Source organism: uncultured Desulfovibrio sp. (assembly GCF_944324505.1).
In the GTDB taxonomy this organism is placed as follows: domain Bacteria; phylum Desulfobacterota; class Desulfovibrionia; order Desulfovibrionales; family Desulfovibrionaceae; genus Desulfovibrio.
In genome coordinates, this window is the sequence record NZ_CALUWO010000003.1 from 1 (window position 1) to 55489 (window position 55489).

Consider the following 55489-nt stretch of genomic DNA (forward strand, 5'->3'; position numbering starts at 1 on the left):
CTTCCAGCCTGTCCTCGCTCACTGTCGCACCTCCGGAACTTCCAGCCTGTCACACGTTCGCCCCAGCAGATCCGCCATGCGCTCCCCGGCGGATCCGCCACGGCGCACGGCCTGACTGATGGCAGCAGCACGCTCCTGCACCTGACGCGCCGGCGCACAGCTTTCTTCCGGCAGGGCAGGGTATGCGTCCACGGCCCTGTCTGCATGGCGGCACCGTGGCACAAGGCTCAGAATATCGGCCGGCACGGGAAAGCGACGACTTTCCCGCACGTGCAGTACCAGCGCACGCTCCACGTCGCCTCTGTCTTCACCGGCCAGAGCCTGCGCCCAGAGTTCCGACAGGAGCAAAAGCTCTTCAGGCGATTTCAGCTGCCCGTAGAGCAGCGAAAGTTCTCCCAGGCGTCGTGCTATCCAGCTGCGTTCCATGTGCGTCTCCTGCGTTATGCCAATGCGGCTCGTTGTCGTCGTTGTCATGGGGTTCCCTTTTTCTGGCTGCCAGCAGGTACGAGGCCATGCCCCTGCTTTCCTGCTGGCGCTTCTGAAACTCCGTGGGTGCCCGCGTGTCCTGTGTCCCTCTCCCGGCAAATCCTGTCAGGGCCGGCGCGCCCCCAGGCTCCACAAATGGCTTGTCATCCCAGCCCTTGCCGTTGAGCCAGCGGGCGAATTTCGGCACTTTTCCGCGTTTCCACCGGCTGTCCTCTGCGCACATGCTCAGGATGGCCTCCCGGATGACAAAGGCCGGCGCCAGTGTGCCGTTTCGATGCAGACGCATCCATTCGCGCCAGGCCGCCTCCTGCCCCTGCTGCACGGGGTAGACCTCAAAGCAGGACAAAAAGGCAGGCCACTGGGGATTCCCCTTGCTGGGCGCGTCGGTCTTTGCCGGGCCGTCAGGGCAGCGTTCACGGGGCAGGTTCTCCGGCTGCCGCACAGGTGCAGGCGGGGTATCCTCCCCCGGCAACACACACACCTCCCCCTGTGAGGGGGTAAGGGGGTGTGTATTTATATTATCTTCTCTTCTCTGTTCTTCTCTGTTCTTATCTGGTGGCGTTACGCTGGCGTTACATGGCGTTATGGCGTTACGCGTTACGCCAGTAGCGTTACGTGGCGTTACGCCACCTTCGCCATCCGTTACGGTTTCGACGTCATTTTCCTGCCGCTTCCGCTCACGGTAGCGCCGCTGGCGTTCAGCGTTGGTCGATTCCTCGCGCTCTCGCACAGGCTGCCGCTTGCGCCATGCGCAGATACAGCCGCCACAGATAAGCCTCTTTTCCATCATGGCATTCAAGACGGCGTCGCAGGTGCCATCCTCGTAGCCATAGAGCGCGTCGTATGTCTCGCCATCAAAGCCTTCAACACTGCCGCGTTCATCATCCTGAGAGGCGTATTCCAGCAATGCAGCCCAGACAGAAACCACCACGCCCACACTGACCTTTGCCTTGCGGGCAATGATGGGCCACTTGGCGTCAGAGCATGCACCGTGGTACCAGCGAAACCATTCCATCTCGAACCCCTGCTATGACTTTCCCCAGCGCCAGCTTGCATAGGCCGGCATGCCATCAAACAGTCTGCCCACACTGGGCGGGCACTCAGACTCCAGCACCCACATTTCCGAAAATTCGTCTTCGCTCAGTTCCAGCACCTCGCCCGTTGCAGGCAGGATGAGCTGCCACCTGTGCCGGGGCAGAGGCGCCGCATAGGCCCGCTGATAGGGCATGGTCACGGTAATGGCCCTCCTGGCCGCATGGGGAAGCGATGTCGGCATGCTCTCTCCTCCTAGCGTTGAAAAATCTTCTTCCACCACGGGGAAGTGGTGGGCTTCTCCTGCCGAAGGCAGAACAGCGGATCCGCCTCCGCAATGTCACGGGCACAGGCCAGCTCCAGCAGCATGTCCTGAAGATGCTGGCAGTCCAGCACCACATCCCGAAGCTGGCTGCGCAGCTCCCTGGCACGAAAGGGGGTAATGCCCCCATCGGCAGTATCGGCCAGCGTTCGCTGCACATCGCCAAGGCTGGCAGCTGCGCGGGCCGCTGCCGTCAGCACCTCCGCCCGGCTCGTGGCCGAAGGCACCGTATCCCTGCTGCCGATCTGGGCCTGCAGCCACTGGATCAGCACATCATTGCGCATGGCACGGCACAAGGCAGGTATCTTGTCTAGGCCGGGGAAGTAATCCTCCGAATCCTGGGCCAGATACCGGCGCACCGCAGCAGGGCGGATGCCTGCCGCCACGGCAATCTCCTCTGTGGTCATGCCGGAAACGTCCTTGGCGTGACGTATGGCCTCCGTGGCCGTCATGGTAGGGTAGTCAGGCATGGCAGTTCTTCTTTTTGACGTTTGTGCAGCCGTCCGAGAGCATTGCTTCCGGCGGCTGCTCTCCCGTAGGATCGGGATCACCACATCCAGTATCCAATCAGGAGGAAAACCTATGGAAATGCTGTCTCAGGCTTTGCCTGCGCTGTATGCGCTTGCGGGCGCACTTGTTGGCGCGCTGGCGTCGTTTGCCGGCATTCTCGTTACGCAACACCATGAAACGAAGCGCGCGCTCCGACATGAACTTTTTGCCTCTGCCACGGCCTACTGGAATAAAAAAATAGAACTCGCCCAGCGGACCGGCGGATACGCTGCCCCGCTTGAGGATCATATTGTGGACTTCATGGCGCTTTCCCCTCTGCTTTTGAAGGGTGAGGCTCTTTCGGACGAGGAGGTCATACGGCTCCTGCAACGGCGTGAAGCCCGCTGGCAGCGGATCATTGAGTTCCGTATTGCTTGTGAGGGGCAGGCCCAGCATCCTGCGGATCATGAGCGCATATCGTCCCCAAAGTGATGCCGCCTGTTTTCGGCAGGGGGGTAATCGGTCAGAAACGTACACGGTTACCCCCTGGGTGAGATTGGGCATTCTGGCAGCATGGCGTCGCACCGCTGCCGCTCTTCCCTGGGGGCTGGAGCAGGGCAGGGGACTTCCTCAGGCGGCCAGAGGTCGGGGCGAAGGTCGGACAAGGGGATGCCAAGGTTGCGGGAATAGACAACAGCCGATTCCGCCGCGATCTTGTCACCCTTGCAGTGGCGATAGACGGCGTTCAAACTTCGGCCCCCACAGACCTTGGTCAGCTCGCGATATGTCAGCCCGCGTGCTGACCTGAATGCTTCCAGTGCGTTTTTCATAACCAAAATGTTATTTATTAATAACGTAAAAAGCAACAAAAAAGCCGAGCTGTTTTTTGCATAAAACGAACAGCCCCGCTATGGGAAAACCATGGATACCAACATCTATGAAGAATCGGCGCAAAGGGCGTGGGATGCCATCCTTGGCAAGGTAAAAGAGCTTGAAGCCTCTGGGATGAAGCGAGCGGAAATCTCGCGGCTCCTTGGGCATACAGGCCGCTCTGCTGTCACGAACTGGCTCAAGGAATCCTCGACGTCCCGAAACGCCTCATTCCCTGACATGCTGCGATACATTGATGTGCTGGGGCTGGATATTCACGACTACCTTCCCAGACCTGCCACCATTCGGCGCCCGACGCCCAATGCTCCCATAGAAAGGGCCGACGCTGACGACAGCGTGGCCATCCATGTCTACGCTCTGGCGGGAGCTGGCCCGGCCTTTGATCTGGAAGAAAACGATCCCCTGGCTACCATCCGCATTCCACCGGATTATGCCATGCGCTGTGACTGCGCACTCATGGTCAAGGGAGACAGCATGGCCGGTACCGTTCGCAACGGCGGGGTAGTCGGCGTCATCCGTCAAAATTTCGACTTTGCCTCCGGCGAAATTTACGCCGTGCGCCTGCCCTATGAGGGGGTCTCCATCAAACGCGTCATCGTGGATGACGCCACAGGCGAATACATCATCCGCTCCGACAACCCGGATCGGGACAAATACCCAGACCGGCGTCTGCCCATTGCCGAATATGCCGATATCATCCTTGGCCGCGTTGTCTGGGTCTGGCAGGCGGTATAGACCTATAGTTATCTTCTAAAATTACAAGGATTACTTTATGGTAGACAAAGAGATAGATCACCGCCTCGAAATGGCAAAACAATCAAATGAGGCAGCTATAAAATATTCTGAAAAAGCTGTATTATATTTATTCTATCTTAACGGTGGAGCTGCAACAGCATTGTTTGCTAGAGCTGAAGAAAGTTTCTACCCTGCAGCAGTATCTTTCGCTTGGGGAGCGTTCTTAGCTGTAATGTGTATAGGCATCTCGTACCTCTATCAAATGATCATCACTGCATCCTGGTATGCACCTCCGCGCTCTAAATCATTTCAAATAAGTCCAGTCGCTCAATTTAAGATTTCATTTAAAACAATAGAGATTATACGCTTGTTTCCAATATTATGTTGGATATGCTCTGCCATATTTTTTGTGTTTGGCATTACAAAATTATAAAAAAAAGTATATAAACACTCCCTATGGCAGTACCTAAAAAGAGTAAAAATATTATAATCAACTCTTCAGATATTCTCTTCATGCCTTGATGTGTTGTCTCCTCTTTAACCTCTTCTAAGACCTTCCCACTGCCATGGCATAGGGGACAGCATATCGGCCCGGGCATACCGAGCAATAAAACTTCACCAAGGCCGCTGCAATAGCCGCATGCTACCATTATTTTCTCCTTCCCGCCCCTCACCGGGCGGGATTTTTTTGCCCTCTATGTTATTTTAAAAAAACACTTCTTGACAATGTTATTTTTACATAACAAAATAACCTCACGAACACCGGGAAAGGCCGGGAACACGGGCCACGGCCCAGAGTACCACACACCTTCCCCGGCGGACGTTCCCCACAAGTACCGAGCACGGCAAGCCGCAAGCCTCTGGGAGCGGGAAAGCACGCGACGGCAGGGAAGGGGATGCAGCAGCAAGAGGCCCGAAGGAAGGGGCGCCCGCACAAATGGCCCTGCGCAACAGGGTAGGCCGGAAGGCGGCGGGCGGTGGCGACGAGAGCGCCGCACGGGTAGACGCCAGTTACGAGCAGCCCGTGAAACCAAAAACTTCAGACTTCATACCGCCGCGCGGCAACGGGCGGCGGGAATGGAGGCAGAAAACTTTTTCCTCTGACCGGCAGCGACACAGCCTTACCTCACCGTCGTTGCCGGAACTGGGGCTTCTGCTCACGTCGGCGAGGGTTCCGGGTTAGGATAATCAGCAGAAGCCGGGGCCGCGTCCACAGGGGGCGCGGCCCTCATTTTTTCGGAGCGTAGCGCAGCGTGGCAGCGCACCGGCTTTGGGAGCCGGGGGCCGCGGGTTCGATCCCCGCCGCTCCGACCAATACGGATGAGTGGCAGAATGGTCATGGCAGCGATCTTGAAAATCGCCGTGGGCGTCATGTCCACCGTGGGTTCGAATCCCACCTCATCCGCCAAAGCATTTGCTCCCGCCTCCGTGGAGAGTCCTGCAAACGCCGCTGATAGCAGGGCAAGCGTGTAACGGGGCGGCGCTGACATTTCGCCGAAAAACCTCCCGCCAAGCATGCAGCGGCAGGCCCTGCTCTGTTGTGGCTTTTACAGAGCAGGGCTTTTCATGACTCATTCCCCGGCAGTGTACCGCGCTGCCGGGCATTTTTTTCCCAAGGAGGACCTCATGCGCAACATTCACCGCCCGTTCTGGCAGGAACTCCGGGACGAACTCTCCCCACGCCGCAATGCCGCGGGCTGGGCGTGCGTTCTGCTTTTGCTCGCCCTGTTCGCCCTTGTCGGCGAACTCCCGGCAGAAACGTCCGCGTGCTCGCCGCTCATCGTCTCCAGATAGGAGGGCAGGTCATGTGCTACAATCCCTGCCCGTTTTTCGAACCGTGGTCCGAGCAATGCCGCCTGCCGCGCGGGCAACGCTGCTGGGAAGAAACACTGGATGAAGAAGAGCGCCTGGACGCGCTCGTTGAAGAAGATTTTGCGGAGGAAGACGATGGAAACCATAACCATCCGGGCGTCCAGCCTGCCTGAACTGTTCGACTGCCCGGCCAGGTGGGAGGCCAAGCATATTCGTGGCCTGCGTCTGCCCAAGTCCGGCGCGGCCCAGCTGGGCACGGCAGTTCATGCCGGCACGGCCCTTTACGACCAGTCCCGTCTTGATGGCAGCAGTCTCACGGCAGACGAGGCTGCCGGCGCCGTGGCCGACGCCATCCACCGTCCGGAAGAGGACGTGGACTGGGGCGAAGACTCCCAGTCCGAAGCTGAGCGCATCGGCATTGCCCTGCATACCCTCTACTGCCGGGACATCGCCCCGAAACAGCAGTACGTGGCCGTGGAGGCCACCTGCGAGGCCCTGCACATTACCGACATCGGCCTGACGCTCACCGGAACCACCGACCGCATCACGGTGGATGCCGTCGGCGACCTCGGCATCGCGGACATCAAGACCGGCAAAAGCGCCGTGTCGGCTGACGGCACGGTATCCACCGGGCGTCATGCCGCCCAGATCGCCGTCTACGAACTGCTGGCCGGCGCCGCCATCGGTCGGCCCATCACCGCCCCTGCCGAAATCATCGGCTTACAGGTAGCCAAGACGGACAAGGGCCGCCGGGCAGGCATCGGCGTCATCACCGACGCCTGCGAAATGCTTGTCGGGGACGAAGAAAATCCCGGCCTGCTCCAGATGGCAGCAGACCTGCTTCACGCCGGCCGCTTCTATGGCAATCCGTCGTCCCAGCTCTGCAACCCCAAATTCTGCCCGGCATATCCCGCATGCCGCTGGAGGAAATAATCATGAATCACATTCCCGCCCCTCACGCCACAGACATTGCCGCCCTGCGGCAGAACGCCGCGCCGCAGGGAGCCGTCGTCTGCGGCTTTGATACCGTGGCCGGCTTCGAGGCCATACAGCGCATGGCCAATCTGCTTTCCGCATCCGGTCTCGTACCGGACACATACCGCAGCAAGGGGCCAAACGACTACACCAGCAAGGGGAATTGCGTCATCGCGCTGGACATGGCCCTGCGAATGGGCGCCAATCCGCTCATGGTTATGCAAAATCTCTACGTCGTCCACGGCCGCCCGGCCTGGTCGGCGCAGTTTCTCATTGCCACGCTGAACAAGTCCGGCAAGTTCAGCGCCCTGCGCTACGCCTTTCAGGGCACGGAAGGTGCCGACGACTGGGGTTGCCGCGCCTGCGTCACAGAGCTTTCCACCGGCGAAAAGCTGCAAGGTCCGCTCGTCACCATTGGCCTGGCCAAGAAGGAAGGCTGGTACGGCAAGAACGGCAGCAAGTGGCAGTCCATGCCGGAACTCATGCTCCAGTACCGTGCCGCTGCCTGGTTCGTGCGCACCTATGCCCCGGAAATCGCCATGGGCCTCCGCACGGCCGAGGAAGAGCTGGATACCATCGACCTCACCCCGCAGGCTGACGGCAGATTTGCCCAACAGGAAGAGCAGGCCGCCGCACCGTCCCTGACCATGGCGGACATCACGGCACAGGCAAACGCTGCCGCAGCCGGCCAGCCCCAGGCACAGACAGATCAGCCCGCAGCAGCCACGCAGGAAACGGCCCGAAAGCCTCGAATGACGCAGGAAGAACTGGATGCCCTGCGGCAGGACGCGGTGGATGCCTACGCAGCCAGAGGGTACGGCCTCGACAGGGCAGAATGGGACGCCGGCAGGCCCATGGATTCCTGGACCAAGACTGACTGCAAGCGCCTGCTGCGTCTGGCCGAACAGATGCCGGCCCATACGCCGCCGCAGCCTGACGACGCCCCTGCGCCCGATGCCTTCACCTGCCCCGCCAGCGGTACCCGTATCACGGCAGAGCGCTGCCCCTCCTGCCAGCAGCGCAATGGCTGCCCGGCCTGGGATACGTCAGACGCCACGGCCTAGACATTTTCTCTGCGCATAACCTCCTCAAGCCCGCGCCCGCCCGGCAAAAGGCGGGCTTTTTTTATCCTCAAGGAGTTGTCCCATGGGAAACATGGCCGGAAATACCACGAGTTTCACGCGCTTCCGGGTGCTGGATCAGGTAAGCGACCAGCAGTGGCAGAGCATACCGGACAAACTCAGGCAGTACGCCTTTCAGGACATAGACGAGCTTCCAGAAATGCAAACTTATGGCTGGGTCTGCTTCGAGGACATGCTTGACAGAGCGTGGCGAACGGCCCCGCCCCAGAAGGGAGCCTACCTGGTGTTTTCGCTGCGGCTGGACACCCGCCGTATCCCTGCCGGTGTCATCAAGAAGCATGTGGCTCTGGCTCTGCGTGACGAAAAGGAACGCATGGAGGCCCAGGGCAAGAAATTCATCTCCCGTGAACGCCGGAAAGAGCTGAAGGAACAGGTGCTGCTCCGTCTGCGCCAGCGCTTCCTGCCGGTGCCGGCCGAATTCAACGTAATCTGGAACACCACCGCCAACGAGGTCTGGTTCGCCTCAACGCAAAAGAAAATGATCGACCTGTTCATGGAGTTTTTCCTCCAGAGCTTCGATCTGCACCTGGAGCAGCTCACCCCCTACAGTCTGGCAGAGCGGCTACTGGGGGACACTGTCATGCCTCAGATCAACAGCATCACCGCTACCCGATTTACGGGCGAACAGGGGGAAGAACGTCTGACGGGATTGGAAAGCATCCTGGGAGGAGAGTTTCTCACGTGGCTCTGGTACCAGAGCGACGTGGCGCCCGGCGCCTTCACCGATGCCCAGGGCGCCCCCTTCGCCGTAAGCATGGAGCAGCGCATCGTGGTGCAGGGCGGCGAAGGCGATGCCAAAGAAACTGCTTCCGTTACCGGTACGCTTTCCCCCCTGCGAGAAGCCCGCTTCGGCCTGGGCACGGGCAAGAAGGTCTCGCGCGCTCTGGTGCGCATGGAAAAGGACGATATGGCCTTCCAGGTCAGCTTGCGGGCCGAGGACTTCAGCCTGGGCAGCCTCAAGACGCCCAAGCTGGAAAAAAGCGGGGATGATGACGATCCCGATGCCCTGCTGCTGGAAAAATTTTACCTGATAGAGGTTTTCCTTGGCCTGCTGGAGAGCCTGTACGCCAGCTTCCTGCGGCTGCGGCTTTCCTCTGACTGGAGCAAGACTGTCCAGAAGATATCTGCCTGGATCAGGAGGGAAGAATAAGGGAAGAGGCTGTGGCTATGGGATTCATGGCCTGTTTGGCAGGCTGAAGACGGGCTTTGTGTATCAAAAAGCCCGTTTTTTGCGCAGCAAACGTGTTTGTCGCTCATGTATGTGACACAAGCGAAACGCCCCGCCCTGGGGCGTCGTCGTGGCGTGGCGGCCACGGCCTGATGAGCAGCCGGGATGTGAAACAATGAAGAATTTCAACACAAACACGGATAATCATGATGAGTGGTTGACACCGCCGGAGATTATCCGAGCTTTAGACCCATTTGACCTTGATCCTTGTGCCCCAGTGAATCGTCCCTGGGATATGGCGGACAACCACTACACGGTTATCGACAACGGGCTTCAAAAGCCGTGGTTCGGCCGTGTCTGGTGCAATCCTCCCTATGGCCGTGAGACGTTCAAGTGGATGGAAAAGCTGGCTTCTCATGGCAGAGGAGTTGCCTTGATTTTCGCGAGGACTGAGACGCGAGGCTTCCATTCTCAGATATGGAAAAAGGCGCACAGCGTCTTTTTCTTCAAAGGAAGACTGTCCTTCTATCGCGTGGATGGAACAAAGGGGAATACGGCAAACGCTCCATCCTGCCTTGTCACTTATTGTGATGAGGACACTGCAATCATACGGAAAAGCCACCTCGAAGGCAGGCTAGTTTTGCTCAAGTAGCATCCGGGAGGAAGATATGACTGAAAACGAAGAAGCCTATGCCCTCGGCTTTTCCGAAGGATTATCCTACGGGATTGATCTGATGATGGAAGAACTCAAAAAAATTTCCGATGACACTAAAGTCCCCACATCAGCCCGCGTTTTCCTGCGCGGATTTGTGGATAACTACAAAAAAGACGCCGCCAACATCGCTGCGAAAACCTTTGAAGCCATCAATGCGCATAAGGTGGAGAAAACCACATGTCACTAACCCAAGCTGAAAAGACATGGCTGGAACGGAGGAAGAATCTGTGCAGCCGCTGCGCAAGATATGGCTCCTGCAAAATAGGGAATAAACATGGATTCAACACCGAGACGTGCCGGTTTTGGGAAGCCGTGAATCCGAAAGGTGAAATTTTAGTCAGAAATTATTTTTACGAATGCGCAAAATTCGAGGCTCGCGTGTCCGAGAAACTGGCAAAGCCAAGGAATGAACTCCGCCCCAAAGGCTGCTCATGGTACGAGACAACCGAGGACGGGCACCTGGTCAGGAAAACCGCCTGCCCGCTTCGTCACGACATCGACAACTGCCCTGGCTCCGCCATGTGTTTACTCTATCATGCCCGCCTCTCCGCCGAGGAGGAGATGGACGGATCGAAATGAGCAACCGAGAATCAAGGCCTGATCTTGGCCAGGTGCGTAAAAATCTGGACGCCATTATCAGCAAAGGTCACCACGACTATTCCGTTTTTGAGGACTGGATCGGGCTGATGTTCTTCGCTTTCCAGAGGGATGACCCAAAGTACCTTGAGATCATGGGGAAATATCGCAACACCGAGCCAATTGGAGAACGGCCTGCTGACTTCTTCGCCGGCGCCACCGCAAGCCTCATGAAATACATGAGGGCTACGAACGAGGAGGCCCTGGGGACTCTTTATCAAGAATACGCGGCAAACCACTACGCAGGGCAGTTTTTCACCCCGCCTTCTGTAGCGCAGCTGATGGCAAAAATCGTCCACCCCAAACCTCCCAAAACTGGACGTTTCATGATCAACGATCCTGCATGTGGAGCTGGTATTTGCCTAGTCTCTGCTGCTAAGGAGCAGACGTTCGAGGAAAACGGAAGGGCAATATTCGTTGGCCAAGACGTTGACCTCAATTGCGCACGCATGACGAGCCTGAACTTGATGTTCTTCAATCTGGATGGCGTGATAATCTGGGGGAACACCCTGTCGCTTGAAGTCAGAGGGGCATGGGTAACAGAGCGGAGCCTCCTTTGGGGAGGTAGCATCAAACCATTGGACGAGGACAAGGCCAAGAAATGGATATGCGGACACTTCATCCATCAACCGGAAAGCCCTGCTCCAAAAGCTGGTGAAAAAATCGCAGGTACAAGAAGCATGAAGCTGCAACAGCTTTCTTTGCTCTAACCAGGGCCGCCCAGAGCGGCCTTTTTTGTTTTCAGAAAAGGAGGACCCATGCAAATCAAATTCGTGAAGACCCATCCCGAGGCCGTAATCCCTACCCGTGGCAGCGCCGGTGCCGCCGGTTTCGACCTGACCGCCGTTTCCCTCAAGCGCGCCGCAGACATCTACATCTACGACATCGGCATCGCGCTTGAGATACCGGCAGGCTACTATGCCGCCATCTTCCCGCGATCCAGCATCTTCTTCACCGGCCTGGAGCTGACCAACTGCGTTGGCGTCATCGACAGCGACTTCCGCGCCCCCATTTCCGCGATCTTCCGTGAGGTCCCCGGCGACCAGGGCGCCCGCCGCGTGGCCCTACACCGACTTTTCCCTGGCAAGACCAACATGATGCACCCCTACAAGCCCGGCGACCGCATCGCCCAGCTCATCATCCAGCCGTGCGTGGTGCCTGTCCAGGGGCGCGTCACCCTCTCCCAAATGGGCAGCATCCCGCCCTACTGCGATCTTGAGGACGTCCAATTCGTCGAAGCTGACGAGCTGTCCAAAACCACCCGCGGCATGGGCGGGTATGGCAGCACAGGCAGGTAGCCATGATTATTAAGCTCCAAAACGTCATCGGATGCGTCCCCTTCTCTATCCACAAAGTACCTCCTCCTGGGTGGAAGTACCTTGGCAGGATGCCTATGGGGGAAGCCTATAGGCACAAGGCGACATCCCTGACCGTCATTTCCAGCATCGACACCGTTGAAAACGGTGATGGTTCCTCGAAGGTATTGCACGTCTCAGTTTCAAGAAAATCACGCCTTCCCTCATGGGATGATCTGAAAAGGGCGAAGAACACTTTCATGGGGCTTGACGTTGATGCCTACCATGTCATTCCCAAAATCGATGACCATGTGAACCTGCACAACTACTGCATGCACCTATGGGCAGAATGGGAGTAGCTATGAAAAAAACCGTCATCATTTGCGACGACTGCAAGAAAGAATTTTCTTGCATCGGACTTGGCTATTCCCTGACCTGGGAAAGGGCAAAAAAACAGGGCTGGCGAAATCCCAACGGCTACCACGGAGAACACCTCTGCGAAGCCTGCTGCCAGCAGGCCATGAAGAGAGGGGAAACCCTGCGATGAAAAGGCGAAAAGTCAAACTGACAACCGTCAGCGGGCCGAAGTGCCCCTACTGTGGCACGGTCTACAGACACGAAAACATGGCCCGCAACTGCCTGCGCGGGCCGCTTTGCAAGGTCTACAACCTCGTCACCGGAGACCGCCGGACTATTGCTGACATCCAGTTCAAGGCCTCCGCCTGCGTACAGTTCATGGCGGCCCCGCTCCTGTCCAGCACATACAAAGACATCTCCCAGCATGCCCAACGCTGCCTGGACCTCATTGACAGGTTGTACACGGAGACCAAGGCCCTGAAATGCGGCATTGCCGCTTTCGACGCGGCAGTCCATCCCGCGGCCCATCTTCTCGAATCGATCTGGCCGCCTGTCAGGACCGACGTGACGCACCTCATCGCCGTGATCTCCACGGTTCTTGCCGACGTCCGTTTTGCACTGCGTGAGCTGTGGGATCGCTATCCGAAATGGAATACCGAAGCCGTGTGGGCAGAAATCGAAAAAGAGACCGATGCCCTCTTCGAGCAGTTCAATCCGGACGGCGGAGAAAACTACCCACACCTGGACAAGGTAGAGCCGGCCTACGACAGGCTGTACCAGTTCATCTTCCCGGAAGCCAGCAGGCCGGAGCTTCGCCTCTATCTGGCCGGCGAAAGGCTGTGGATCGCAGCGCACAGCAAAGCCGAGGCGCGGGAAGTACTGAGGAAGGGGACGGGGCTAGTTGGCCTGACAATGAAAGGCATCGCCCTGGGCGAAAAACTGGAAGACGGCCGCACGGCGGCTGATCTGCTGGCCACGGCGCAAGGCGTGGCTGGCATCGTGGCGCGGGCAGCATAATAATGGATATAAAAATAACTGTCACGCTGACGAAAGCCCAACGTAAATGGCTTACGTTGATAGCCTCTGAAAAGCAGCCAAAGAATGGGATAGACAATATTCCGTGCCATCATTTGTACCTTAAGGGAATAGCAAAACGCGGCTATGACCTTGAATACAAACTGACAGAAATCGGCTGGCTTGTTCTGCGTGAGATCAACGAGACACATCGTATCGTTAGCAAAAAAAAGAAGGTAAACAATGCCGAATGACAGAAGCGAAGCCGCCATGCGCGAGCGTCTGGAACTGGCAAGGAAGGCGACGCCGGAAGGTGAAAGGACTCTGTGGACGGTTGACCGTGCTGTCCCTCGTGACCTCTGCATCCGCGATGCTTTCAATGAACGGATTTTGACGATGGAAGACTGCACGGAGACGGCGACGGCACGCCACATCGCCGCCAGCTCTCCCGACGTGGTTCGGACTGACATAGAAGAAATCCTGCGGCTTCGGCAGGAGAATAAGCAGATATGGTGTGAAAACCACAGGTTGACCGCCACATGCAGGGGCCGGAAATCTACGGAAGGGAGAAGGCCGCCGAAGCGTGGAACGACCTCCCCAGAAGCCACGAAAAGCTAATGGAGGTTCCTGCATGAGTAAGCAAACCACCATCACCTGCGACGGCTGCGGCGCGTCGCATACCGGCATCGGCTACGCCACCCTGTGGCCCAAGCTCAAAAACATGGGCTGGACAGCCGACAAGGCGCGGCGCGTCCACTACTGCAAGAAGTGCGCGGCGTTCAGACTGGCCCGAACGGAGCAGCAGCATAATCCCGCATACAGGAGGCGCAACCATGCCTGAACGCTTTCTGCGCGAATGTGACATTGCGGCCATGCTGGGTACATCCCCCGGTGTGGCCGCTTCCATTCTGGCCGGCAAGGGGATTCACCCCATAGACTTCGGAGTAGGGCGCGGACGCGGCAGGCGCTGGCTGGAGTCTGCTGTGCAGCAGGCCATGCTTGAAATGCACGCCGCAGCACAGCCCAAAAAGCGTACCTCGGCTGCGCGCCCAGCGGCAGCGCCTCGCCGTGTGGCGACGCTTGCCACCATGTCCGCTAGTGATCTGTACCGATTGACCCAAGCCGGGTGTGTCCAGTAGCCTGTCTTCGGGCACATTTGGCTCATGCTGAAAGGAGGTATCAGCATGGCCATCCGAGAACGGAAGGGCCGCGCGTCGCCGTGGCAATGCTACTGGAATAACCCGCTGACCGGAAAACGCGAGTGCGCAAACTTTGCCACTCAGCAGGAGGCGGAAAAGCACGACTCCCTCATCAAGCATCGCATAAAGTTTGACAGGGAGTCGTTCAGGCAAGGAGAGGGGGAAGAGGAGGAAGAGCAACAGGCGCAGGATTTGACGCTTGAAGCCTGCTATCTTGCTTACCTCAAGGAAAAAAATTTTACCAAAGGAAGCCTTGCATGGCAAATTGGAGCCATGCGCTATCCGCTGCAAAAAATCGGCCTGCTGTCGGTGGCGAAGATCACTCGCAAGCACCTTGAGCAGCTCAAGGCTGAAATGCTGGCGATGCCGGTCAAGTCTGCCACGATTCGCGGCAGGCTTTCCGTGCTTCGTACAGTGCTTCGCTGGTGTGTCGAAAGGGGGTTTTGCGATCCTGTCCGGTTCCCCAAGCTGCCCCCAGCGCAGTATGAGAAGTTTGTGCCGCCAACGCCTGCGGAGCTTGCGGCCATAATGGAATGCGCCGCTCCACATATCGTGCGGACGGTCATCCTGGGGGCGCAGTGTGGCGTCCGTGTCGGGCCGTCAGAGCTGTTCGTTTTGACGTGGGATGATGTAGACCTTGCGCGAAAAGTCGTGCACGTCCACGGGGCAAAAAAGAATCACAGCGCGCCGTGGCGGGAGGTGCCCATACGGGAGGGCCTGCTGCCACTGTTCAGGCAGTGGTGGCAGGAGGATGCTGCGGATGGAGTGCCATATCTCATCCACCACAACGGAAAGCCAGTGGGAAGCATCAAGACCGCATGGGCGCAGGCTCTGCGTCGGGCGGGGATCACGCGGCGGATACGTCCGTATGACCTGCGCCACTTTTTTGCGACCGAGCTTATAGCCGGAGGAGTGGATATAGGCACCGTGGCAAAGCTCATGGGGCACAGCTCCCCGGCCATGATCCTGATGCACTATCAATACGTAATGGACGGTCAAAAACGGGCGGCCGTGGAAGCCCTGCCGGAGCTGGCTCATGTGCCCAAGTCCATGTGCCCAAAAGAAAAGGCTCTTACCGAGCGTCAGTAAGAGCCTGAAATATTTGGCGCGCCCGGGAGGATTCGAACCCCCGGCCAAGAGCTTAGAAGGCTCCTGCTCTATCCACCTGAGCTACGAGCGCACTGTTTGGTTTATACGGGGCAAGGCAGGGGCCGTCAAGAGCGGGAAAGGGGGGGGCATGCTTTTTGCTTGAGCCTGACGCAGGCGCGGGATACCATAAGGCCGCAGTTTCGGTCGGATTGTGGTGCCCGGCATTCCCGGGCCAAACTGGAGGTACGTATGTTTGAGTCTGCCGCGCTGGGGCGCACGTGTGATGACAAGGAATACGCAGAGACCATGCAGTCCCTGCGCATGCGCCTTTTTGAGGCGCAGCGTCAGTGCCTGGCACGCAAGATACCTGTGCTGGTGACCATTGCTGGTCTGAGCGGGGCAGGTCGTGGGGCTGTGGTCAATCTGCTGTCGGAATGGATGGACAGCAAGCACATCCACAATGATGCCTTCTGGATGGAAACGGATGAAGAGCGTCTGCGTCCCCCCCTGTGGCGCTACTGGCGCAAGCTGCCCGCAGCGGGCGAGATAGGGGTCTTTCTGGGGGGCTGGTATGGACCGGCTGTCCGGCTGCATTGCTGCGGCGAGCTGACGGACAGCGACTTTTTGTCCCGTTTGCACCGCGTGCGGGGGCTGGAAGCCAGTCTGGCGGATTCGGGCATGGCCATTGTCAAGCTCTGGCTGCATCTGGACAAGGCCACCTACGATCTGCGCCATCAGCATCGCCTGGCCCATAAGGAAGATTATCACTTCACGCCATACGACAAAAAGACAGCCGGCAATTATGACGGGCTTGTGGCCTCCATCACCACGGCCATCACCCAGACCGACCGCCCTCAGGCCCCCTGGACCATCGTGGATGCGGCGGATGCCAATTACCGCAATCTGTCCGTGGCACAGGCCATCATTGCGGGCATGGAACGCGCCATGGCGGCACAGGATGCCAAGGCGGCCCGCGTGAAGCAGGAAAAGGACGGTGCGGCGTCCACCGTGCAGGAGGGCCTCATTTCCACGCTGGATGCCATAGACCTGGGCATTTCGCAGGAGCCGCAGCACTATCGCAAGACGCTGGCCGCGCTGCAGGAAGAGCTGTACGGCCTTACCTACCATGCCTATCAAAAGGGCATTTCCAGTACGCTTATTTTCGAGGGCTGGGATGCCGCGGGGAAGGGCGGCGTCATCCGCCGGCTTACGGCAGGTGTGGATGCCCGCATTACCCGGGTCATTCCCATCAGTGCGCCTTCCGATGAAGAGCTGGCTCATCATTACCTGTGGCGCTTCTGGCGGCACATTCCGCGGGCCGGCTTCCTTACCATTTATGACCGGTCCTGGTACGGGCGCGTCCTGGTGGAGCGGGTGGAAGAGCTGACCCCGCGGGAAGACTGGAGCCGGGCCTACGCGGAAATCAATCATTTTGAGGAGCAGCTTACGGAAAACGGCAATATCCTGCTCAAGTTCTGGCTGCACATTTCACCGGAAGAGCAGCTGCGCCGGTTCCGGGAACGGGAAGAAACCCCGTGGAAGCAGTACAAGATTACCAGCGAGGACTGGCGCAACCGGGAAAAGCGGGATGCCTATGTGCCGGCGGCGGATGAAATGTTCCTGCGCACCAGCACGTCCTATGCGCCATGGCACGTCATTGCCGCCGAAAACAAGAAGTATGCCCGCCTGGCCGTGTTGCGCTGTTACAGGGATGCCCTGCGGGCAGCTCTGGACAGGAGCGCGGAAAAGAAGCCGGCCGGCAGCAAGAAAAAACAGCGCAAGGGCAAGTAGGGCCGCACCGGGCAGCCTTACGGTGCGCAGCGCCGGGTAAGGAACGGATTGTCATTGCCCTGCAGGCGGGTAATGCGCCGGTTGCGCTCGCATTCCCAGCGGTCAGGGGGAAACAGCCTGTCCCAGGTCTGGAAGAGCTGCTCCTGCTGCCGGCTGAGGCGAAAGTGCGCATAGCTTGCCTGCATGTACAAGGCGGCACGGGCCACAATGCCCTTGGCCCTGTCCGGCGGTTCGGCATGGCGTCTGGCAATCTTCATGGCACAGAACGCAAAGGCCGGCGGCACACCCGGCAGCAGACGAAAGTCGAAGTTGGCGCGTGCGGCATTGATCAGCCCCAGTGCCGGAAAAAGATTGTGCATGTCCGCCTGCATGCGCCGGTATTCCCGGCTGACCTTCTGGGCGCAGGCCCTGCCCCGGAAGGGGCGGCCCTGCCTGTCCCGGCAGCGGGGGTGACCATGGCGCCATGCCGCGAAGTTGCGGCCAAAATGCTCCGCCGGAACGGCATGCTCCCACTCCACACGGGCGGCGCGGGGCAATGCCGCCGGCGGCCGGTACTGCACGGGAAGCGCTGCGATGCCGTTGTCCTGAAAGGGAATGCCGCAATAAAGGGTGCGGCGGTGATCCGCATAGACCGTATGGTGCAGCAGGCGTTTGGCCGTGGCCAGACTTTCGATGCGCTCATTGCCCGCTGCCGGACAGGTGGCGGGCAGGCACAGCGCCCACAGCAGCATGACCAACGGACAGAATACGCGACAGAAAATATATAAATACATATGAAATATTCTATTTATAAGCGCGTGTCCTGTCCAGTCGTCCGCCAGACAGGGCAGACAGGGCAGACAGCACGGCCGGGCGGGTACCACCAGCACGCCGTCATGCGGCAGGCGGTGGTGGCCGGCCCGGAAAGGAAGGAACGGCGTGTCCTGCCTGTCGCGTGAAATGCTGGAGGCGCTTTCCCTGCGCTGGGAGGCCTGGGAGGGCGAGGCCACCACACCGGGCCGGCGGGTGACGCGCGCCAGGCTCCATCTGGCCTTTCTGCTGGTGCGCTATGGCGGCCTGCGCCTGGGGGAGGTGCTGGGGCTGGATGCCCGCCGGGCGGTGGATACCGTGACCGGCATGCTGCATGTTCCCGGTCCCAATGCGCGCGACGTGCTGCTGCCCATGAGCTGCATGCGTCATGTGCGGCGCCTGCTGAGCCTGCCGGAGGCGGCGCAGCCGGATTTTCTGGTCATGGACGAGGGCTTTTTGCGCAAGAAATTCTATGCCGTGGCCGCCTCGCTGGGGATTGCGCCTGCCCTGGCCGGGCCGCGCGCCCTGCGTCATGCCCGGGGGCTGGAGCTTTTGTCGCTGCATGTGCCCCTGGGACTGGTGCAGAAGTTTCTGGGCCAGCAGAAACCGTCGCAGGTGGTGGCCTTTCTGGATTTTGCGGACGGGGCGGCCCGTCGCATGCTGCGGGAACAGGCCCGCCGGCGTCTGCCGCATCTTTCCGGTGAGGAGGACAATCTTTTTGTGGGCATGGTCACCGGCCTTGCCGTGGGCATGCGCGTGGCCGAGGTGGAGGTGACCACCTTTGCCGACATGCGCCTGGTGGCACGCTGCGATCTTGCCCTGTTGCAGCGCTTGGAGCTGCACGAAAATCAGGTTATAAGCGTACACGTCGCGTCGGAGGAAATCGTTCTGACGACAGAGCCGGTAAGCACCTCGCTGGGCAATATGGTCCGGGGCACGGTCTCCAGTCTGCATGCCGACAGGGTGGAGTGCTTTGTGGGGGTGGATCTGCCCGACGGTACTGTCCTGCGGGCCACGCTGGAAAGTGCCGCTGTGGAAGGTCTGCATCTCTATGAGGGCCGCCGGGTCTATGCCCTGTTTTCGTCACGTGCCGTCCGGCTGTGCGACGAGTAGATATTGGTCCGCCATGCAGACGGATCGCAGACAAAGGAGTCGCGTTTATGATACTGCTTCGCAACCTGGCCCTTGGCCTTGTGGTTGCCGGCGCTCTGGTCGTTCCGGCCCGGGCGGCGGAAACCCTCATGATGGCTACCACCACCAGTACGCAGGATTCCGGACTGCTGGAATACCTCAACCCCGCCTTTGAGAAAGAGACGGGCATCGATCTGAAGTGGGTGGCGGTGGGAACCGGCAAGGCCCTGGAAATTGCCAAGAACTGTGATGCCGATGTGCTGCTGGTGCATGCCCCGGCGGCGGAAAAGAAATTTGTGGCCGAAGGGCACGGCATTGATCGCCGTCAGATCATGTACAATGATTTCGTGCTGGTCGGTCCTGTGGCTGATCCCGCTGCCGTGGGGGGCAAGACCACGGCCCAGGCCCTTGCGGCCATTGCCGCCGCCAAGGCGCCCTTTGTCAGCCGCGGTGACGAATCCGGTACGCACAAGGCCGAAAAGGCGCTGTGGAAGGCCAGCAATCTTTCGCCGGACAAGGAATCCTTCTACATTTCCGCCGGTCAGGGCATGATGGCCACCCTGAATATGGCTGCCGAAAAGAAGGGCTATGCGCTGACGGACCGCGGAACGTGGATCAAGTTCGCCAACAAGCAGGGCAGCAAGAATCCTCTGCGCATTGTGGTGGAGGGCGACAAGGCCCTGTTCAATCAGTACAGCGTCATCACCGTCAATCCGGAGCGCTGCCCCCGTGTAAAGAAGAGTGCGGCCAAGACCTTTGAGGATTGGTGGGTCAAGCCCGAAACCCAGAAGCGCATTGCCGACTACAAGCTGGAAGGCAAGCAGCTCTTCTTCCCCAACGCGGGCAAGTAAGACGGACCGTCAGAAGGTCAGGGGGCGCCGCCGGCGCCCCCTTTTTGCAACCTGCCATGGAATATCTTGCCGACGGTTTTCTGACAGCGTTCACGCTTTTGCTGCACATGGATGATGCCACCAGAGCGGCCATAGGCGCCACGCTGCTGTCCACCACCTATGCCATGACCGCCGCGCTTCTGCTGGGTCTGCCGCTGGGCTTCTGCCTGGGCTACTGCCAGTTTCCGGGCCGGCGTTTCCTGCGCCTGGTGTCCGATACGCTGCTGGCCTTTCCCACGGTGCTCATCGGTCTGCTGGTCTATGCCTTCATCACCTATCGCGGTCCGCTGGGGCAGTGGGGGCTGCTGTTCACGCTGCCGGGCATGGCCATCGGGCAGGCCGTGCTGGCGCTGCCCATTGTGGTGTCGTGGGTGGCCCAGGCGGTGGAAGGGCTGGACCCGCGCTGCCGTGAAACCCTGCTGACGCTGGGCGCCCGTCCGTCTCAGCTGGCCCGTCTGACCCTCTGGGAATGCCGCTATGCCATCGGCATGGTCTGTGTGACGGCCTTTGGACGGGTCATTACCGAAGTGGGCATCGCCATGATGCTGGGCGGCAATATTCGCTATGCCACCCGCACCATGACCACAGCCATTGCGCTGGAAACCAGCAAGGGGGAATTCGGGCAGGGCATTGCCCTGGGGCTTGTGCTGCTGTTTCTGGCGTTTCTGGTCAATGTGACCCTGGCCTTTTTCCGGCGGAGGGGAAGCACGTGAGTCTCCTGTACGAGGGGCACGATCTGGTGCAGCGCTATGACGGGCGCGAGGCCCTGCGCCTTTCCTGTCTGGAAGTGGAGGAGGGCGAAAGCCTGGCCCTCACCGGCCCCAATGGCTGCGGCAAGTCCACGCTGCTGCGTCTGCTGGCCTTTCTGGAACAGCCGGCGGCCGGCGTGCTGCGCTATGCGGGCAGCGCCACTCCCCGCATGGAAGTGACCCTGCTGTTGCAGGAAGCCTACCTGCTGCGGGCCTCCGTATACGACAATGTGACGCTGGGGTTGCGCCTGCGCGGCTGGCGCGGAGACCGGCGGGCAGCCTATGAAACGGCCATGCGGGCCGTGGGCTTTGAACAGCCCCGGGATATGGCCGGACGAGGCCCGCGGGCGCTGTCCGGCGGGGAGCGGCAGCGGGTGGCGCTGGCCGCCCGTCTGTTGCTGCGGCCGCGGGTGCTGCTGCTGGATGAACCCACGTCCAGTGTGGATGCCCGCAGCGGGCGGGCCATTGTGGAGGCGGTGCAGCACTGCCTGCGCCAGGGCACCACGGTGATCTGTGCCACGCATGACCGCGCGCTGGTGGAGGCCCTGGCCGCACGGGAGCTGTCGCTGGGGCGTGACTGGCATGAAGGGCTTGAAATGAGCGGACAGGATCAGGGCACGCAGCCCCCCGCCGCGTGAGACAGGGAATCTCCCTTCCGTCAGGGCGGGAGGAGCCGTGGTTCCGGGCGCGTTTGTGCCCCGGTGCATTCTGATGGAGCGTTGCGGCATGGGCAGCCGCCTGTCCTGACACTGGTGCGTGCCGGGCATGTACGGGTACCATGGTGCCATGGCCGGGGCCTCATGTTCCGCAGGCCGGTATGCGCAGCCCGGGCGGTCCGGTATGGCGCTGGCAGGAAGGCAGGGCCATTGCCCTGCGGGTTGTGGGGCCGCGGGCGTCCGCAGGGGGTCAGCTCAGGTCCACGTCGTGGCTGCCCAGGTTGTGGTCCACGCCATAGAGTTTGCGGAATTTTTCCTCGCCTTCGGAATCGCCGATGAGATAAAGGGCATCACCCAGGGCAAAGGTGTGGCCGGGAGCCGGGTTGACGTACATGGCGCCGGTGGTGGAGCGAATGGCCACCACGCTGCACTGGGTCCGGTTGCGGATGCCGCAGTCCCGCAGGGTTTTGCCGCTGAGGGAACCGCGTATGGTGTAGCGGAAGATGGACAGGCGTTCATTGATCATGAGCAGCTTGTCCGGGGACAGCAGGCTGAAGATGCTGCTGCTCACCAGCGAGGCAAGGGAAAGCACCTGATCGGCGCCGGCGCTGTGCAGGCCGTTGACGTTGCGGTCCAGTGAGGCCCGGCACAGAATCTGGGCATCGGGGCGCAGGCGGCGGCAGAAGATGCTCAGGTAGATATTGGCGTCATCGTCATGGGTGGTGATGATGATGGAGGCGGTCTTGCGGATGCCCGCCCGTTCCAGCACCGCCATGTCCGAAGCATCGCCGCGGATATGCGGGGTGGACTTGCTGTTGATGTGTTCCTTGCGGTCCACGATGACCGCCGGAATGCGGCGCCGGGCCAGATGCGTGGCCACCGAAAGGCCTACCCGGCCTCCCCCCAGAATGACCGCCGGAGGCTGTGCCTCCCGTGAGGCGCGGGGCTTGCTGATGAGGCGGTCCAGCGCGCGGACCTGATGCTCCGTGCCGGCAATGACCAGCACGCAGCTGTGGGTAAAGACCGTGTCCGGCCTGGGCAGATGAAAGACGCCACGGTCCCATACGCCCACCACGTTGACGCCCGTGCTTTCGCGCAGGCCGCAGTCCAGCAGTTTCTTGCCCGCCAGGGCACTGTGCATGACGGGCACCTCCGCCACCACCAGATTGCCGAAGCGACCCATGATGCCCGCCCGCTGCGCGGGGTTGAGCACGCGCCGGGCCAGGGCTTCCCCCAGAACATTGTGAAATTCAAAAACCCGTGTGCAGCCCGCCAGGCGCAGGATGTCGCTGGAATCGGCATTGTCCACCCCGGCGGCTATGGTCAGGCGCGGCGCTGCCTCACGGGCGGTAAAGGCAATATTGGTGCAGCGAATATCCGTATCCAGCACAACCAGCATGGCCGCGGCAGCGGCCCGCAGCTTTTCGTAGGTCTTGACGTCGTCATGGTCGCCGGCGGCCACGGAATAGCCCTGTTCCAGCAGTTCCAGGCCAGTCTGCGGGTCCTGGCAGAGCAGCACATTGTGCACGCCGTAATGGCGCAGATCATCGGCAAGGTTGAGGGGAATGGGACCATTGCCCACAATGATGACGTGATCGCGGGTGGAGGGCGGCAGCTGGCGGGGCACCATGTCCTTTTTCTGATTTTCCAGCCACGGCAGATAGAAGTGCTGGATGAAGGTGAAGGGCAGCATGATCAGAAAGAAGATGACGCCCGAAATGAGCACCAGAATGGAAAAGAGGCGGCCCATGTCCGAGGTGAAGGTGATGTCGCCGAATCCCAGGGTGGACATGACCGTAAGCGTCCAGTACACGCCGGTAATCCAGGAATGGTGCTGGCCCTCGTATTCCATGATCCAGTGGAAGACGACGCTGTAGGCAGCGACCATGAGGCACAGGGTAATGCAGAAACGCCGCAGAATGGCCGTATTATGATTGGCGCCCCGTTCCCGCAGGAAGGACATGAGCTGGGAGGGCAGATATTTCATGGGCATCCGGTAGGGTAGAAGATGGACGGATACGCGTATCGGCGCAGTGTACGTCCATCAGCACGGCAAGGCAAGGGCGGCAGGCCCACGGGCAACGAAAATGCCCCGCCGTTGCAGCGGGGCATGCTCGTCATTTGCCCATGGCGTTGAGGAAGTCCCTGTTGGACTTGGTGCCGCGCATCTTGTCCAGCAGGAATTCCATGCTGTCGATGGGTGACATGGGCGCAAGGATTTTGCGCAGTATCCAGACCCGGTTGAGGATATCGTCCGCCAGGAGCAGGTCTTCCTTGCGCGTCCCGGTACGGTTGATGTCGATGGCCGGGAAAATACGTTTTTCCGCCAGGTGACGATCCAGAAAGATTTCCATGTTGCCGGTGCCCTTGAATTCCTCGAAAATGACTTCATCCATGCGGGAGCCGGTATCGATGAGGGCCGTGGCAATGATGGTCAGGCTGCCGCCTTCCTCGATATTGCGTGCCGCTCCGAAGAAACGCTTGGGACGTTGCAGGGCATTGGCATCCAGACCGCCGGAAAGCACGCGGCCGGAAGAGGGGGTTACGGTATTGAAGGCCCGGCCCAGACGGGTGATGGAGTCCAGCAGAATGACCACATCACGCTTGCGCTCCACAAGGCGCTTGGCCTTTTCCAGAACCATTTCGCACACCTGCACATGGCGCTGCGGCGGCTCGTCAAAGGTGGAGCTGATCACCTCGGCCTGTTTTACCGTGCGCTCCATGTCGGTGACTTCTTCGGGGCGCTCGTCGATGAGCAGGACAATGAGGTAGACATCGGGATTGTTGGCGTTGATGGCATTGGCCAGGGATTGCAGGAGAACGGTCTTGCCGGTGCGCGGGGGGGCCACGATGAGGCCGCGCTGGCCACAGCCGATGGGGGCCATGAGGTCAATGACCCGGTTGGAAAGATTCTTGTCGCCGTTTTCCATGACCAGCTGGCGGTCGGGATATATGGGCGTGAGATTGTCGAACAGAACGAGATTCTTGGCGTTTTCCGGTGGCTCAAAGCCGATTTCCGTGACTTTGAGCAGGGCAAAGTAGCGCTCACCCTCCTTGGGGGGGCGGATCTGCCCGGAAACCACGTCCCCTTTGCGCAGGGAAAAGCGGCGGATCTGTGAGGGAGAAACATAGATGTCGTCCGGTCCAGGCATGTAGCTGCACAGCGGCGAGCGCAGAAAGCCGAAGCCGTCGGGCAGAATTTCCAGCACGCCGTCGCCAAAGATGGCGCCGTTTTGTGAGGCACAGCTCTGCAGCAGGGCAAAGATGAGTTCCTGCTTGCGCATGGAGCTGGCATTTTCGATCTCGTACTGCTCGGCAAGCTCCATGAGGTCCTGCATGCTGCGGGTTTTGAGATCCGTGAGACTGAGGGTGCTGTCAGAAAGCAGCTCGGGTTCGGTCTTTCTTTTGCGAACAGGTTTGCGGGGCTTTTTTTCCATGGCTGAAGGGCAGGGCGCGGCACGAAATGCGCCGGCAGAAAGTGAAAGGAACAGGTGAGGAGGGAAAACGAAAAGATGTGTGCCTTGCGATTAGCCCAAGTTGTTTCCCATTGCAAGAAAAAAATGAGTATTTGTCCAGACCTGGGCACAGAGGGAGTGTGGCGGGGAGGAAGAGCCGTCTTCCCTGACAGGGAAGCGGAAGGCGGGAAACGGGCAAGATGAACAGCGGGCCTGCCTAGCAGGCCTCGGCCTCCGGCGCCGGCGGCGGGGCATAGCATGCCAGCAGCTCATCGCGCAGCGCCTGTTCGTCCACATGCAGCACTTCGGCAAGCTCGCCGGTCACAAGGCTCATGGCCTGTTCCAGAAGACGACGCTCACCAAAGGAGAGTTCCTTGTTGCGGCTGATGAGCAGAAGCTCGCGCAGCACTTCGGCCACCACGGAGAGATCGGGATTCTTGAGACGTTCCGAATATTCGCGGAAGCGGCGGTTCCAGTTCTGTCCGGTATGGATGGTGCGCTCCGTCTCTGTAAGCAGGGAATTGCGGATACGTGCGGCCGTTGCTGCCGGCACAAGAGGACGCAGGCCCACATGATCCGCATTGGAAACAGGGACCATGAGGATGATATTGTTGGAACGAATGCGCACGATATAGAGTTCGCACGCAGCACCACCGATCTGCTGGCTGTCGATACGTTCGATCTGCCCGACACCCTGCGCAGGATATACGACGAGATTGCCGGCTGCAAACATGGCACTATCCATTTTCCGGTTTTGACGAGGGAGCACAAGGAAAAAAGAAAGGGGGGATTGAACTTCCCCACTGTTAAAAAAATATATGTGCTTTTGGAACGAGAGTCCAGTAAAAAAATTTTTTCCCGCAGAGCGCGCCATACAAAAGGGCGGCCCGCAGGGGACCGCCCGTAACGTGGCAGCAGCAGAGGCGCGCTATTTTACCGGCGCGGCGTACAGGCTGCGGGTATGCCGCAGACGCAGTTCCTCCACGATGAGCTGTTCGTATTCCGGCGCCAGGGGAACGTTTGTGCGCAGCTGCTGATGGAGCATGAGGGCCAGCTGCTGCGTTTCTTCCCACACTTCCAGTAGTTCGTCGTCTTCCAGCATCTTGACCTTGCTGGCAAAGGGCATGTCGTCATCAAAGGGAATGCAGGAAGCCATACTAGTCCTTTGCTCCCAGGAAGGCACGCACCTGCGGCAGGGCAAAAAGGCGTTCGGCCATGAAGGCGCAGCCTTCGGGGGCGGCGTGGGTGCCGTCACGCAGGCTGTTCATGTACACGTCCGAGGTGCGCAGCTCTGTATAGATATCTGCCCAGGCCAGGCCCTTTTGAGCGCACATGGCACCATAGGCGGCATTGAGGGCCTCGATGCGGGTACGGACTTCGGCATTGGCCACCGGGGGCACGCTGATGAGCAGCACCGGCGCCAGGGCCGCGGCCTCGTCCAGCATGTCCGCCATGGCGGCGCACACTTCGGAAACGGCTTTGCCGTCAGCGGGCACCATGTCCACCACGCCGGCGCAGAAGGCCACGTGCGGGACGATGCCGGGCAGCTGCCGGGCATCCCATTCCTGTTTCCAGCGCGCCTTCACGTCAAACACCGTATGCCGGCGCACGCCCAGATTGTAGAACGTGGCCGGCGGCAGGGCATAGAAGCCCGCCCGGCTGCCCATGAGGGCCAGGCGGCCCACCCAGCCGCCCTGCATGCTGTCGTCATTGACGGCCAGCGTCAGCGAGTCACCGTAAAAGAACCATGTTTCCGTCATGGTGCGCGACATGGCATTCCTCCCGGGAATGTGCATGGCCCTGACAGGCAGGGCCGTTGACGGGGCCGGCCCGGTCAGGGCCTGTCCCCAGGAAAGTGCCCGCAGCGCAGGAGGCCGCGGGCGGGGGTCTTCATGAGCAGACGCAGCTGCGGTCCGTCATGGCAACGTCGTGCCCGGCAGACCGGGACGCCCGTGCAGGGCGGCCGCAGCCCAGGACATGGCCCCTTCACCGCACGTGTACGGCCGCCTGCGGCACAGGATCAGGGTCTGGCCGGGACCGCACCGGGCGCGAGAAAATGCTGTTCCGTCTTGAGCAGATGCAGGGCTGGGCGCAAAACATCCGCCTGCCCCAGGGGCGCAAGCAGCTCCAGACAGAACAGGAGGGGCGAGAGATACATGCTAGACCAGTCCAGCAGGAAAGTCACGGTCTGGTCTGCCCGGGTCCATTCCCGCAGCAGGGGACGGATATCGGCCGTGCGCGGGCCTTTCTTGGTGTCACGGGTAAAGACATGCGTCGTTTCCGCCGCAAAGGCGGCAAAGGCCCGTTCCAGAGCAGCGCCGTCCTGTCCGTCCACCCGCAGCTGAAAGCGCTCGGCCACGGACTGTTCCGTGCGGTGCTGCTTGTCCACGGGTTCCAGATACAGGATATCCATGCCGCTGGGCATGACAGGGGCAAGGCGCCTGGTCACTTCGGCGGCATCCAGTGCTTCGCGCAGGCTCAGGGCAAACCATTCGGCCCGGCTTTCCACGCCCACGGGCAGGGCACGGCCAAAACTCATGAGCGGCAGGGGGTGAAAGCCCTGGGAAAAGCTCATGGGCAGCCGGGCGCGGCGCAGGGCGCGTTCCAGCATGGCCTGCATTTCCAGCTGGCTGAGATAGGCGCTGCCGCCCAGCTTGCTGTGCCAGATGCGGTACTGCACGGCCTTGACGGCCAGTTCCGGCGCAATCTGCGGCGGTTTTTTGTGCAGCTCCTGACAGACAATGCGTCCTTCCGCATCCCGGTGCGGCTCGTGGGCGCTCTGGTCCCGCTGCGGAAACACAAGGCGGTTGCGGTGCAGGGGGCCGTCATCCGTCGGGGCGCTGCAATGGGGCAGGCGCGAGGCAAAGGCCTTGGTATCGCAGGCGCCGCAGGCCCGGCAGGCGCCGTAGCGGCAGTCTTCCGTCACCTTGGCGGCCTGGGCACGCTGCCATTCCCGCAGCAGAAACTCGCGGGAAATGCCCGCTTCCAGATGATCCCAGGGCAGGGGCGCATCAATTTCCCGTGCGGCAATGCAGGCATTGGCATCGATGCCGCATTCCTCCAGGGCTTCCAGCCACGGCTCAAGCCGGAATTCCTCCACCCAGCTGGTAAAGAGGGCATCCTTGCGGTAGGCCCGTTCCACCACATCGGCCATTTCGCGTCCGGCGCGGGACAGCACGCCCTCCAGATGGCTCATGGCCGGCTCATGCCAGCGCAGCTTGAGGAATTTCTGCCCCTTGAAGGCATTGCGCACCAGGCGCACGCGGCGTTCGATTTCGTCCATGCTGATCTGCTCCACCCACTGAAAGGGGGTGAAGGGCTTGGGCACAAAGGGAGACAGGGCGGCCGTGACCTGCAAGCGGGGATTGCCGCGCCCGGCCGCGTCCCGCACCTTGCGGCAGAGGTCGGCAATGGCCAGCAGGTCTGCATCGTCTTCCGTGGGCAGACCGATCATGAAATAGAGCTTGACCTGGCGCCAGCCGTATTCCAGCAGCTTCTGCACATGCAGCAGTATCTGTTCCTCGGTGATTCCCTTGTTGATGACATCGCGCAGGCGCTGGCTGCCGGCTTCCGGGGCCAGGGTACAGCCCGTGCGACGGATGTCCGCCATGCGGCGCATGATGTCGTCATCAATGGAACCGACGCGCAGCGAGGGCAGGGAAAGACTGACCTGCTCGTGCACGCAGCGGTCCAGGACCCTGTTGGACAGGGTCTTCAGAGCGGAAAAGTCGCCGGTGGACAGGGAAAGAAAGGAAATTTCGTCAAAGCCCGTCTGGTCCAGACAGTCTTGCAGCAGGCGGGTGATGGTGTCCAGGGAGCGTTCCCGCACAGGGCGGTAGACCATGCCCGCATGACAGAAACGGCAGCCCCGGGTACATCCGCGCGCAATTTCCAGCGACAGCCGGTTGTGCACGGCCCCCACGGGCACCACCTGCGCGGTGGGATAGGGCGCCGTATTGAGATCCGCCACGATGCGCCGGGCAGGGCGCGTATAGTCGGCAAAACGCGGGGCCAGGCTGCCGTCCGCCTGCGGGATGAAGAAGGACGGCACGTAAATGCCCGGAATGTGGCGGGCTTCTTCAAGATAGCGGCTGCGGCCCCAGCCGTGCTCCTTGGCCTTTTCCAGCAGCTCCAGGACATCCACCAGGGTTTCTTCGCCGTCGCCCAGCACAAAGAAATCCAGGAAGGGGGCAAGGGGTTCTGCGCTGAGCAGGGCGCCACCTCCCGCAAAGACCAGGGGGCAGGCCGCAAGGTCATCCGGCCTGTCTGCTGTGCGCAGGGGAATGTCCGCCAGATCAAGCATGTAAAGAATATTGGTGTAGCACAGCTCGTTGGTGACGGAAAAGGAAACGCAGTCAGCCTGCTTCAGGGGCAGCCCGGATTCCAGGGTGCAGAGGGGCGCCCCATGGCGGCGCAGCAGCATGCCGGACTCCCTGTCCGGCGCCATGACGCGCTCGGCCCACCACTGCGGGCGGGCATTGACAATGCCGTAGAGAATCTTCTGGCCGAGGTAGGACATGCCCACATCGTAGGTATCAGGAAAGGCCAGCGCCACGCGCAGGCGGACATCCCGGGGAGACTTGCGGCAGGCGCCCTCCTCGATGCCCACATAGCGGCTGGGGCGCGGCAGCAGGGGAAGCAGATTTTGCATGCGATATCCGTGGGGAGAAAAAAAGGGCGGCCGCCAAGCCGCCCGGAAAAACAGCGCTCGTCCAGAGACGGGCAGAAAGCGGACGCCCCCCGGCGGGGCATCCGCGCCGGCAACAGGGCCGGCGGCGGAAGACTACGGGGTCACCAGACCACCGGAGGTGGGCATGCCGTCGGGGCCGCCGAAGCGCAGCTTGCCCAGACCGCCGGCCACGGTGAGATTGGTGGTGGCCTCGATGTACTTGTCCTGCATTTCCTTGGGCGTATCCTTGTAGCGATACAGGAAGTGCTTGCCTTCGATGACGCCTTCGAAATTGGATTCAAAGGGGTAGCCGTAGGGCAGAATCATCATCTGCATGCCCTGCTGGGTGGGCAGGGTCTGGATGATGGCCGCATCGGTAAGGCAGTCCTTTTCAGCATCATATTTGCCAATGACCAGTTCGCCGGTCACCAGTTTCATCAGTCGGATTTCGTAGGCCATAAGCTCTCCTCGGAATACAGCGGCATGGGCAGCAGGCTTCCGCCGCTTTTTTATGTTACGCTGATAGGCACAGAAGCGCCATGTGTCAAGCCGTTTCTTCTGTGGTGGCAGGCCGCTTGCCAGCCGTCGGTCCTTGGCGTACCGTGCATGCATGAAACAGAGCACCCCCGATTTGCCGGACAGTGCGGCGCTGCGGCGCCTGGAAGACGCCCTGGGCTACCATTTTCGCAATGTGCAGCTGCTGCATCTGGCCCTGACGCACAGCTCCTGGGCCAATGAGCGCGGCGCCGGCCAGCGGCATAACGAACGCCTGGAATTTCTGGGCGATGCCGTGCTGGAACTGGCCGTTTCCAAGGAACTTTTCGAACGTTTCCACGATCTGCGCGAGGGGGAACTGACGCGCCTGCGCTCCCAGCTGGTGAGTACCACCAGCCTGGCGGAGCGCGCCCGCGAGCTGGGCATCCGCGAGCTGCTTCTGCTCGGACGGGGCGAGGAGCAGCAGGGAGGCCGCCAGCGGGATACCGTGCTCAGTGACGCCTTTGAGGCCGTGCTGGCCGCCGTCTACGAGGATGGCGGCTTTGCGGCGGCCCAGCAGTGCGTGGGGCGCATCTTTGCCGGCCTCTGGCCCTGCGGGCAGCATGCCCCTGCCCACAAGGACTACAAGACCCGCCTGCAGGAAGTGACCCAGCAGCGCTACCGCCAGCGGCCCGTCTATCGTCTGGTGAACAGCCGGGGACCCGAGCATGCCAAGGTTTTTGACGTGGCCGTGATGCTTCCTGACGGTCGGGAAATTGCGGCCAGCGGCACCAGCTGCAAGAAAGCCGAGCAGGAGGCGGCCCGTCTGGCCCTGCTGGCCTGCGAGGTGCCGGACGAAACCGCGTCGCAGTAATGCCTGACGGCCGGGCTGGTTCCGGGCGCGGCTGCCCGTGATGCCGGCGGTGCGGTGCGTCAGGCCGGTGCCGAAGGTTCAGCGCTGCTGGCTGAAAAGCTCGTCGGAGTCCAGCAGGATGGTCACCGGCCCCCAGTTGCAGAGTGAAACGCGCATGTCGGCGCCGAACTGTCCGCAGCCCAGCCTGCCGGGAAAAATGCGGCGCACTTCTGCGACAAAGCTGTCAAACAGGGATGCCGCATGGGCTGGTGCGGCGGCTCCCGTGAAATCGGGGCGGCGTCCCCGCCGGCAGCCGGCATAGAGGGTAAACTGCGGGACCAGCAGAATGCTGCCGCCGGCGTCCTGCACGGAGCAGTGCATCTTGTCGGCATAGTCGCCCTCGCCGGGAAAGATGCGCAGTTCCACCAGCTTGCGGGCCATGCCGGCAAAGGCCGGCGACTGCTGAAAGCGGGGGCCGTCTCCCTGGCCAAAACCCACCAGCACCAGCAGACCGGTGCCCACATGGGCAATGTTGTGGCCGTCCACGCTGACAGAGGCCTCGAGCACGCGCTGGAGCAGCAGGCGCATGTCAGGCCCTGTTCCCTTCGGCATGGTGGCCGGCTTTGCCCTTGCGCTCATGGCGGGCCGCCATTCCGGCTTCTTCCCCGTCGCGCAGCTCGCGGCGCAAAATCTTGCCAATGGCGGATTTGGGCAGTTCCTCGCGGAATTCCACAAGACGCGGCACCTTGTAGTTGGCCAGCTTGCTGCGGCACCAGCTGATGATGTCGCCCTTGTCCGGAGAGGTGCCGGGCTGGGGCACCACGAAGCATTTGAGCACTTCGCCGCGCAGCGGATCCTTGAGGCCCACGCAGACCGTTTCATGCACCTGGGGATGCTCGAGGATGATTTCCTCCACCTCACGCGGATACACATTGTAGCCGCCCACCAGCACCAGGTCCTTCTTGCGATCCACAATGTAGAAAAAGCCGTCTTCATCCATGGTGGCCATGTCGCCCGTATGCAGCCAGCCGTCTTTGAGGGCGGCCGCCGTATCTTCCGGGCGGTTCCAGTAGCCGTGCATAACCTGCGGGCCGCGGATGAGCAGTTCGCCCACTTCATGGGGGGGGAGCGGTTCCATGCTGTCATCGGCCACGATCATGGCATCCGTGCCGGGCATGGGCATGCCGATGGAGCCGTCCTTCTGGCGCTCATAGTCCAGCGGATTGAGGTGGGTGATGGGGGAGGCTTCCGTCAGGCCGTAGCCCTCCAGCAGGGAGGCGCCGGTCAGCTCGTGGAACTGGCGGCGCAGCTCGTGCGGCAGGGGGGCGGACCCCGAAATGCAGAGCAGGATGCTCTTGAGATCGAATTGCGCAAGGTTCTTCTGCTGGAGCAGCGAGGCATAGACCGAGGGCGCTCCGGGGAAGATGGTGGGTTTGTATTTGTCGATGAGGTGCAGCACATCCTGCGGCACATAGCGCGGCAGGGGCAGGGTGGTGGCGGCCAGCATGGCGGGCAGGGTCAGGCCCAGGCAGAGGCCGTAGACGTGAAAGAAAGGCAGCAGCCCCACAATGCTGTGCTTCATGTGCCGGAGGTCGCGGATGACTTCCCGTACCTGCAGGGCATTGGCGCCAAGATTGCCGTGGGTCAGGGGAACGCCCTTGGGCAGGCCCGTGGTGCCGCCGGTATACTGGAGCAGGGCGGTGGTATCCTGGGGATTGTCAAGGGTGCAGGAATAGGGCTGCCCGCCGCGGCGGAAATGGCGCCAGCTGATGACATGGTCATCATAGGGAATGCGGGGGGCATGGCGGTTGCGCAGCTCCTTGAGGCGGTAGAGCACATTAAGCGGAAAGGAAAGGGCATCGGCAATGCCGGTAACAATGAAATTCTGCACTGGCAGGCGGTCGCGCAGGGCACTGATGCGCGTCCAGAGCAGGTCCAGAAGCACCATGTGCCGCGGGCCGGCATCGTTGAGAATGGTCACCACTTCCGATTCCATATAGAGCGGATTGAGCATGACCGCCACGCCGCCGGCCTTGAGAATGGCCCAGAAGATAAGCATGGTCTGCGGCAGATTGGGCAGCATGACGGCCACCCGGTCGCCCGGCTGTACGCCCATCTGGCGCAGGCGGCCGGCCATTTTTTCCGCCTGGGTCTTGAGCTGGCGGTAGGTCAGAAGGGTGTTCTGAAAGCGCAGGGCAGGTCTGTCGGGAAAGCGCCGTGCCGCATCATCCAGAAAGGAAAACAGGGGACGCCCGTAGGGTTCCATGCGGGTTGCCACAGACGCATCATAGTGGGCCAGCCACGGCCGGGGAGCTTCGAGCATGCGCGCCTCACTACACATCGGAATTTCGGGGAAACGTGGCCAGTGCGCTGACCACGGCATAGGCCTTGATACCTTCTTCGCGCCCGGTGAAGCCCAGGCGCTCTTCGGTGGTGGCCTTCACATTGACCGCCGACGGGGACAGGCCCAGCAGGCGGGCAACATGGGTGCGTATTTCTTCCTTGTACGGGGCAAGGCGCGGCCGCTGCGCCACAATGGTCATGTCGGCATGGCAGAGCCGCAGACCGGCGGCGCGGCAGCGCTCCAGCACCCTGTCCAGCAAAAGGGCAGAGGAAACATTATCCAGCGCCGGATCGGCATCGGGGAAATGCTGGCCGATATCCCCCAGGCAGGCGCAGCCCAGCAGGGCATCCATGAGCGCATGCAGCAGCACGTCCCCGTCGGAGTGGGCCAGCACATGGGGCGCGTGGGGAATGGGCACGCCTCCCAGCTTCATGGGACGCGCGCCGGGGGCATCTGCGTCACTGGCGTAGCGGTGCACATCATAGCCCATGCCGGTGCGCGGTTCGGGCATATCCTGGGGCTGACGCAGCAGGGCCAGGTCTTCCGGTGTGGTAATCTTCATATTGGTCTTTTCTCCGGGCACGATGCGCACGGCATGCCCCAGCTGCTCCATGAGCATGGCATCGTCGGTGACAGGCAGGGCCTCCGGGCTGTCTGGGCGGCACAGGCGCCGGGCATGGGCTGCCTCCAGCGCCGGGCGAAGGAAGCCCTGCGGCGTCTGCACGGCCACAAGGCGGTGGCGGGGCAGGGTTTCGCATACCACATCCTTGTCCACCAGCTTGATGGTATCCGTGACCGGCAGGCCGGGCACAACGGCCGTGGCGCCTTCCTTCAGGGCCTGACAGACGGCATGCACCAGACGGGCGCTCAGAAAGGGGCGGGCCGCATCATGCACCAGAACGTGCTGCACCTGGGGCGGCACGGCCCGCAGACCGTTGAGGACGGAGTCGTGCCGTTCCGCGCCGCCGGCAACGGCCAGCCAGGGCAGGCCCAGTTCGCTGTGGGCATCCAGCCGGCGCAGTTCGTGCTGGCGTGCTTCCAGTTCCCCCGCCGGAAAGACAAAAACCAGTCCCTCCACAGCGGCGCTGCGGCTGAAGGTGAGCGCGCTGTGCCAGTACAGGGGCGCACCCTGCCAGAGCAGGAACTGTTTGGCCGTGCCGCCGGTGGCCTGCCCCATGCGGCGGCTGCTGCCGGCGGCCAGCACAAGCGCCCAGGGACGCCGGGCATCCGCCGGCGTGCGGAAGGCGGGGGCAGCCTGCTCCGGCTGCGCTGCCGGGGAGGACATGGCGGAGGAGGACGGTGCGCCGGCGTCGGAGGGACTGTCGCCGGACACAGAGAGCGGATTGCAGATCATGACGTGCCAGGGTTGCAATAAAAATACGCGGGAGCCGGCCTATAAGCCGGGTTCTGTCATGCGGCATGCCGCATGAGGCCACCATTCCTCTAGGAGTGCGGTTGCCCGCACCCTCAAGCAACCTACCCGGAAGGATGGGCCGGGCCAGCCTCCTTCCCTATTTGGTCTTGCTCCAGACGGGGTATGCCGAGCATGCCGTGTCACCACGGCATCTGGTAGGCTCTTACCCTACCGTTTCACCCTTACCACCAGCGTGGCGGTTTGCTTTCTGTGGCGCTGTCCGAAGGTCACCCTTCCTGGACGTTATCCAGCGTCCTGCCCTGTGGAGCCCGGACTTTCCTCCCCGGACATGTGTCCGCGGCGGTGGCCCGTCCGGCTCCCGCGTAGGAACCGGCGCCGAAAACGGCAGCCGGTTCGCAATGTTCGGAAAAGCCTGCGGCATGCGGCAGGGCGGCTCCTGCCGGCTTCCTGCCGCCGCTGCCCGGAGGCAAACTAGTCCACCAGGGTAGCGGGCTTTTGGGGGGCGGGCTGTTCCTCGGGAAAATCGAAATGCTCGTTCCAGAAGATGAGCCGCTGGCAGTTGGGGCAGCTCAGAATCTGCTGGCCGCGCTGCAATTCGATGAAGGCCTGCGGCGGAATGGCAATGTGGCAGCCGGAGCAGATGCCGTCCTTCACCGCCACGATGACCGGATGTTCCAGACGCTTGCGGATGAATTCATAGCGCACGAACACCGGATGCGGAATGGCATTGCTGGCCTCTTCGCGCTTGTGTTCCAGCTCTTCAAGGCGGGAGCGGGAAAGGGCCAGCTTTTCTTCCAGGCTGTCGCGGCGCACCTGCAACTCGGCCTCCAGGGCCGTGTGGGTGGTGTCGATTTCGGCCAGGCGTTCATTCTGCAGCTGCATTTCTTCCATGAGGGCCATCTTTTCCTCTTCGCGGGAACGATTGACCTTTTCCATATTGTCCATTTCGCGGACCATGGCATGGTATTCGCGGCTTTCGCTGACCTGCATGAACTTGTTCTTGCTTTTCTTGATGCGGGCGGCGTCATTGTCGATTTCAAAATCCAGACGCTTCTGCTGTTCCTGCAGATGGGTCAGCTTTTCCACCACGCGGTTGCGCTGGGCGCAGCTGGCATCATAGCGCTGCTGCAGGTCTTCCAGCTCACGCGGGGCGCGCTCCAGCTCCTGCCGCACGGCAAAGATGGCGTCATCCACTTTCTGCAGCTCCACAAGCTGACGGATCTGGTCAAGATAGACAGCCGTATTCATTGGTATCCTCCCAGGGGGAAAGGCGATCTTAAAAAGGGTTGGCGGCGCCGCCCAGGGGCCGCAGGGGCGAGACGGACGGCACAAAGAAGACGGTGAGGCCGGGCAGGCGCTGCTGCAGAAGCTGGCTCATGCGGCGCATCATTTCCTCTTCGAGGCTGTGATGCCCCACATCGGCCATGCAGATTGTCGCATCCAGTGCCGTATGGTACTTGACATCGCCGGTGATGTAGAATTCCACGCCGAGGGCGCGGGCCTCTTCCAGCAGGGACGAGCCTGATCCCGTGCAGTAGCCGATGCGGCGCACCGCATCCGGCTGCGGGCCGCACAGGGTCGCGGTGGAAAGATCGATCCAGCGGCTCAGCTGTTGCAGCACGCGGGCCGGCGGCATGGGCGCGGGCAGGTCTCCGGCCAGACCGTAGCCCAGCGGCAGACCGTCCTGGCCGGAGGGCGCCGGCTGGGCGGCAGCAGGCTCAATGACCGCCCGGCGGGTCAGGCCCAGCTCTTCGGCCACCCAGGCGGCCGGACCGGCGGTATTGACATCCAGCGAGGTGTGGCAGGCGTACAGGGGCACATCCTCGCGCAGCAGCAGGCGCAGCACCTCGTGATAGGCGTCCAGACGCCGCGGCAGACGGGGCGTGAGCAGCAGGGGATGGTGGCTCACGATACACTGTGCCCCGCGTTGCAGCGCGGCGGAAACGGAAGCAGGCGTGGGATCAAGGCAGACGACCAGGGTGGACACCGTGTCGCGGTGTGCGGCCACCTGAAGGCCGGAACAGTCCCAGGACGCTTGCGCCGCAGGCGGTGCGATTTTTTCTATGACATCAATAATTTCAGTAAGTTGCATGCGAAATCCACCAAATGAAAAGGCACTTTTTCCTGGCAGGGAAAAGTGCCTCATGCCGTGCTGAATGGTCATGCCCTGCCACGCAGATCATGTTCCCAGACGTGCTTGCACACAAGCAGCAGGTGCTCTTCATCTTTTCATACTAAAAAGAAGAGCCGTACCTGTCAAGGCAAAAGCCCCTGTCCGCTGTCGTCCTGTGCGCCCGGCGCATGGCGGACGGGCGGAAAGACGCCATGGCGGCTACTGGCCGCGCAGATAGCGCACGGCATTGACAAAAAGCATGGTGCCGGGCGTATCCAGCTCGCCCCGGGTCCAGGCGGGGTGATTGGTGACATGGTGGAAGGCTTCGGGGTGGGGCATGAGGCCGAGCACCCGTCCGGAGGGATCGGTCAGCCCCGCAATGCCCAGGGGCGAGCCATTGGGATTGAGCGGATATTCCATGGTGGGCTGCCCCGTGGCCGGATCAGCGTACTGCAGGGCGATGAGGTTTTCCTCCTGCAGGCGGCGCAGGGTGGGTTCGTCACGGGCAACCAGCTTGCCTTCGCCATGGCGCACGGGCATGCGCAGCAGGGAAAGATTGCGTGTGAAGACGCAGGGGCTGTGCGGATTGGGCAGCAGGCTGACCCAGCGGTCCTCGTAGCGGGCGGAATCATTGTGGCTCAGGGAAACCTGGCGTTCAAAGCGGGCATTGTCCAGCGCGGGCAGCACCCCCAGCTTGACCAGCAGCTGAAAGCCGTTGCAGATGCCCAGAATGAGCTTGCCGTCATTGATGAAGCGCGTCAGGCTTTCCAGCAGGGGCGTTCCGTCGGCATCCTTGAGGTAACGCCAGCGCATGCTGGCTGTCTGGGCCGCGCCCAGGTCATCGCCATCAAGAAAGCCGCCGGGAAAGACCAGAAAATGGTAGTCGTCCAGGCGCACCTTGGCCGCCACAATGTCCGAAAAGTGCACCACGTCGGCACGGTCGGCGCCGGCCAGACGTGCGGCGTGGGCCGTTTCAAGATGGGAATTGGTTCCATAGCCCGTGATGACAAGGGTGTTGACAGCGCCCATGCGCACAGCCTCCTTCATAGGCGAGTTGTCGCCAGCGGTGTAAAGGGAATTCACATTACGTTTTGTGCGCTGCGTAGTCAATGCTGGTCATGAAACCCCAAATAGGCTATACATGGCAGGATGAAGTGGTGCGGGGGGCGCGCACCGAGGCCGTAACGACAAGCCACTGCCCCGGGGAGAACAGTATGAAGACCAAGTATATTTTTGTGACAGGCGGTGTGCTTTCCTCGCTGGGCAAGGGCCTTGCGGCAGCCTCTCTCGGTGCCCTGCTGCAGACGCGCGGTCTTACGGTCACCATCCAGAAGCTGGACCCCTACATCAATGTGGACCCCGGCACCATGAACCCCTTTCAGCACGGTGAGGTCTTTGTCACCGATGACGGCGCCGAGACCGATCTGGACCTGGGCCACTACGAACGCTATCTCAACGTGCCCATGTCGCGCAAGAACAATACCACGTCCGGCGCCATCTACAATCATGTCATTGCCAAGGAGCGCCGCGGCGACTACCTGGGCGGCACGGTGCAGGTCATCCCGCATGTCACCGACGAGATCAAGAGCAAGATTCTTTCCCTGTCCGAAGGCGACGATGCGCCGGATGTGGCCATCATCGAGATTGGCGGCACGGTGGGCGATATCGAGGGCCTGCCCTTTCTGGAAGCCATCCGCCAGCTGCGTTCCGAGCTGGGCCGCGACAACTGCCTGAACATTCACCTGACGCTGGTGCCCTATCTCAAGGCGGCCGGCGAGCACAAGACCAAGCCCACCCAGCACAGCGTCAAGGAGCTGCTTTCCATCGGTATTCAGCCGGATATCATCCTCTGCCGCTGTGAACAGAGCATTCCGGTGGAGATGCGGCGCAAGATCGCGCTGTTCTGCAATGTGGATCAGGACGCCGTTTTCTGCTCCGTGGACGTGGCCAATATTTACGAGGTGCCCCTGCGCTTCTATGAGGAAGGCTTTGACCAGAAGGTGGCCATCATGCTGCGCCTGCCGGCCCGCAATGCCCACCTGGAAGCCTGGAAACAGCTGGTGCATGACTGCGCCAACCCCCAGGGCAAGGTGACCATCGCCATCGTGGGCAAGTACGTGGACCTCAAGGAGGCCTACAAGAGCCTGCACGAGGCGCTCATCCATGCCGGCATTGCCAATCACGTGGCGGTGGATCTGCGCTATGTCAATTCGGAAAACGTGGACGCCGGCAACTGTGCCGCCACCTTTGCGGGCTGCGACGGCATCCTCGTGCCCGGCGGCTTCGGCTATCGCGGCGTGGAGGGCAAGATCGAGGCCATCCGCTATGCCCGCGAGCAGAAGATTCCCTTTTTCGGCATTTGTCTGGGCATGCAGTGTGCCGTCATCGAGTTTGCCCGCCATGTGGCTGGCCTGGAAGATGCCAATTCCGAGGAATTCAATCCGCTGTCCGAACACAAGGTCATCTATCTCATGACCGAGTGGTACGACTTCCGCACCAAGCACCTGGAACGGCGCGATACCGGCAGCGACAAGGGCGGCACCATGCGCCTGGGCGCCTATCCGTGCAAGATTCTGCCCGGCACCTTTGCGGCAGCCGCCTACGGCAAGGAAATGGTGGAGGAACGCCATCGCCACCGCTATGAATTCAACAATGCCTTCCGCGACGTCCTGGCCCGGGGCGGCATGGTGTTCAGCGGCCTGGCTCCCGACGATTCCCTGGTGGAAATCGTGGAGCTGCCTGACCATCCGTGGTTTGTGGGCTGCCAGTTCCACCCCGAATTCAAGTCCCGTCCCATGGCCGCCCATCCGCTCTTCCGCGATTTCATCAGCGCGGCCAAGAAAAAGGCCGGCTAGCGTGACGTCTGACCAATGACCAGCGGCGGGGCGGGGCAGTTGCGTGACATGCGCAGCCCCGCCCCGCGTCGTATGGGCCAGGGGCCGGACACGTTCCGCCCCCGGCAGAAGTGACATTCCGGCATGCGCGCTGTCGGCCGGGCAGCGTTGGTGCGGTCAGCAATGGGGAGAAGGGAAGATGACCTGTCTGGCAAGCATTGATCTGGGAGGAACGCACTGCCGGCTGGCCCGTTTCGGCCTGAGCGGCGGGGAGCTGTGTCTGGAATCCTGCGTCACCTGCCCTACGGCGGCCGTCAAGGATACGGCTGATTTGCTGCACCGCTGGTCAGCGGCCCAGGGCTGCGGGCTGGAGGCGGTGGATGCCCTGGTGGTGGCGGCGGCCGGCCCGGTGCGGGAAGACGGCGTGGTAGCCCTGAGCAATGCGGGCCTGCGTCTGGACCTGCGGCAGGCCGGGCAGCGCTATGGCCTGCGGCGCAGTCTGCTGGTCAACGACTTTCTGGCCGAGGCCTGTGCCGCGCTGACGCCGGTGGGCCGGAGCGCCCGGCATGTGTGCGGGCCGTGCCAGCCGCCGCCGGCGGAACAGGCGCAGGCCCGGCCGGTGGCGGTCATCGGTGCCGGTACCGGTCTGGGAACGGCCTGGCTGCTGCCGGAGGCCGGGGGCGGCTGGTGTCCTGTTCCCGCCGAGGCCGGGCACACGCTCTTTGCCTTTGTGGGGCAGGAGGAAGCGGACTTTGCCGCCTTTGCCGCCGCGCAGCTGGGCAGGGCAGCACTGTCCGGCGATGATGTGGTAAGCGGTCGTGGTCTGGCCGTGCTGCACCAGTATCTGACGGGCGAGGCCCTGACACCGGCACAGGCCGCCGTGGCCGGCCTTTCCCGTGAGTGCCGGACCCTGCGCTGGTATGCCCGCTTTCTGGGGCGGGTCTGTGCGCACTGGGCCTTGTCCACGCTCTGCTATGGCGGCCTCTATCTGACCGGCGGCATGGTGCGGCGTAATCCGCTACTGGTGTCACACGCGGCCTTTGCCCGGGCCTTTGCCCTGGCGCCTTCCCTTGACGTGCTGGAGCATATCCCCGTGCGTGCCTATACGGATGCCGGCAGTGCCCTGTGGGGCGCGGCCTGGCTGGGGGCCGGTCTGCTGCGAGCGTGATGCCGCTGCCGGACGGAGCGTCGTGCGCTGACACCGGTCCGGGGCGTGCAGCAGCACATGTGCACAAACGCAGAACCATGGCACGCCAACGCCAGGGGCAGGACTGCGCGGCACGCGTGGGCACAGACACGTCCTGGGGACGGCTGCCCAAAAATGGCGTGCAGCCAGATCAGACAGGCTGCTGTCAGGACGGTAATGGGGCACTCCTATCCGTCCAGCCAGTGGGGACAAGGCCAAAAGCGCCGTCCCCATGCCCCGGAGCAGACCTCTTTTCCTTTTTTCCTTGAGCACACCAGGGCCGCAGATTACGGAACGGCCATATGGGCAGCCACAAGCCACAGCATGCTCAGACAAACATGCGCAAGCAGCAGCTTTCGTTTGAAGGACCATGAGCACAGGCAAAGCAACATGCCCGACAGGAACCAGACAATCAGGCATGCCAGGTGAAGCACATACAGGCATTCTGCGTCATAATACCACACCTGGGCCACAGGCCCTTCGCCACCCCACACGTCTGCGTATTTCTCTGGTTCAGTTTTGACGCTCCACACTTCACTTACCCATAAGGTTGTCATGAAGCCACAAAACAGCAGCCATATAACTTCCGCTGGAGAAATCTTCATCCATGAGGAAATGTTTTTGGGGATATTCACCCGTGTTTCCTTTGCAAGGTCATTTCCGCTCATGACAAATGAGGGCAGGAAGCCGGTGCCATGTCCGGCTTGTTGAGCAGCAGCCCTAGCGCTGGCGCAGCAGCACAGCGCGGGAAGGCAGCACCAGTTCTGTCCAGTGGGCCTTGTAGCCCATGCGCTCCCCGGTGAGCGGCCCCATGTCATAGCGCAGGATGCCTTCTTCGCAGAGCCAGGCAATGGCTTCCAGTTGCAGCACATTGCCGATGGAGTCATGCGCCCATTGGGCATCATAGCTGAACTGCTGGCCGCGATAGACCGTGCCGGCCAGTCCGCCGAAGATGAACCCTATGTCGTGGTCCTCATGGCGGGCAAGAATGACGCGGGCATCGCCCGTCTCGGCCAGGCGCCGTATGAGCAGCTCGTAAAACTGGCGTGCCGGGGCCTCATTCATGCCGCAATGTCCCAGCCCCTTCCAGCTGCGTTCCTCCACGGCCAGCATGCGCGCATAGAGGCGGGCGGCTTCGTCTGGAGTGGCGGGCGCATGACGTTCAAAGACAATGCCCTTTTCCCTGGCTCTTCGGCAGGCGCGGCGCAGCTTGCTGCGATGATTGGCCGAGCGGCGGGAAAGGTATCCGTCCACACCTCCTTCCAGCGATGCGGCGCATTCGGCCTGTTCCTGTAGCAGGTAGCAGCGGAAATCCCGGCCGAAATGACGCAGCAGGCGCTGTTGTGCGTCGCCATCGGGGCGAAGGCCGCTGACAATGACCAGCGGCGTCGTGCCGGCGTGGCGACGGGCGGCAGCCTGGAGGTGCCGTGCCAGCAGGTCCGTGGCCTGCTCGCCCAGCAGGGGACAGCCGAAGAACCATGACGGTTCAAGGGGCATCCACTGCCGCCAGCCCGGCGCCACCTCTTCCTCGCAGAAGGCGGTGACGGCTCCATCCTCTTCATGGATATACAGGGGCAGGCCGGGCAGGAAGATGTGGTGAAAGGTCAGCTGCCATACGGGCTGACAGCAGAAGGGATCGATTTGTCCACTGTTGCGGGCCAGCCATGTCCATTGCGGATGGGCGAGGTTGGGGGCGGTGGGTTCGGTCATGAGCTTTCGTGCTCCCGGCTGCGCGAACCAGCGTGGTGCAGTGCGGGATAGGTTGGCCGCCGGGCGTGGACGGGCCTGCGGGCCACCGTGTGGCGGGTGCGCAGGCCCGGAAGACCGGCGGGGAGCTAGCAGCTCTGGGGGGCTGCTGCCTTCCGACGGCTGCGCAGGCTCTGCCAGCCTTCCTTGACCAGCACCAGCGACAATGCCAGCAGAAGCAGGGCAATGATCAGCTGCAGGGCCGCCACCATGCCGCCGCTGCCGTCAAGCAGCTTGCCGCCCTGTTCGATCACGCTCATGACCAGCGAGGTGAGAGTCACCACCAGCATGAAGGCCATGGGCAGCATGAACATGCGGTTTTTGAGGGAAAGATCGTGCAGCCAGCAGGCCACGGCCAGCAGGGCCAGGGCAGCCAGCAGCTGATTGGCCGCGCCGAACAGGGGCCAGATGGCCGCATAGCCGCCGAAGCCCAGGGCCAGCCCCAGGCCCACGGTGACCACGGTGGCCACATACTTATTGGTCAGCACGGCGCGCAGGCCGCGGACATCCCGGGGGGACTGCCCGGGCAGGAGCCAGAGTTCCTGAAACATGTAGCGCCCCAGGCGGGTGGCGGTGTCCAGCGAGGTGAGGCAGAAGGTGGACACGGCCAGAATCAGCAGACTGTAGGTGGCGTTTCGGCTGCCTTCGCTGTCCAGCCCGGCAAAGGCCAGCATCTGTGACACGCCGTCGGCCAGCACCTGGGTGGGTGTCTGGCCGCTGAAGCTGTTGCCGTTGCGGGTATAGATATAGCCCACGGCAATGAGGGAAATGATGCCCAGTGCGCATTCGATGAGCATGGCACCGTAGCCCACGGGCTTGGCGTCACGTTCATTGTCCAGCTGTTTGGAGGTGGTGCCGGAGGCCACGAGGGAATGAAAACCGGAAATGGCCCCGCAGGCAATGGTGATGAAGAGCGCCGGGAAAAGATACTGGCCGTTGACCTCAAATGCCGTAAAGGCCGGCAGCTCGATGGTGGGGCGGGCCGCCACAATGCCCACCACGGAGGCCAGAATCATGGCATAGAGCAGAAAAGAACTCAGGTAATCGCGGGGCTGGAGCAGAATCCAGACCGGAGTCACCGAGGCCACCAGAATGTAGACCCCCATGACGTACATCCACGTGGTATAGCTGGCGTAGATGGGGAATTTCAGGCCCAGAAAGATGATGCCGGCAATGCCTGCCACGCCGAGCAGGCTGGCTATGCCCAGGGGCATTTCCATGCGGTAGACCAGAATGCCGAAAATGATGGCCAGCACGATGAAAAGCAGGGAAATGGTGGCCGTGGTGCCGTTGACGGCATTGGTTACCGTATGGCCGTCCGCCGTGGTGACAAAGCCGTTGAAGGTGCCGGCCACAATGGAGCTGAAGGCCGCTACCACCAGAATGAGGGTCAGGAAGGAAAAGATGGTGAACAGGCGCTTGGCCCGCAGGCCGATGCTGCCGGCAATGATGGTGCCGATGGAGCGCCCCTTGTTGCGCAGGGAGGCAAAGAGCGAGCCGAAGTCGTGAACTGCTCCGATGAAGATGCCGCCGATGATGATCCAGACAAAGCAGGGCAGCCAGCCGAAAATGGCCGCCTGTATGGGGCCGTTGATGGGACCGGCGCCGGCAATGGACGAAAAATGATGCCCCAGCACAACCGGGGCACGGGCGGGCATGTAGTCCACGCCATCCTTGAACTCATGGGCCGGGGTGGGCCGCCGGCCATCAATGCCCCAGACTTTTTCCAGCCAGGAGCCGTAAACAACATATCCGAGGCCCAGCAGGGCCAGCCCGCCCAAAAGAAGATACAGCGCGTTCATGAAGCAGTGTTCCGTAAAAAAGAGAAATAGCCGTGTTCACAGCGGGGAACATGGCAAAAAAGAAGTGTACGTCCTGAACGGACCGTTTGGCAATGCGTATTTTAGTGCTGCGGTGTTGCGGCCGGCCCGGCCAGCGCCTGCCGCACAAAGGGCAGCAGATCACGGCGGGCGGCGGCACTGGCATGGATGGTCGGGCAGCCGTCCGGTGCAGAGGGCGGCAGAACGGCCAGCGCGCGCAGGCGCATCCAGCCGTGCAGCCCCAGAAGAAAGCTTTTTCGGGTACGGCAGCCCGTCAGGGCCGCGCGCGCAGCGGCATCCGCCGACGGACAGAATATGATGAGACTGATACGGGAAGACATGTGCTCGCTGTGGGGGCGGATGCGCGACAGGCCGTCATGCAGGGCCAGGTCGTGCGCCTGCTGCCACTGCCCCATATCCAGATGAGGCAGGGCCAGCAGGTAGACGTATTCGTGGCTTTCCGCAGCCCAGAGCGTGGCCTTTTTGCTCAGGAAATAGGCTTCATCGCGGGCATGGTAGCAGCAGGTGGCCAGCAGGGGCGGGCTGGGGGTGCGCTCCACATCAAAGGAAGCGGCGGCATAGGCTGCGCACAGGCGGTCGATGCCGGACAGGGCAAAGGCGGACGGGGTGACGGGCATGGTATCCTCGTGGGGAACAGGCTGTTCCTGGGGGACAGTATAGCGCCGGGCTTTCCGCTGCGGAAGTCCCGTCGGCAGTGGCCGCGGCAAAAAAAGGGGACCGCCATGGAGGCGGTCCCGGTGAGGCTGTCCGAGAGAGGGGGGAGTGCCATAGGTGCAAGGAGAAGGGCACTTCTCGGACAATGGGGGGAAGCAGGTTGGCCCTGCCGCGGGAATCATGCCGGGCATGACCGTTGCCGGCAGGGAAACATACAAAAACGGAACACGGGGGCCTGGGCTGACGGGAGAACGACCGGTGCGGCGCCTGTGCGCTGCCGGCGGCAGCGGGGGCCATGTGGCGAACGGCCACCGGACACCGGCCTTGCCCAGCATGCGACGGGCTGAGCTTTCCGGCATGCTGCCGGTGGTTTGTTGTGCGGACGGCATGGTGTGCCCGTTTTCAGCGTTCGTCCTCCTCACCTTCCAGAACGGTGGCATCCTTGCCGAACTGGCGCGACCAGCGGATGACCTCCATGGGTTCTGCCACGTCCAGCGAAAGGATGATGCCGCCATCTGGCGTTTCTTCCAGCTGCTGACTGTCATGCCAGTGTTTTTCCCGGATGTAGGGCGCCACATGGCGGCTGAAACGCACGCGCACATGGTGCGCTTCCTCTCCCAGAAAAGTCATGAAGGCATGCTTCATGCGTTCCTGAAAACCGTCGTCTTCCCGGGTGCTGGGCGGCAGGCACAGGCCCGTGGGCTTGATGTCCCGTATGCGGCTCAGGCGGAAGACCTTCCAGGCAGGCGGCACATCGTCAACGGTCCGTGCATAGAGATAGAGGGTGCGCTGGCGCATATAGATGCGGCGCGGGTCCACGGTACGCCAGCGTTCCGTCCAGTCGGCACTGCGGCAGTAAAGCATCTTCAGGCGTCGTCCTTCGGCGATGGCACGGGTGAGCGCGGTATAGACTTTCGGCAGGATGCCGTAGGCCTTTTCCGTCACTTCCGTATCAAAGCACTGGAGCAGCTGCTCACGGAACGGGGAGGGCAGGCCCCCCACAAGCTTGCGGCCTACTTCCACGGCTTTGGCCGCCAGCAGGCCATCGCCGCAGGCGCTGAGATGTTCCAGCGCAAACAGCAGGGTAACGCGGTCTGAAAGGCTGAGGTCCGTCAGGGGGGTCAGGCGGTCTTCCACAATCTGAAAGCCACTGCATTTGCGATAGTCAAAGCGAAACCCCAGGGCCGCAAGGGCCTCCCTGTCCTTGTAGAACTGACTGCGCGAGATGCCCAGCGTTCGCAGAAGCTGTTCCAGAGACTGGGCAGGAGTATTGCGAAGCTCCTGAATAATATGCAAAAGTCGCAGGATACGGGGCGATTCCGTGCCGGGGGGGGACTTTTCCTGCCTGTTCATGACTGCTCCTGAACCGATGATATGGCATGACTATAACGCAAAAACTGTCTTTCTCTCAAGCCTAATATCTGAACAGTCCACACATGGGTGGACTGAAAAGACCGGTAGCAGCCTGTTGCGTGTGCTGTATCATGGCGCCGGGCGGGAACAGGCCGGGCGGGAACTGCGGGAGCAGGCCGGCAATGCTCGGAACGGCATGGGCGCTCTGCGGTTCAGCGGGAAGGCGGACGGGACGCTGCTGCCGCCGGAATGGACTGGCCGTCCGCCGGGGCAGTTGCGTCACATCCGGGAAGCAGCAGGGCATGCGGGTGTGCCTGCCGGTCTGACGGGGGCGCTGCCGGGCCGGCGGACGAGGGGATGCAGTGCTCGCGCACAAGGCGCAGCAGGGCGGCTGCCTGGGGGCTGGGCAATGTGCGCTGGCGCAGAAAAAGACCGTAGATGACATTGGGAAAAAGGTGGTCCAGCGGCTGAATGTTCAGTCCCTCCCAGGAGGAACCGAGCCAGGCGCGCAGACAGACTTCATCCACGATGGCAGCGCCCAGGCCGCTGCGCGCGTAGTGCAGCAGGGCGGCATGGTCATTGACGGACAGGACGGTGGCAAGCTGGGCCGCGTCCACGGCACGATCCAGGCCGCAGGGCGGCAGGGCCAGATGCCCGTTGCGGTCTCTGGCGGCAACGCTGATGAAGGGCAGGTTGCGCAGGTCCCGCAGCGTGGGGACGGCGGGCAGGGAAACGCCGTGCCCCGTGCGCAGCACCAGCATGGGCCGGGCCTTGAACAGGGTTTCAAAACTGCCGCTTTCCGGAACATCGGTGACGCCCGGCAGGCCGATATCGGCCCGGGCCTCGTCCACTGCCGCAAGCACCTCGTGGGACAGGGCATGCAGGATATGCACGTCCACCTGGGGATTTTCCCTGATGAAGCGCTGCAGCGGCGCGGCAAGCAGGGTGGCGACAGCAGGCGGACAGGCCATGACCACCCTGCCCCGGAGCTGGCCGTCATGGCAGCCTACGTCGGCCCGCATGCCCTGCAGGGCTTCAAAGGTGGTGATGGTCCATTCCAGCAGTTTCCTGCCATCTTCCGTGATGTGCATGCGCTTTTTGCTGCGTTCGAAAAGCTGCGTGTTCAGTTCCCGCTCAAGGGAGCTGATTTGGTAGCTGATGGTGGAGGGATTGCGGTGCATGAGTGTCGCGGCCTGCCGCACGCTGCCGGTCTTGGCCACGTAGTAGAAGCCGCGCAGCCACTGGAGAAAGTCGCCGTTCAGTTCTTCGAGCATAGGGGTCCGCCTGTTCTGTTTTTTCAAACGATACTGTTTTTTTGTCCGGCAGGGGAGGGGGCAGACAGGGCGTTTTTGCGGGAAAAATGGTGGCGTTTTTTTCCGGAAGCAGCTCCTGCCGGGCGCTTCCCCCTTTTCTTTTGCCGCAGGCGTCCTATATGAAGGAGGGACTGTCATCCGACGACGTGCTCCCATAGCCGAATTTTTCAAGGAGGAATGGTCATGCCGTCCCTTGTTCGTGTTCTGAAGATTCTTGCCGCCCTGCTCATGCTGGGCATTTTCCTGTTGTTTTTGCAGCTCAATGGGCAGGCCATGCTGTTTGTGGAAGGCATGGCGCCCGGCTGGGGCTGGCTGGCCTGGCTGCTTCTGGCCGGAGCGGAACTGCTGGCCCTGGCGGTGCTGATCTGGTCCTGTATGGTCCGTCCCGCTCCGCTGCGCCTGCGCCCAGAGGCCACGGAGGAAGAGCGCCGGGCCTTCATGGCGGAGCTGGCGCGCCGTCTGCGGTACAATACGCATGTGCGCGCGGCCGGTCTTGATGCGCAGGCTCCGGATTTCGTGCCCTGCGCCCTGACCGTGCTGGATGCCGAGGCGGACAAGGCCATCAGCGCCGATGCCAAGCGCATCTTTCTGGGAACAGCGCTGGCCCAGAACGGCCGTCTGGATGCGCTGATTGTCTTTCTTTCCCTGTGCCGCATGGTCTGGAAGGTTTCCGCCATCTACAATCAGCGCCCCTCGCTGAAGGACGTGTGGAACGTGTACACGGCGGTTTCCTCCGCCACGTTCATTGCCTTTTCACTGGATGCGCTGGACATTCCCCGCACCATCAGCGAGGCCATGTCTTCCCTTGTTCCCGTGGTGACGCCGGCCCTGACCACAGCCTCGCTGCCTGTGGTGGGGGCCTCGGTGCAGTTCTTTACCAATGCCACCATTGACGGTGCTGCCAATGCCCTGCTGGCTGTGCGGGTGGGCATGTCCACCAAGCGGGTGTTCCGCCTTGCCGCAGAAGCGCAGGAGGCCCACGGAACGGCGAGCCTGAAGGAATGTTCGCGCATGCTGCTCGCCATTTCGCAGGAATGTGTGACGGAAGTGGTCAGGGCCTTGAAGGAGCAGTTCAGGGAACTGGGAGGATGTGCCGTGGATACGGTGAAGGAGGCCGCCAGCTCCTGCGGTGATGCCGTGGGCCGTGCCGCCGATGCGGTGGGCAGCGGTGTACGCTCCGCGGTGAATAGTGTGGGCGATGGCGTAAGTGCTGCCGGTGCGGCCGTGCGTCGCGGCAGCAGTGCTGTGGTGGATGCGGTGGACAGCGGCACAAGCGCCACGGTGCATGCCGTAGGCCGTGCCGCCGATGCGGTGGGCAGCGGTGTACGCTCCGCGGTGAATAGTGTGGGCGATGGCGTAAGCGCTGCCGGTGCGGCCGTGCGCCGCGGCAGCAGTGCCGTGGTGGATGCGGTGGACAGCGGCACAAGCGCTACGGTGCATGCCGTGGGCCGAGCCGCTGATGCGGTGGGTAGTGGTGTACGCTCTGCGGTGCACAGTGTGGAAGACGGGGTAAGCGCCACGGCGGGGTCTGTGGAAGCCGTGCTGCGGCGCTGCCTGGGCTGGAGAAAGAAGACGCCGCCCCAGGATGCCGCGGACCATGGTCCAGACAGGCCAGCTGACGGAGATACGGCGGAACGACGCTGAACGCGCGGCGCATGACGGGAATACGGGCCGCATGCGCCGCCATGAGGACCGTTCTGTTTACAGAGATACCCGGCGCAGACCAGGAAAAGCCGCATGCGGCGCAGGCACTGCTGCCGGAGCGTATAGGGCAGCGCCCCGCCGGATTTTCCGGTGGGGCGCTGTTGTCAGGCCATTCTGGCGCTGTGTCGGATCAGGCAGAGGGGCTGAGGCGTCTGGCCGTCATCCCCATAGCACAAGGCGGGTTTCCAGCGGCGAGGCTAGCCCTTCCGTGACCGGCATGACACGTATGCCGTACATGTGCTGCCCGTTGCGGGTGGGGGTGTAGCTGCCGCTGTAGAGCAGGGCGCCCCCTTCCGTCGGGGTGTCGCCATTGACGGGAGAAAGCTCCAGCACATCCGGGCTGCCGAGGAAGGTCTTTCCGTCGCCAGGACCCACCACAAGCTGTACCAGCAGTTCGCTGGTATGCATATCACCGGGTAGGATTTCCACGGAAACATCCATGCTCTCCGCATCGTTCTTGCCGCCGCAGCCAAGGCCCGTGATGGCGATGGTGCCCATACGCAGGCTGCTGAAGCGGCTGGCCACCTCGGCCTTCCACGGGGCCAGGCGGCGGGCCAGGGCATGGTCGTCCTTTTGCAGTTCCTGATAGCGCGCGGCCGTGGGCAGATAGAACCGCGTCAGATACTCGTTGACCATGCGGTGCGAGCTGTAGCGCCCGATGAGGGTCTGCATGGCCCGGCGTACCATTTCCAGCCAGGCATGGGGCAGGCCCATGACATCACGGGCAAAGAACAGCGGGATGACATTTTCCTCCAGCAGGGTGTAGAGGCTTTCCGCATCGTCATAGTCGCTCTGTTCCGGGCAGTGTTCGGGGCTGGCCTGTGCGCCGATGGTCCAGCCGTTGCGCCCGTCAAAGCCCTCGCACCACCAGCCGTCGGAAACGCTCAGATTCAGTCCGCCGTTGACCGAGACCTTCTGCCCGCTGGTGCCGCTGGCTTCGTGCGGGCGTCGGGGCGTATTGAGCCACACGTCGCAGCCCTGCACCATGAGGCGCGAGATGCGCAGGTCATAATCCTTGAGGAAGAAGACCTTGCCCAGCAGCTCGGGGGAAATGGTGTGGCGCACCACTTCCTGCATGATGTCGATGCCCTGTGTATCGGCCGGGTGGGCCTTGCCGGCAAAGATGACCACCACCGGCCGGTCGTCATTGCCAAGAATGCGCGCCAGACGGTTCACATCGGCAAACAGCAGGTTGGCACGCTTGTAGGGGGCAAAGCGGCGGGCAAAGCCGATGACAAGGCTGTTGGCGGTAAGCCGGGAGGCCATTTCCTTCTGTTTTTCATAGGGAACCCCCAGCGTCTTGCAGTACTGGGGCAGCGAGGAGCGCACTGCATCCAGCAGGCGCTTTTTCTGCCAGAGGCGGGCTGTCCACAGGGCATCATCCGGTACATCGGCCAGCCGCTTCCAGACAGGATCATCGGCTTGCAGGCTGGCCCAGTCGGCGCCCAGGGCGGTTTCCAGCACGGGGCGCATGGCCGGGCCGGCGTAGGAAGGCACATGCACACCATTGGTGATGTGCCCGATGGGAATCTCGGCCGTGGGGACGCCGGGCCAGCCTTCCTGCCACATGCGGCGGGAAATGTAGCCGTGCAGGCGGCTTACCCCGTTGGCACGGTAGGAAAAGTTGAGCGCCAGCACGGTCATTTCAAAGGTGTTCCGCTCGCTGTGGGCATAGCGGCCGATGCGCAGAAAGTCCTGCCAGCTGATACCCACGCTCTGGACAAAGGCCTTGAAGTGATTTTCCATGCGCTCCTGGCTGAAGCGCTCGTTCCCGGCATCCACGGGCGTGTGCGTGGTAAAGACATTGCTGCCGCGGACGACCTCGCAGGCTTCGCCAAGGCCCAGGCCGTCGCGCAGCATGAGGTCGCGAATGCGTTCCAGGATGAGAAAGGCCGAATGGCCCTCGTTCATGTGGTAGGCGGCGGGGCGAATACCCATGCGGCGCAGCATGCGGACGCCGCCCATGCCCAGCAGAATTTCCTGCCGCAGGCGCACGTCTCTGTCCGCCTCGTACAGGCGGGCGGTGATGTGGCGGTCCTCATCCGTATTGCGGGGGGTGTCCGCATCCAGCAGGTAGAGGCGTATGCGCCCCACCCGCACCAGCCAGACATAGGCAAAAAGCCGCCTGCCCGGCAGTTGCAGCATCACTTCCTGCGGTTCGCCATGGGCATCGCGCACCTGCTCCATGGGCAGGAGGGAAAAGTCATTCTGCGGATAGAGGGCCACCTGCCGCCCCTGCGGGTCCAGCTCCTGGCGGAAGTAGCCGGAGCGGTAGAGCAGGCCCACCCCCACCAGGGGAATGTTGAGATCGCTGGCTGATTTGAGATGATCCCCGGAAAGCACGCCAAGACCACCGGAATAGATGGGCAGGCATTCGCTGAGGCCGTATTCCGTGGAAAAATAGGCCAGGGGATGTTCGGCAGACAGCGCTCCCATGCTGCGGGGCGGTTCGTTCATGTAGGCATCAAAAGCCTGCATGGTGTCCGTATAGAGGCGCAGATAGGCCGAGTCTTCCGCCAGCTGGGCCAGCCGCTTTCTGTCGGCCTTTTCCAGGACCGCCACGGGATTGTGGTGGCTGGCCTCCCATTCTTCGGCGCTGATGGACGAAAAGAGCGGCTGGCATTCGGGGTGCCAGCTCCACCAGAGATTGCGGGCCAGCTCCTGCAGGCGCCCGATGGCCTCGGGCAGGCGGGCCATGACGGAAAAGCAGTGCAGGCTGGGCGTGGTGGACATGGAGGCCGTGAGCACGCGCGTCAGGCAGTTGCTGGGCGTTTCGGCATCGGGGCGGCGGGCGGCAGCCCGGCGCAGGGCCAGATGATAGGCCTGCTCATACAGCGGGAAAAATTCCTTCCAGGTACACTGGCTGCACAGCTGGCGGACAGCGGTGCGGCGTTCCGCCAGCACTTCTTCGGGCATGGTGGCGTATTCCAGCATGACGTCACGCAGGGCCGACACATGCTCGTCATAGCCTGTCTGCCGGCGTCTGATGACTGTCACGCCCTTGTTGTCCGGGGCCTTTTCCTGCACCCAGAGGCCGAAGCCGGCAAGATCGGAGGTGACCGTGGGCACGGCATGGGCGGCACTTTCCTGCGGCGTATAGCCCCAGGGTTCATACCAGGAGGGGAAGACTCCCAGATCACAGGCCGAGAGCACGGTGCTGTAGGTCATGTTAAGGAAGCCGTCCTCCCCGTTGAGCAGGGCCGGGTCAAAGACCACCAGCGCCCTGTCTTCCGGTCCGTTGTCCAGGCCGAGACGCTGGCAGGCGGTGAGGATGGGGTCCTGCGCAGGATTGTAGACGTGGTGACTGGCTATCCAGTGGGCACCGTAGGGGGGCTGCTTGCTTGCATCGCCGCTGATGGCATCGGGGTTGACGCCGCTGTGCCCGCCCATGACGGCACAGAGGGCCAGAACGCAGGTCTGCGAATGGGAAAGGGCCTCGTTGACCTGCCCCAGCGCATCCAGAAAAAGGTCCAGCCCCTTGTTATGGAATTCATAGCGGCCGGAAATGATGAAGATGCGGGTATCCTCGGGCAGCTGGCGGCGCAGCAGGCGGCCACAGGCTTCCAGCAGCTGCTGGCGGGCATGGCGCGGCATGGTGCGGTCGGCGCTGTAGTCGGGGATGGGGTGCAGGTCCAGGCCGTTGGTGGTGATGATCTCCGGTGTGCGGCCCAGAAAGGCCATGGCCTCGTCGGACGTGATGCGGCTTACCGTGGTGAAGCAGTCGGCTTCGCGGGCCGTGATGCTTTCCATGGAATGTTTGGCCGTGATATTGTAGGTATCCGCCTCATGCCGGGGATTGATCTGCTTCATCTGGCGGTAGATGTCAAAGCCCGCGCCGGACATGGCCCGGCCCAGCATGGTGGCATGGGTGGTGAAGACCGTTCCCACGTTGGGGCAGTGCTGCCGCAGATAGAGCAGGCCCGCGCCGCACATCCATTCATGAAAATGGGCCAGCATGAGGTTGTTGTCGTGAGGGTCCAGAATGCGGATGGCGGCCTGGATGATTTCCCCGCAGGCCGTGCTGAACATGACCGGTTCCACATAGTCCCAGCCGCCGGAGATGGAATCCACGCCGAAGCGGTTCCAGAACGAGTACAGCAGCTGACTCTGGTTGTAATGCTCGCGGAAGCCGCCCACCAGGATGACCTTGGGGCGGCCGGGAATGTTCCAGCGGCCGAAGCGGCAGGCAATGCCGCGCCGGCTGGCCGCAGGGCGCAGCATGTCCCAGCAGGGTTCGTCAGTTTCCTCAAATTCGGCGTTATTGCCGAGGTCTGGACCCATGAGGTAGTAATTGTCGCCAAAGCGGGATGCCGCCTCGCAGGCCTTGCTGCTGACAACGGTATAGATGCCGCCCACCTTGTTGCATACTTCCCAGCTGACCTCAAACAACGTGCATCTGCTCAAATCCGGTATAGCGGGCATGGCCTCTCCACAACTCAAAGGGTGGACCCGGTGCCATGGGGCACGCGGGCAGGGGATTCAGTTTGACCGAGGCCGTCCAGAGCGTCAAGGGTAAGGCGAAAGTCGGCCATGACATTCATATAGGTGATATAGGCGTCGTAGGGGGAACCGTAGGGATTGAAATACCTGTGCACGTCGCCATCGGCAAACCACTTGGTGCACATGTAGTAAAAGTGGTCCGATGTTTGGAGGCGGCGCCAGGTGCGCAGCAGATCGGCCTTGCCTGTGGCCTTGACCCGCTTTTCCACGGCATAGACATTTTCGATGGCATCCTGCTGCATGTCGTTGCCCAGCCAGGCCGTGAGATCACGCTCGGCATCGGCCCAGGACATGAAGTTGGGCACATCCAGCGTGGCGGCCGGCGCATGGGCGGCCACGGCCTCGGAGGGTGTCACAAAGCCCATGCCGGCGTTCAGGATGTGGTCCGGCAGGGCTTCCATGAAGGCAAAGATGCCCGTGCCTTCCCACTGGTGTTCGCCGAAGGTCTCGTAATCCATGAACAGGTTGACAAGGCCGCCATTGGCCCCGGCGGCCTCGGCCCAGCGGGTGAACTTTTCTGCGGTCAGCGGAAATTCCGGCCAGTCATGATTGGAAAAACGGAAGGCAATGTCGTCGGAAAGGCGGTAGTTCTTGAGCAGCAGGCCCAGATGCGTGCAGCCCTGGGGACGGTAGACAAAGGAAGGGCTGCGCCAGCCCAGCACATGGTCGGCGCCTTCGGCCAGAATGGCCCGGTAGCCCATGGCCTCCACGTCATGCGCCAGGGCATTGTTGTAGATCAGCTCCGTATTGCGGAAGACCACAGGCCGCACGCCGAACAGCTCTTCGATGCGGTCGTCGTGCAGGCGGACCTGCTCGCGGAATTCCTCCGGCGAGTAGAGAAAGGCCAGCGAGTGCGCATAGGTTTCGGAAAGCAGCTCCACGCAGCCTGTGGCCACAAGCTCGCGGTAGCTCTGGATGACCTCCGGAGCATAGGCCTCGAACTGGTCCAGCACCGTGCCGGAAAGGGAAAAGCTGACCTTGAAGCGTCCCTCGTACCGGCGGATAAGCCGGAGCAGCAGCGCATTCATGGGCAGATAGCACTTGCGGGCTACCTTGAGGAGAATGCCGCAGTTGGCATTTTCGTCCTCATACCAGGAGTTTTCGCCGATATCGAAAAAGGTGTAGTGTCGCAGGCGGTAGGGCTGATGCACCTGAAAATAGAAACAGATGGCCGACATGGTCAGATTCTCCCTGTGACGAGTCGTTCGTAGATGCTGCAAAGTCGTGCGGCAGCGTGATCCCAGCTGATATTCTTCATTTCTTCATGGCAGTTGCGCACCTCTTCCGCCGCCAGATGCGGATAGCTGAGCAGGGCGCATATCTTGTTGGCCATTTCGCGGACATTCCAGAAATCGACCTGGATGGCATTGCGCAGCACCTCGACCACGCCCGACTGACGGGAAACCAGCACGGGCACGTCATAGGCCATGGCTTCCAGGGGGGCAATGCCGAAGGGTTCGGAAACGCTGGGCATGACGTAGACATCGCTCATGGCGTACATGCGGTCCACATCGCGGCTGCTGAGAAAGCCTGTGAAGTGAAAGCGGTTGCCCATGCGCAGCTGCCCCACACGGCGTACCATATTGGGCAGCATGTCGCCGCTGCCGGCCATGATGAAGCGCGTTCTGGGCAGATAGTTGAGGACCAGCCGGGCCGCTTCCACAAAATAGTCAGGGCCTTTCTGATAGGTGATGCGCCCCATGAAGAGCACC

Annotated in this window: 55 protein-coding genes, 3 tRNA genes, 2 other RNA genes and 1 pseudogene (1 of these 61 cut by a window edge); 32 read left to right on the forward strand and 29 right to left on the reverse strand. The window is 61.9% G+C overall.

All coding sequences use genetic code 11. The features are described 5' to 3' along the window. Positions 1-18 precede the first annotated feature (18 nt). The 4 genes from Q0J57_RS04280 to Q0J57_RS04295 are packed head-to-tail and all read right to left on the reverse strand — an operon-like array spanning position 19 to position 2310. Entirely contained in the window at positions 19-426 is a 408-nt protein-coding gene (locus Q0J57_RS04280) for a hypothetical protein (RefSeq protein ID WP_297217444.1), read from the reverse strand. Next, entirely contained in the window at positions 356-1501 is a 1146-nt protein-coding gene (locus Q0J57_RS04285) for a hypothetical protein (RefSeq protein WP_297217446.1), read from the reverse strand. The genes Q0J57_RS04280 and Q0J57_RS04285 overlap by 71 nt, the downstream gene beginning before the upstream one ends. A gap of 12 nt (positions 1502-1513) precedes the next feature. Then, the gene (locus Q0J57_RS04290; RefSeq protein WP_297217448.1) at positions 1514-1762 is read right to left on the reverse strand and encodes a hypothetical protein; all 249 of its coding nucleotides are present in this window, start codon (positions 1760-1762) and stop codon (positions 1514-1516) included. Positions 1763-1773: 11 nt separating this feature from the next. Continuing rightward, positions 1774-2310 carry a helix-turn-helix transcriptional regulator gene (locus Q0J57_RS04295; RefSeq protein ID WP_297217450.1) on the reverse strand — a complete coding sequence of 179 codons (537 nt, stop codon included), beginning with the start codon at positions 2308-2310 and terminating at the stop codon, positions 1774-1776. Between the two features lie 112 nt (positions 2311-2422). Here Q0J57_RS04295 and Q0J57_RS04300 point away from each other — a divergent pair, with 112 nt between their 5' ends. The 23 genes and pseudogenes from Q0J57_RS04300 (at position 2423) to Q0J57_RS04410 (ending at position 15357) form a co-directional block, all read left to right on the forward strand. Beyond that, the gene (locus Q0J57_RS04300) at positions 2423-2821 is read left to right on the forward strand and encodes a hypothetical protein (protein ID WP_297217452.1); all 399 of its coding nucleotides are present in this window, start codon (positions 2423-2425) and stop codon (positions 2819-2821) included. Between the two features lie 618 nt (positions 2822-3439). Continuing rightward, positions 3440-3955 (forward strand): S24/S26 family peptidase, encoded by a 516-nt coding sequence (locus Q0J57_RS04305; protein WP_297217454.1) that lies wholly within the window; start codon positions 3440-3442, stop codon positions 3953-3955. A 37-nt stretch (positions 3956-3992) separates the two neighbouring features. Further along, the gene (locus tag Q0J57_RS04310; RefSeq protein WP_297217455.1) at positions 3993-4388 is read left to right on the forward strand and encodes a hypothetical protein; all 396 of its coding nucleotides are present in this window, start codon (positions 3993-3995) and stop codon (positions 4386-4388) included. A gap of 804 nt (positions 4389-5192) precedes the next feature. Continuing rightward, positions 5193-5269, forward strand: a tRNA-Pro gene (locus tag Q0J57_RS04315). A 4-nt stretch (positions 5270-5273) separates the two neighbouring features. Next, positions 5274-5363: transfer RNA gene (locus tag Q0J57_RS04320), tRNA-Ser, on the forward strand. A gap of 218 nt (positions 5364-5581) precedes the next feature. Then, complete coding sequence (locus tag Q0J57_RS04325; RefSeq protein WP_297217457.1) at positions 5582-5749, forward strand: hypothetical protein; 168 nt, start codon at positions 5582-5584, stop codon at positions 5747-5749. Positions 5750-5760: 11 nt separating this feature from the next. Then, positions 5761-5940 (forward strand): hypothetical protein, encoded by a 180-nt coding sequence (locus tag Q0J57_RS04330; RefSeq protein ID WP_297217459.1) that lies wholly within the window; start codon positions 5761-5763, stop codon positions 5938-5940. Continuing rightward, positions 5903-6700 carry a PD-(D/E)XK nuclease family protein gene (locus Q0J57_RS04335; RefSeq protein WP_297217461.1) on the forward strand — a complete coding sequence of 266 codons (798 nt, stop codon included), beginning with the start codon at positions 5903-5905 and terminating at the stop codon, positions 6698-6700. The genes Q0J57_RS04330 and Q0J57_RS04335 overlap by 38 nt, the downstream gene beginning before the upstream one ends. A 2-nt stretch (positions 6701-6702) precedes the next feature. Then, a complete protein-coding gene (locus tag Q0J57_RS04340; RefSeq protein ID WP_297217463.1) occupies positions 6703-7806 on the forward strand; it encodes a hypothetical protein in 1104 nt (367 codons plus the stop codon). Between the two features lie 82 nt (positions 7807-7888). Next, positions 7889-8500: pseudogene (gene rdgC / locus Q0J57_RS04345) on the forward strand (recombination-associated protein RdgC); the annotation flags it as partial. A 33-nt stretch (positions 8501-8533) separates the two neighbouring features. Beyond that, a complete protein-coding gene (locus Q0J57_RS04350; protein ID WP_297218126.1) occupies positions 8534-9034 on the forward strand; it encodes a hypothetical protein in 501 nt (166 codons plus the stop codon). 118 nt (positions 9035-9152) lie between these two features. Then, positions 9153-9218: hammerhead ribozyme type II (locus Q0J57_RS04355), an RNA gene on the forward strand. Positions 9219-9227: 9 nt separating this feature from the next. Continuing rightward, positions 9228-9704 (forward strand): DNA N-6-adenine-methyltransferase, encoded by a 477-nt coding sequence (locus Q0J57_RS04360; protein ID WP_297217465.1) that lies wholly within the window; start codon positions 9228-9230, stop codon positions 9702-9704. A gap of 16 nt (positions 9705-9720) precedes the next feature. After that, positions 9721-9954 carry a hypothetical protein gene (locus tag Q0J57_RS04365; RefSeq protein WP_297217467.1) on the forward strand — a complete coding sequence of 78 codons (234 nt, stop codon included), beginning with the start codon at positions 9721-9723 and terminating at the stop codon, positions 9952-9954. After that, complete coding sequence (locus tag Q0J57_RS04370) at positions 9945-10346, forward strand: hypothetical protein (protein WP_297217469.1); 402 nt, start codon at positions 9945-9947, stop codon at positions 10344-10346. The genes Q0J57_RS04365 and Q0J57_RS04370 overlap by 10 nt, the downstream gene beginning before the upstream one ends. After that, positions 10343-11113 carry an N-6 DNA methylase gene (locus tag Q0J57_RS04375; RefSeq protein WP_297217471.1) on the forward strand — a complete coding sequence of 257 codons (771 nt, stop codon included), beginning with the start codon at positions 10343-10345 and terminating at the stop codon, positions 11111-11113. Before Q0J57_RS04370 ends, Q0J57_RS04375 begins: the two co-directional genes overlap by 4 nt. 48 nt (positions 11114-11161) lie before the next feature. Next, the gene (locus tag Q0J57_RS04380; protein WP_297217473.1) at positions 11162-11701 is read left to right on the forward strand and encodes a hypothetical protein; all 540 of its coding nucleotides are present in this window, start codon (positions 11162-11164) and stop codon (positions 11699-11701) included. A 358-nt stretch (positions 11702-12059) separates the two neighbouring features. Continuing rightward, entirely contained in the window at positions 12060-12245 is a 186-nt protein-coding gene (locus tag Q0J57_RS04385; protein ID WP_297217475.1) for a hypothetical protein, read from the forward strand. A 77-nt stretch (positions 12246-12322) separates the two neighbouring features. After that, positions 12323-13072 carry a hypothetical protein gene (locus Q0J57_RS04390; RefSeq protein ID WP_297217477.1) on the forward strand — a complete coding sequence of 250 codons (750 nt, stop codon included), beginning with the start codon at positions 12323-12325 and terminating at the stop codon, positions 13070-13072. A 2-nt stretch (positions 13073-13074) separates the two neighbouring features. Then, on the forward strand, positions 13075-13323 hold the full coding sequence (locus Q0J57_RS04395; RefSeq protein WP_297217479.1) for a hypothetical protein: 249 nt from the start codon (positions 13075-13077) through the stop codon (positions 13321-13323). A gap of 377 nt (positions 13324-13700) precedes the next feature. Continuing rightward, a complete protein-coding gene (locus tag Q0J57_RS04400; RefSeq protein ID WP_297217480.1) occupies positions 13701-13910 on the forward strand; it encodes a hypothetical protein in 210 nt (69 codons plus the stop codon). After that, on the forward strand, positions 13903-14208 hold the full coding sequence (locus tag Q0J57_RS04405; protein WP_297217481.1) for a hypothetical protein: 306 nt from the start codon (positions 13903-13905) through the stop codon (positions 14206-14208). The genes Q0J57_RS04400 and Q0J57_RS04405 overlap by 8 nt, the downstream gene beginning before the upstream one ends. Positions 14209-14253: 45 nt before the next feature. Continuing rightward, positions 14254-15357 (forward strand): site-specific integrase, encoded by a 1104-nt coding sequence (locus tag Q0J57_RS04410; RefSeq protein ID WP_297217483.1) that lies wholly within the window; start codon positions 14254-14256, stop codon positions 15355-15357. A 14-nt stretch (positions 15358-15371) separates the two neighbouring features. Here the strand turns inward: Q0J57_RS04410 and Q0J57_RS04415 are convergent. Continuing rightward, a tRNA-Arg gene (locus tag Q0J57_RS04415) sits at positions 15372-15448 on the reverse strand. Positions 15449-15606: 158 nt separating this feature from the next. Here Q0J57_RS04415 and pap point away from each other — a divergent pair. After that, complete coding sequence (pap, locus tag Q0J57_RS04420) at positions 15607-17148, forward strand: polyphosphate:AMP phosphotransferase (RefSeq protein WP_297217485.1); 1542 nt, start codon at positions 15607-15609, stop codon at positions 17146-17148. Between the two features lie 17 nt (positions 17149-17165). Here the strand turns inward: pap and Q0J57_RS04425 are convergent, their stop codons facing one another. After that, on the reverse strand, positions 17166-17921 hold the full coding sequence (locus Q0J57_RS04425) for an endonuclease (protein WP_297217487.1): 756 nt from the start codon (positions 17919-17921) through the stop codon (positions 17166-17168). 145 nt (positions 17922-18066) lie between these two features. On the opposite strand from Q0J57_RS04425, the gene Q0J57_RS04430 reads away from it, so the two are divergent. Genes Q0J57_RS04430 through Q0J57_RS04445 form a run of 4 tightly spaced genes read left to right on the forward strand, consistent with a single transcriptional unit; the run spans position 18067 to position 21345 of the window. Beyond that, positions 18067-19050 (forward strand): TOBE domain-containing protein, encoded by a 984-nt coding sequence (locus Q0J57_RS04430; RefSeq protein ID WP_297217489.1) that lies wholly within the window; start codon positions 18067-18069, stop codon positions 19048-19050. A 47-nt stretch (positions 19051-19097) separates the two neighbouring features. Further along, positions 19098-19919, forward strand: coding sequence for a substrate-binding domain-containing protein (locus Q0J57_RS04435; RefSeq protein ID WP_297217490.1), 822 nt, complete (start codon positions 19098-19100; stop codon positions 19917-19919). A 56-nt stretch (positions 19920-19975) separates the two neighbouring features. After that, the gene (locus tag Q0J57_RS04440; RefSeq protein WP_297217492.1) at positions 19976-20671 is read left to right on the forward strand and encodes an ABC transporter permease; all 696 of its coding nucleotides are present in this window, start codon (positions 19976-19978) and stop codon (positions 20669-20671) included. Next, positions 20668-21345: an ABC transporter ATP-binding protein gene (locus tag Q0J57_RS04445; RefSeq protein ID WP_297217494.1), complete on the forward strand. Its 678-nt coding sequence runs from the start codon at positions 20668-20670 to the stop codon at positions 21343-21345. Before Q0J57_RS04440 ends, Q0J57_RS04445 begins: the two co-directional genes overlap by 4 nt. A 268-nt stretch (positions 21346-21613) precedes the next feature. On the opposite strand, the gene Q0J57_RS04450 is transcribed toward Q0J57_RS04445, so the two are convergent. The 7 genes from Q0J57_RS04450 to Q0J57_RS04480 all read right to left on the reverse strand — a co-directional run bounded on the left by Q0J57_RS04450 (position 21614) and on the right by Q0J57_RS04480 (position 29946). Then, positions 21614-23350, reverse strand: coding sequence for an NAD-binding protein (locus Q0J57_RS04450; protein WP_297217496.1), 1737 nt, complete (start codon positions 23348-23350; stop codon positions 21614-21616). Positions 23351-23480: 130 nt separating this feature from the next. Then, positions 23481-24800: a transcription termination factor Rho gene (gene rho, locus Q0J57_RS04455; protein ID WP_297217498.1), complete on the reverse strand. Its 1320-nt coding sequence runs from the start codon at positions 24798-24800 to the stop codon at positions 23481-23483. A gap of 235 nt (positions 24801-25035) precedes the next feature. Beyond that, the gene (locus Q0J57_RS04460; RefSeq protein ID WP_297217500.1) at positions 25036-25551 is read right to left on the reverse strand and encodes a CarD family transcriptional regulator; all 516 of its coding nucleotides are present in this window, start codon (positions 25549-25551) and stop codon (positions 25036-25038) included. 195 nt (positions 25552-25746) lie between these two features. Next, complete coding sequence (locus tag Q0J57_RS04465; RefSeq protein ID WP_297217502.1) at positions 25747-25974, reverse strand: hypothetical protein; 228 nt, start codon at positions 25972-25974, stop codon at positions 25747-25749. 1 nt (position 25975) lies between these two features. Beyond that, entirely contained in the window at positions 25976-26590 is a 615-nt protein-coding gene (locus tag Q0J57_RS04470; RefSeq protein ID WP_297217504.1) for a GDSL-type esterase/lipase family protein, read from the reverse strand. A gap of 248 nt (positions 26591-26838) precedes the next feature. Beyond that, positions 26839-29469 (reverse strand): TIGR03960 family B12-binding radical SAM protein, encoded by a 2631-nt coding sequence (locus tag Q0J57_RS04475; protein WP_297217506.1) that lies wholly within the window; start codon positions 29467-29469, stop codon positions 26839-26841. Positions 29470-29601: 132 nt separating this feature from the next. Further along, positions 29602-29946, reverse strand: a complete 345-nt coding sequence (locus tag Q0J57_RS04480; RefSeq protein ID WP_297217508.1) for a hypothetical protein — start codon at positions 29944-29946, stop codon at positions 29602-29604. Positions 29947-30097: 151 nt separating this feature from the next. Between Q0J57_RS04480 and rnc the strand changes: the two genes are divergently transcribed. After that, positions 30098-30835, forward strand: coding sequence for a ribonuclease III (rnc, locus tag Q0J57_RS04485; RefSeq protein ID WP_297217510.1), 738 nt, complete (start codon positions 30098-30100; stop codon positions 30833-30835). Between the two features lie 78 nt (positions 30836-30913). Here the strand turns inward: rnc and dtd are convergent, their stop codons facing one another. The 7 genes from dtd to Q0J57_RS04520 all read right to left on the reverse strand — a co-directional run bounded on the left by dtd (position 30914) and on the right by Q0J57_RS04520 (position 37675). Next, entirely contained in the window at positions 30914-31402 is a 489-nt protein-coding gene (gene dtd / locus Q0J57_RS04490) for a D-aminoacyl-tRNA deacylase (protein WP_297217512.1), read from the reverse strand. 1 nt (position 31403) lies between these two features. Further along, positions 31404-33137 carry a long-chain fatty acid--CoA ligase gene (locus Q0J57_RS04495; RefSeq protein WP_297217513.1) on the reverse strand — a complete coding sequence of 578 codons (1734 nt, stop codon included), beginning with the start codon at positions 33135-33137 and terminating at the stop codon, positions 31404-31406. A gap of 10 nt (positions 33138-33147) precedes the next feature. After that, positions 33148-34512, reverse strand: a complete 1365-nt coding sequence (ispD, locus tag Q0J57_RS04500) for a 2-C-methyl-D-erythritol 4-phosphate cytidylyltransferase (RefSeq protein ID WP_297217515.1) — start codon at positions 34510-34512, stop codon at positions 33148-33150. 26 nt (positions 34513-34538) lie between these two features. After that, positions 34539-34892: RNase P RNA component class A (rnpB, locus tag Q0J57_RS04505), an RNA gene on the reverse strand. 112 nt (positions 34893-35004) lie between these two features. After that, positions 35005-35781, reverse strand: a complete 777-nt coding sequence (locus Q0J57_RS04510; protein ID WP_297217517.1) for a C4-type zinc ribbon domain-containing protein — start codon at positions 35779-35781, stop codon at positions 35005-35007. A 28-nt stretch (positions 35782-35809) separates the two neighbouring features. Continuing rightward, on the reverse strand, positions 35810-36625 hold the full coding sequence (locus Q0J57_RS04515) for a Nif3-like dinuclear metal center hexameric protein (RefSeq protein ID WP_297217519.1): 816 nt from the start codon (positions 36623-36625) through the stop codon (positions 35810-35812). A 240-nt stretch (positions 36626-36865) separates the two neighbouring features. Beyond that, positions 36866-37675: a phosphoribosylformylglycinamidine synthase subunit PurQ gene (locus tag Q0J57_RS04520; protein WP_297217521.1), complete on the reverse strand. Its 810-nt coding sequence runs from the start codon at positions 37673-37675 to the stop codon at positions 36866-36868. Positions 37676-37860: 185 nt separating this feature from the next. On the opposite strand from Q0J57_RS04520, the gene Q0J57_RS04525 reads away from it, so the two are divergent. Further along, on the forward strand, positions 37861-39501 hold the full coding sequence (locus Q0J57_RS04525) for a CTP synthase (RefSeq protein ID WP_297217524.1): 1641 nt from the start codon (positions 37861-37863) through the stop codon (positions 39499-39501). Between the two features lie 178 nt (positions 39502-39679). Further along, positions 39680-40648: a glucokinase gene (locus Q0J57_RS04530; protein WP_297217526.1), complete on the forward strand. Its 969-nt coding sequence runs from the start codon at positions 39680-39682 to the stop codon at positions 40646-40648. A 305-nt stretch (positions 40649-40953) separates the two neighbouring features. Here the strand turns inward: Q0J57_RS04530 and Q0J57_RS04535 are convergent, their stop codons facing one another. The 6 genes from Q0J57_RS04535 to Q0J57_RS04560 all read right to left on the reverse strand — a co-directional run bounded on the left by Q0J57_RS04535 (position 40954) and on the right by Q0J57_RS04560 (position 47534). Further along, positions 40954-41301 carry a hypothetical protein gene (locus Q0J57_RS04535; protein WP_297217527.1) on the reverse strand — a complete coding sequence of 116 codons (348 nt, stop codon included), beginning with the start codon at positions 41299-41301 and terminating at the stop codon, positions 40954-40956. An 85-nt stretch (positions 41302-41386) separates the two neighbouring features. After that, positions 41387-42376, reverse strand: a complete 990-nt coding sequence (locus tag Q0J57_RS04540) for a GNAT family N-acetyltransferase (RefSeq protein ID WP_297217529.1) — start codon at positions 42374-42376, stop codon at positions 41387-41389. A 125-nt stretch (positions 42377-42501) separates the two neighbouring features. Continuing rightward, positions 42502-44214: a carbon starvation protein A gene (locus tag Q0J57_RS04545; RefSeq protein WP_297217531.1), complete on the reverse strand. Its 1713-nt coding sequence runs from the start codon at positions 44212-44214 to the stop codon at positions 42502-42504. Positions 44215-44315: 101 nt separating this feature from the next. Beyond that, complete coding sequence (locus Q0J57_RS04550) at positions 44316-44870, reverse strand: hypothetical protein (RefSeq protein WP_297217533.1); 555 nt, start codon at positions 44868-44870, stop codon at positions 44316-44318. Between the two features lie 439 nt (positions 44871-45309). Next, entirely contained in the window at positions 45310-46260 is a 951-nt protein-coding gene (locus Q0J57_RS04555; RefSeq protein ID WP_297217535.1) for a WYL domain-containing protein, read from the reverse strand. A 212-nt stretch (positions 46261-46472) separates the two neighbouring features. Next, positions 46473-47534, reverse strand: a complete 1062-nt coding sequence (locus Q0J57_RS04560; RefSeq protein WP_297217536.1) for a LysR family transcriptional regulator — start codon at positions 47532-47534, stop codon at positions 46473-46475. Positions 47535-47756: 222 nt separating this feature from the next. Between Q0J57_RS04560 and Q0J57_RS04565 the strand changes: the two genes are divergently transcribed. Then, the gene (locus Q0J57_RS04565) at positions 47757-49217 is read left to right on the forward strand and encodes a hypothetical protein (RefSeq protein WP_297217538.1); all 1461 of its coding nucleotides are present in this window, start codon (positions 47757-47759) and stop codon (positions 49215-49217) included. Positions 49218-49436: 219 nt separating this feature from the next. Here Q0J57_RS04565 and glgP read toward each other — a convergent pair whose 3' ends face one another. The 3 genes in view from glgP to Q0J57_RS04580 are tightly spaced (at most 14 nt apart) and all read right to left on the reverse strand, a layout consistent with a single transcriptional unit that may run on beyond the window. Further along, positions 49437-53699: an alpha-glucan family phosphorylase gene (gene glgP / locus Q0J57_RS04570; RefSeq protein WP_297217540.1), complete on the reverse strand. Its 4263-nt coding sequence runs from the start codon at positions 53697-53699 to the stop codon at positions 49437-49439. A gap of 14 nt (positions 53700-53713) precedes the next feature. Beyond that, entirely contained in the window at positions 53714-54955 is a 1242-nt protein-coding gene (locus tag Q0J57_RS04575) for a glycoside hydrolase family 57 protein (RefSeq protein ID WP_297217542.1), read from the reverse strand. 2 nt (positions 54956-54957) lie between these two features. Then, positions 54958-55489: the final stretch of a glycosyltransferase gene (locus Q0J57_RS04580; RefSeq protein ID WP_297217544.1), read on the reverse strand. Its footprint extends 932 nt past the window's final position; 532 of the gene's 1464 nt are visible here — the last part of the coding sequence; the start codon falls outside the window, past its right edge — the gene reads right to left on this strand; the stop codon is at positions 54958-54960.

Bases quoted from the DNA above. Each gene is read 5' to 3' on its own strand.
- Q0J57_RS04480 (WP_297217508.1), bottom strand. From the start codon at position 29,946: ATGGCCTACGAAATCCGACTGATGAAACTGGTGACCGGCGAACTGGTC.
- glgP (WP_297217540.1), bottom strand. From the start codon at position 53,699: ATGCCCGCTATACCGGATTTGAGCAGATGCACGTTGTTTGAGGTCAGC.
- Q0J57_RS04390 (WP_297217477.1), top strand. From the start codon at position 12,323: ATGGCCCGCAACTGCCTGCGCGGGCCGCTTTGCAAGGTCTACAACCTC.
- Q0J57_RS04335 (WP_297217461.1), top strand. From the start codon at position 5,903: ATGGAAACCATAACCATCCGGGCGTCCAGCCTGCCTGAACTGTTCGAC.
- Q0J57_RS04435 (WP_297217490.1), top strand. From the start codon at position 19,098: ATGATACTGCTTCGCAACCTGGCCCTTGGCCTTGTGGTTGCCGGCGCT.
- Q0J57_RS04475 (WP_297217506.1), bottom strand. From the start codon at position 29,469: ATGCAAAATCTGCTTCCCCTGCTGCCGCGCCCCAGCCGCTATGTGGGC.
- Q0J57_RS04395 (WP_297217479.1), top strand. From the start codon at position 13,075: ATGGATATAAAAATAACTGTCACGCTGACGAAAGCCCAACGTAAATGG.
- Q0J57_RS04385 (WP_297217475.1), top strand. From the start codon at position 12,060: ATGAAAAAAACCGTCATCATTTGCGACGACTGCAAGAAAGAATTTTCT.
- Q0J57_RS04410 (WP_297217483.1), top strand. From the start codon at position 14,254: ATGGCCATCCGAGAACGGAAGGGCCGCGCGTCGCCGTGGCAATGCTAC.
- Q0J57_RS04510 (WP_297217517.1), bottom strand. From the start codon at position 35,781: ATGAATACGGCTGTCTATCTTGACCAGATCCGTCAGCTTGTGGAGCTG.
- Q0J57_RS04340 (WP_297217463.1), top strand. From the start codon at position 6,703: ATGAATCACATTCCCGCCCCTCACGCCACAGACATTGCCGCCCTGCGG.
- Q0J57_RS04310 (WP_297217455.1), top strand. From the start codon at position 3,993: ATGGTAGACAAAGAGATAGATCACCGCCTCGAAATGGCAAAACAATCA.
- Q0J57_RS04290 (WP_297217448.1), bottom strand. From the start codon at position 1,762: ATGCCGACATCGCTTCCCCATGCGGCCAGGAGGGCCATTACCGTGACC.
- Q0J57_RS04520 (WP_297217521.1), bottom strand. From the start codon at position 37,675: ATGGGCGCTGTCAACACCCTTGTCATCACGGGCTATGGAACCAATTCC.
- Q0J57_RS04330 (WP_297217459.1), top strand. From the start codon at position 5,761: ATGTGCTACAATCCCTGCCCGTTTTTCGAACCGTGGTCCGAGCAATGC.
- Q0J57_RS04495 (WP_297217513.1), bottom strand. From the start codon at position 33,137: ATGCTCGAAGCTCCCCGGCCGTGGCTGGCCCACTATGATGCGTCTGTG.
- dtd (WP_297217512.1), bottom strand. From the start codon at position 31,402: ATGCGCCTGCTGCTCCAGCGCGTGCTCGAGGCCTCTGTCAGCGTGGAC.
- Q0J57_RS04555 (WP_297217535.1), bottom strand. From the start codon at position 46,260: ATGAACAGGCAGGAAAAGTCCCCCCCCGGCACGGAATCGCCCCGTATC.
- Q0J57_RS04375 (WP_297217471.1), top strand. From the start codon at position 10,343: ATGAGCAACCGAGAATCAAGGCCTGATCTTGGCCAGGTGCGTAAAAAT.
- Q0J57_RS04545 (WP_297217531.1), bottom strand. From the start codon at position 44,214: ATGAACGCGCTGTATCTTCTTTTGGGCGGGCTGGCCCTGCTGGGCCTC.
- Q0J57_RS04425 (WP_297217487.1), bottom strand. From the start codon at position 17,921: ATGTATTTATATATTTTCTGTCGCGTATTCTGTCCGTTGGTCATGCTG.
- Q0J57_RS04525 (WP_297217524.1), top strand. From the start codon at position 37,861: ATGAAGACCAAGTATATTTTTGTGACAGGCGGTGTGCTTTCCTCGCTG.
- Q0J57_RS04285 (WP_297217446.1), bottom strand. From the start codon at position 1,501: ATGGAATGGTTTCGCTGGTACCACGGTGCATGCTCTGACGCCAAGTGG.
- Q0J57_RS04370 (WP_297217469.1), top strand. From the start codon at position 9,945: ATGTCACTAACCCAAGCTGAAAAGACATGGCTGGAACGGAGGAAGAAT.
- Q0J57_RS04295 (WP_297217450.1), bottom strand. From the start codon at position 2,310: ATGCCTGACTACCCTACCATGACGGCCACGGAGGCCATACGTCACGCC.
- Q0J57_RS04560 (WP_297217536.1), bottom strand. From the start codon at position 47,534: ATGCTCGAAGAACTGAACGGCGACTTTCTCCAGTGGCTGCGCGGCTTC.
- Q0J57_RS04450 (WP_297217496.1), bottom strand. From the start codon at position 23,350: ATGAAATATCTGCCCTCCCAGCTCATGTCCTTCCTGCGGGAACGGGGC.
- Q0J57_RS04380 (WP_297217473.1), top strand. From the start codon at position 11,162: ATGCAAATCAAATTCGTGAAGACCCATCCCGAGGCCGTAATCCCTACC.
- Q0J57_RS04460 (WP_297217500.1), bottom strand. From the start codon at position 25,551: ATGTTTGCAGCCGGCAATCTCGTCGTATATCCTGCGCAGGGTGTCGGG.
- Q0J57_RS04565 (WP_297217538.1), top strand. From the start codon at position 47,757: ATGCCGTCCCTTGTTCGTGTTCTGAAGATTCTTGCCGCCCTGCTCATG.
- Q0J57_RS04360 (WP_297217465.1), top strand. From the start codon at position 9,228: ATGAAGAATTTCAACACAAACACGGATAATCATGATGAGTGGTTGACA.
- Q0J57_RS04325 (WP_297217457.1), top strand. From the start codon at position 5,582: ATGCGCAACATTCACCGCCCGTTCTGGCAGGAACTCCGGGACGAACTC.
- Q0J57_RS04400 (WP_297217480.1), top strand. From the start codon at position 13,701: ATGAGTAAGCAAACCACCATCACCTGCGACGGCTGCGGCGCGTCGCAT.
- Q0J57_RS04365 (WP_297217467.1), top strand. From the start codon at position 9,721: ATGACTGAAAACGAAGAAGCCTATGCCCTCGGCTTTTCCGAAGGATTA.
- Q0J57_RS04515 (WP_297217519.1), bottom strand. From the start codon at position 36,625: ATGCAACTTACTGAAATTATTGATGTCATAGAAAAAATCGCACCGCCT.
- Q0J57_RS04530 (WP_297217526.1), top strand. From the start codon at position 39,680: ATGACCTGTCTGGCAAGCATTGATCTGGGAGGAACGCACTGCCGGCTG.
- ispD (WP_297217515.1), bottom strand. From the start codon at position 34,512: ATGATCTGCAATCCGCTCTCTGTGTCCGGCGACAGTCCCTCCGACGCC.
- pap (WP_297217485.1), top strand. From the start codon at position 15,607: ATGTTTGAGTCTGCCGCGCTGGGGCGCACGTGTGATGACAAGGAATAC.
- Q0J57_RS04305 (WP_297217454.1), top strand. From the start codon at position 3,440: ATGCTGCGATACATTGATGTGCTGGGGCTGGATATTCACGACTACCTT.
- rho (WP_297217498.1), bottom strand. From the start codon at position 24,800: ATGGAAAAAAAGCCCCGCAAACCTGTTCGCAAAAGAAAGACCGAACCC.
- rnc (WP_297217510.1), top strand. From the start codon at position 30,098: ATGAAACAGAGCACCCCCGATTTGCCGGACAGTGCGGCGCTGCGGCGC.
- Q0J57_RS04465 (WP_297217502.1), bottom strand. From the start codon at position 25,974: ATGGCTTCCTGCATTCCCTTTGATGACGACATGCCCTTTGCCAGCAAG.
- Q0J57_RS04405 (WP_297217481.1), top strand. From the start codon at position 13,903: ATGCCTGAACGCTTTCTGCGCGAATGTGACATTGCGGCCATGCTGGGT.
- Q0J57_RS04550 (WP_297217533.1), bottom strand. From the start codon at position 44,870: ATGCCCGTCACCCCGTCCGCCTTTGCCCTGTCCGGCATCGACCGCCTG.
- Q0J57_RS04575 (WP_297217542.1), bottom strand. From the start codon at position 54,955: ATGTCGGCCATCTGTTTCTATTTTCAGGTGCATCAGCCCTACCGCCTG.
- Q0J57_RS04470 (WP_297217504.1), bottom strand. From the start codon at position 26,590: ATGTCGCGCACCATGACGGAAACATGGTTCTTTTACGGTGACTCGCTG.
- Q0J57_RS04280 (WP_297217444.1), bottom strand. From the start codon at position 426: ATGGAACGCAGCTGGATAGCACGACGCCTGGGAGAACTTTCGCTGCTC.
- Q0J57_RS04540 (WP_297217529.1), bottom strand. From the start codon at position 42,376: ATGACCGAACCCACCGCCCCCAACCTCGCCCATCCGCAATGGACATGG.
- Q0J57_RS04440 (WP_297217492.1), top strand. From the start codon at position 19,976: ATGGAATATCTTGCCGACGGTTTTCTGACAGCGTTCACGCTTTTGCTG.
- Q0J57_RS04300 (WP_297217452.1), top strand. From the start codon at position 2,423: ATGGAAATGCTGTCTCAGGCTTTGCCTGCGCTGTATGCGCTTGCGGGC.